Origin of the sequence: Mycobacterium aquaticum (genome assembly GCF_002086485.1) — a bacterium.
Taxonomy (GTDB): Bacteria; Actinomycetota; Actinomycetes; order Mycobacteriales; family Mycobacteriaceae; genus Mycobacterium; species Mycobacterium aquaticum.
In genome coordinates this window covers 1-57671 of the sequence record NZ_MVHF01000011.1, presented here as the reverse complement: position 1 = coordinate 57671, position 57671 = coordinate 1, and the positions used below count along the sequence as shown (strand labels likewise).

50 protein-coding genes (1 of these 50 running past the window's edge) are annotated in these 57671 nt (G+C 68.1%); 33 read left to right on the top strand and 17 right to left on the bottom strand.

What is annotated here, in order from left to right; genetic code table 11:
• The 3 genes from BST13_RS13605 to BST13_RS13595 form a co-directional block, all read left to right on the top strand.
• Window positions 1-2220, top strand: partial view of an excinuclease ABC subunit UvrA gene (locus tag BST13_RS13605; protein WP_245839591.1) — the 3' portion only. Its footprint begins 354 nt before the window's first position; the window shows 2220 of its 2574 coding nt (coding positions 355-2574); its start codon lies off the left edge, out of view; it ends in the stop codon at window positions 2218-2220.
• The gene (locus BST13_RS13600) at window positions 2220-3074 is read left to right on the top strand and encodes an acyl-CoA thioesterase (protein WP_083164559.1); all 855 of its coding nucleotides are present in this window, start codon (window positions 2220-2222) and stop codon (window positions 3072-3074) included. Before BST13_RS13605 ends, BST13_RS13600 begins: the two co-directional genes overlap by 1 nt.
• A 293-nt stretch (window positions 3075-3367) precedes the next feature.
• The gene (locus BST13_RS13595; RefSeq protein ID WP_083164558.1) at window positions 3368-3811 is read left to right on the top strand and encodes a universal stress protein; all 444 of its coding nucleotides are present in this window, start codon (window positions 3368-3370) and stop codon (window positions 3809-3811) included.
• 4 nt (window positions 3812-3815) lie between these two features.
• Here the strand turns inward: BST13_RS13595 and BST13_RS13590 are convergent, their stop codons facing one another.
• On the bottom strand, window positions 3816-4535 hold the full coding sequence (locus BST13_RS13590) for an MBL fold metallo-hydrolase (protein WP_083164557.1): 720 nt from the start codon (window positions 4533-4535) through the stop codon (window positions 3816-3818).
• Between the two features lie 37 nt (window positions 4536-4572).
• On the opposite strand from BST13_RS13590, the gene uvrA reads away from it, so the two are divergent.
• Complete coding sequence (uvrA, locus tag BST13_RS13585; protein ID WP_083164556.1) at window positions 4573-7470, top strand: excinuclease ABC subunit UvrA; 2898 nt, start codon at window positions 4573-4575, stop codon at window positions 7468-7470.
• A gap of 3 nt (window positions 7471-7473) precedes the next feature.
• On the opposite strand, the gene BST13_RS13580 is transcribed toward uvrA, so the two are convergent.
• The 3 genes from BST13_RS13580 to BST13_RS13570 are packed head-to-tail and all read right to left on the bottom strand — an operon-like array spanning window position 7474 to window position 9485.
• Window positions 7474-8040 carry a hypothetical protein gene (locus BST13_RS13580; protein ID WP_083164555.1) on the bottom strand — a complete coding sequence of 189 codons (567 nt, stop codon included), beginning with the start codon at window positions 8038-8040 and terminating at the stop codon, window positions 7474-7476.
• Window positions 8040-9203 carry a winged helix DNA-binding domain-containing protein gene (locus BST13_RS13575; RefSeq protein ID WP_083164554.1) on the bottom strand — a complete coding sequence of 388 codons (1164 nt, stop codon included), beginning with the start codon at window positions 9201-9203 and terminating at the stop codon, window positions 8040-8042. Before BST13_RS13575 ends, BST13_RS13580 begins: the two co-directional genes overlap by 1 nt.
• A 3-nt stretch (window positions 9204-9206) precedes the next feature.
• The gene (locus BST13_RS13570) at window positions 9207-9485 is read right to left on the bottom strand and encodes a hypothetical protein (protein ID WP_083164553.1); all 279 of its coding nucleotides are present in this window, start codon (window positions 9483-9485) and stop codon (window positions 9207-9209) included.
• A gap of 104 nt (window positions 9486-9589) precedes the next feature.
• Between BST13_RS13570 and BST13_RS13565 the strand changes: the two genes are divergently transcribed.
• The 3 genes from BST13_RS13565 (at window position 9590) to BST13_RS13555 (ending at window position 13072) form a co-directional block, all read left to right on the top strand.
• Window positions 9590-10057 carry a lipoprotein LpqH gene (locus BST13_RS13565; protein WP_211296088.1) on the top strand — a complete coding sequence of 156 codons (468 nt, stop codon included), beginning with the start codon at window positions 9590-9592 and terminating at the stop codon, window positions 10055-10057.
• A 79-nt stretch (window positions 10058-10136) separates the two neighbouring features.
• Entirely contained in the window at window positions 10137-11870 is a 1734-nt protein-coding gene (locus tag BST13_RS13560; protein ID WP_083164551.1) for a hypothetical protein, read from the top strand.
• A complete protein-coding gene (locus BST13_RS13555) occupies window positions 11852-13072 on the top strand; it encodes a CHAT domain-containing protein (RefSeq protein ID WP_083164550.1) in 1221 nt (406 codons plus the stop codon). The genes BST13_RS13560 and BST13_RS13555 overlap by 19 nt, the downstream gene beginning before the upstream one ends.
• A gap of 5 nt (window positions 13073-13077) precedes the next feature.
• Here BST13_RS13555 and BST13_RS13550 read toward each other — a convergent pair whose 3' ends face one another.
• Window positions 13078-13530, bottom strand: coding sequence for a hypothetical protein (locus tag BST13_RS13550; RefSeq protein WP_083164549.1), 453 nt, complete (start codon window positions 13528-13530; stop codon window positions 13078-13080).
• A gap of 69 nt (window positions 13531-13599) precedes the next feature.
• On the opposite strand from BST13_RS13550, the gene BST13_RS13545 reads away from it, so the two are divergent.
• Both BST13_RS13545 and BST13_RS13540 read left to right on the top strand, forming a co-directional pair.
• Window positions 13600-14928 (top strand): hypothetical protein, encoded by a 1329-nt coding sequence (locus BST13_RS13545; protein ID WP_083164652.1) that lies wholly within the window; start codon window positions 13600-13602, stop codon window positions 14926-14928.
• Entirely contained in the window at window positions 14925-16037 is a 1113-nt protein-coding gene (locus tag BST13_RS13540; RefSeq protein WP_083164548.1) for a hypothetical protein, read from the top strand. Before BST13_RS13545 ends, BST13_RS13540 begins: the two co-directional genes overlap by 4 nt.
• Window positions 16038-16047: 10 nt before the next feature.
• Here BST13_RS13540 and BST13_RS13535 read toward each other — a convergent pair whose 3' ends face one another.
• From BST13_RS13535 to BST13_RS13525, 3 genes are all read right to left on the bottom strand, one after another.
• The gene (locus tag BST13_RS13535; RefSeq protein ID WP_245839605.1) at window positions 16048-17385 is read right to left on the bottom strand and encodes an alpha/beta hydrolase; all 1338 of its coding nucleotides are present in this window, start codon (window positions 17383-17385) and stop codon (window positions 16048-16050) included.
• A gap of 74 nt (window positions 17386-17459) precedes the next feature.
• The gene (gene lysX / locus BST13_RS13530) at window positions 17460-20780 is read right to left on the bottom strand and encodes a bifunctional lysylphosphatidylglycerol synthetase/lysine--tRNA ligase LysX (protein WP_083164546.1); all 3321 of its coding nucleotides are present in this window, start codon (window positions 20778-20780) and stop codon (window positions 17460-17462) included.
• A gap of 70 nt (window positions 20781-20850) precedes the next feature.
• The gene (locus BST13_RS13525; RefSeq protein ID WP_083164545.1) at window positions 20851-21237 is read right to left on the bottom strand and encodes a DUF1844 domain-containing protein; all 387 of its coding nucleotides are present in this window, start codon (window positions 21235-21237) and stop codon (window positions 20851-20853) included.
• A gap of 253 nt (window positions 21238-21490) precedes the next feature.
• Here BST13_RS13525 and infC point away from each other — a divergent pair, with 253 nt between their 5' ends.
• From infC to BST13_RS13505, 4 genes are read left to right on the top strand one after another with little or no spacing between them, the layout of a single operon-like run.
• A complete protein-coding gene (infC, locus tag BST13_RS13520; RefSeq protein WP_170064291.1) occupies window positions 21491-22090 on the top strand; it encodes a translation initiation factor IF-3 in 600 nt (199 codons plus the stop codon).
• A 23-nt stretch (window positions 22091-22113) separates the two neighbouring features.
• On the top strand, window positions 22114-22308 hold the full coding sequence (rpmI, locus tag BST13_RS13515; RefSeq protein ID WP_062830509.1) for a 50S ribosomal protein L35: 195 nt from the start codon (window positions 22114-22116) through the stop codon (window positions 22306-22308).
• Window positions 22309-22348: 40 nt separating this feature from the next.
• A complete protein-coding gene (gene rplT / locus BST13_RS13510; RefSeq protein ID WP_083164543.1) occupies window positions 22349-22738 on the top strand; it encodes a 50S ribosomal protein L20 in 390 nt (129 codons plus the stop codon).
• Between the two features lie 2 nt (window positions 22739-22740).
• Window positions 22741-23559: a TrmH family RNA methyltransferase gene (locus BST13_RS13505; RefSeq protein ID WP_083164542.1), complete on the top strand. Its 819-nt coding sequence runs from the start codon at window positions 22741-22743 to the stop codon at window positions 23557-23559.
• Window positions 23560-23605: 46 nt separating this feature from the next.
• Here BST13_RS13505 and BST13_RS13500 read toward each other — a convergent pair whose 3' ends face one another.
• The 4 genes from BST13_RS13500 to BST13_RS13485 are packed head-to-tail and all read right to left on the bottom strand — an operon-like array spanning window position 23606 to window position 28552.
• Window positions 23606-24997, bottom strand: coding sequence for a GntP family permease (locus BST13_RS13500; protein WP_083164541.1), 1392 nt, complete (start codon window positions 24995-24997; stop codon window positions 23606-23608).
• Window positions 24998-25003: 6 nt separating this feature from the next.
• Complete coding sequence (locus tag BST13_RS13495) at window positions 25004-25633, bottom strand: bifunctional 4-hydroxy-2-oxoglutarate aldolase/2-dehydro-3-deoxy-phosphogluconate aldolase (RefSeq protein WP_083164540.1); 630 nt, start codon at window positions 25631-25633, stop codon at window positions 25004-25006.
• Window positions 25630-27237: an N-acyl-D-amino-acid deacylase family protein gene (locus BST13_RS13490; protein ID WP_083164539.1), complete on the bottom strand. Its 1608-nt coding sequence runs from the start codon at window positions 27235-27237 to the stop codon at window positions 25630-25632. Before BST13_RS13490 ends, BST13_RS13495 begins: the two co-directional genes overlap by 4 nt.
• A gap of 4 nt (window positions 27238-27241) precedes the next feature.
• Window positions 27242-28552 (bottom strand): amino acid deaminase, encoded by a 1311-nt coding sequence (locus BST13_RS13485; RefSeq protein WP_083164538.1) that lies wholly within the window; start codon window positions 28550-28552, stop codon window positions 27242-27244.
• A gap of 123 nt (window positions 28553-28675) precedes the next feature.
• On the opposite strand from BST13_RS13485, the gene BST13_RS13480 reads away from it, so the two are divergent.
• The 3 genes from BST13_RS13480 to BST13_RS13470 are packed head-to-tail and all read left to right on the top strand — an operon-like array spanning window position 28676 to window position 30955.
• Window positions 28676-29758, top strand: a complete 1083-nt coding sequence (locus tag BST13_RS13480; RefSeq protein WP_083164537.1) for a sugar kinase — start codon at window positions 28676-28678, stop codon at window positions 29756-29758.
• A 3-nt stretch (window positions 29759-29761) separates the two neighbouring features.
• The gene (locus BST13_RS13475) at window positions 29762-30511 is read left to right on the top strand and encodes an IclR family transcriptional regulator (RefSeq protein WP_083164536.1); all 750 of its coding nucleotides are present in this window, start codon (window positions 29762-29764) and stop codon (window positions 30509-30511) included.
• 39 nt (window positions 30512-30550) lie between these two features.
• Entirely contained in the window at window positions 30551-30955 is a 405-nt protein-coding gene (locus BST13_RS13470; RefSeq protein ID WP_083164651.1) for a RidA family protein, read from the top strand.
• Here BST13_RS13470 and BST13_RS13465 read toward each other — a convergent pair.
• Entirely contained in the window at window positions 30952-31986 is a 1035-nt protein-coding gene (locus tag BST13_RS13465; RefSeq protein WP_083164535.1) for an oxygenase MpaB family protein, read from the bottom strand. The genes BST13_RS13470 and BST13_RS13465 overlap by 4 nt on opposite strands.
• A gap of 232 nt (window positions 31987-32218) precedes the next feature.
• Between BST13_RS13465 and BST13_RS13460 the strand changes: the two genes are divergently transcribed.
• From BST13_RS13460 to argH, 12 genes are all read left to right on the top strand, one after another.
• Window positions 32219-33133 carry an adenylate/guanylate cyclase domain-containing protein gene (locus BST13_RS13460; RefSeq protein ID WP_083164534.1) on the top strand — a complete coding sequence of 305 codons (915 nt, stop codon included), beginning with the start codon at window positions 32219-32221 and terminating at the stop codon, window positions 33131-33133.
• Between the two features lie 58 nt (window positions 33134-33191).
• The gene (locus BST13_RS13455) at window positions 33192-35309 is read left to right on the top strand and encodes a protein kinase domain-containing protein (protein ID WP_083164533.1); all 2118 of its coding nucleotides are present in this window, start codon (window positions 33192-33194) and stop codon (window positions 35307-35309) included.
• A gap of 75 nt (window positions 35310-35384) precedes the next feature.
• The gene (gene pheS / locus BST13_RS13450; protein ID WP_083164532.1) at window positions 35385-36425 is read left to right on the top strand and encodes a phenylalanine--tRNA ligase subunit alpha; all 1041 of its coding nucleotides are present in this window, start codon (window positions 35385-35387) and stop codon (window positions 36423-36425) included.
• Entirely contained in the window at window positions 36425-38905 is a 2481-nt protein-coding gene (pheT, locus tag BST13_RS13445; protein ID WP_083164531.1) for a phenylalanine--tRNA ligase subunit beta, read from the top strand. The genes pheS and pheT overlap by 1 nt, the downstream gene beginning before the upstream one ends.
• A gap of 99 nt (window positions 38906-39004) precedes the next feature.
• Complete coding sequence (argC, locus tag BST13_RS13440) at window positions 39005-40054, top strand: N-acetyl-gamma-glutamyl-phosphate reductase (RefSeq protein ID WP_083164530.1); 1050 nt, start codon at window positions 39005-39007, stop codon at window positions 40052-40054.
• A 23-nt stretch (window positions 40055-40077) separates the two neighbouring features.
• Window positions 40078-41295, top strand: coding sequence for a bifunctional glutamate N-acetyltransferase/amino-acid acetyltransferase ArgJ (gene argJ, locus BST13_RS13435; RefSeq protein ID WP_083164649.1), 1218 nt, complete (start codon window positions 40078-40080; stop codon window positions 41293-41295).
• Entirely contained in the window at window positions 41292-42164 is an 873-nt protein-coding gene (gene argB, locus BST13_RS13430; RefSeq protein ID WP_095533535.1) for an acetylglutamate kinase, read from the top strand. The genes argJ and argB overlap by 4 nt, the downstream gene beginning before the upstream one ends.
• Window positions 42161-43327: an acetylornithine transaminase gene (locus BST13_RS13425; RefSeq protein WP_083164529.1), complete on the top strand. Its 1167-nt coding sequence runs from the start codon at window positions 42161-42163 to the stop codon at window positions 43325-43327. The genes argB and BST13_RS13425 overlap by 4 nt, the downstream gene beginning before the upstream one ends.
• On the top strand, window positions 43324-44247 hold the full coding sequence (gene argF, locus BST13_RS13420) for an ornithine carbamoyltransferase (protein WP_083164528.1): 924 nt from the start codon (window positions 43324-43326) through the stop codon (window positions 44245-44247). Before BST13_RS13425 ends, argF begins: the two co-directional genes overlap by 4 nt.
• 7 nt (window positions 44248-44254) lie before the next feature.
• The gene (locus BST13_RS13415; protein ID WP_029368235.1) at window positions 44255-44731 is read left to right on the top strand and encodes an arginine repressor; all 477 of its coding nucleotides are present in this window, start codon (window positions 44255-44257) and stop codon (window positions 44729-44731) included.
• 23 nt (window positions 44732-44754) lie between these two features.
• Entirely contained in the window at window positions 44755-45954 is a 1200-nt protein-coding gene (locus tag BST13_RS13410) for an argininosuccinate synthase (protein WP_083164527.1), read from the top strand.
• A gap of 72 nt (window positions 45955-46026) precedes the next feature.
• The gene (gene argH, locus BST13_RS13405; protein WP_083164526.1) at window positions 46027-47436 is read left to right on the top strand and encodes an argininosuccinate lyase; all 1410 of its coding nucleotides are present in this window, start codon (window positions 46027-46029) and stop codon (window positions 47434-47436) included.
• Window positions 47437-47457: 21 nt separating this feature from the next.
• On the opposite strand, the gene BST13_RS13400 is transcribed toward argH, so the two are convergent.
• Window positions 47458-49239, bottom strand: a complete 1782-nt coding sequence (locus BST13_RS13400) for an ABC-F family ATP-binding cassette domain-containing protein (RefSeq protein WP_083164525.1) — start codon at window positions 49237-49239, stop codon at window positions 47458-47460.
• A 143-nt stretch (window positions 49240-49382) separates the two neighbouring features.
• On the opposite strand from BST13_RS13400, the gene BST13_RS13395 reads away from it, so the two are divergent.
• Genes BST13_RS13395 through BST13_RS13385 form a run of 3 tightly spaced genes read left to right on the top strand, consistent with a single transcriptional unit; the run spans window position 49383 to window position 53212 of the window.
• A complete protein-coding gene (locus BST13_RS13395; RefSeq protein ID WP_083164524.1) occupies window positions 49383-52379 on the top strand; it encodes an acyl-CoA synthetase in 2997 nt (998 codons plus the stop codon).
• A 59-nt stretch (window positions 52380-52438) separates the two neighbouring features.
• Window positions 52439-52993: a hypothetical protein gene (locus tag BST13_RS13390; protein ID WP_083164523.1), complete on the top strand. Its 555-nt coding sequence runs from the start codon at window positions 52439-52441 to the stop codon at window positions 52991-52993.
• Window positions 52994-52996: 3 nt separating this feature from the next.
• Window positions 52997-53212 (top strand): Trm112 family protein, encoded by a 216-nt coding sequence (locus BST13_RS13385; RefSeq protein ID WP_083164522.1) that lies wholly within the window; start codon window positions 52997-52999, stop codon window positions 53210-53212.
• Here the strand turns inward: BST13_RS13385 and BST13_RS13380 are convergent.
• The 3 genes from BST13_RS13380 to BST13_RS13370 are packed head-to-tail and all read right to left on the bottom strand — an operon-like array spanning window position 53195 to window position 55313.
• Window positions 53195-53800, bottom strand: a complete 606-nt coding sequence (locus BST13_RS13380; protein WP_083164521.1) for a TetR/AcrR family transcriptional regulator — start codon at window positions 53798-53800, stop codon at window positions 53195-53197. The two genes, BST13_RS13385 and BST13_RS13380, sit on opposite strands and share 18 nt — an antisense overlap.
• On the bottom strand, window positions 53797-54624 hold the full coding sequence (locus BST13_RS13375) for an ABC transporter permease (protein WP_083164520.1): 828 nt from the start codon (window positions 54622-54624) through the stop codon (window positions 53797-53799). The genes BST13_RS13380 and BST13_RS13375 overlap by 4 nt, the downstream gene beginning before the upstream one ends.
• Window positions 54567-55313: an ABC transporter ATP-binding protein gene (locus BST13_RS13370; RefSeq protein WP_083164648.1), complete on the bottom strand. Its 747-nt coding sequence runs from the start codon at window positions 55311-55313 to the stop codon at window positions 54567-54569. Before BST13_RS13370 ends, BST13_RS13375 begins: the two co-directional genes overlap by 58 nt.
• A gap of 69 nt (window positions 55314-55382) precedes the next feature.
• On the opposite strand from BST13_RS13370, the gene BST13_RS13365 reads away from it, so the two are divergent.
• Entirely contained in the window at window positions 55383-55994 is a 612-nt protein-coding gene (locus BST13_RS13365; RefSeq protein WP_083164519.1) for a DNA-3-methyladenine glycosylase, read from the top strand.
• A 44-nt stretch (window positions 55995-56038) separates the two neighbouring features.
• On the top strand, window positions 56039-57325 hold the full coding sequence (tyrS, locus tag BST13_RS13360; protein WP_170064287.1) for a tyrosine--tRNA ligase: 1287 nt from the start codon (window positions 56039-56041) through the stop codon (window positions 57323-57325).
• Window positions 57326-57671 lie beyond the last annotated feature (346 nt).

Sequence of the window (57671 nt, the reverse complement as noted above, 5' to 3'; positions counted from 1 at the left end):
ACACTGTCGAGCCTGGTCCGCATGCTCTACTCGCGTGCCGGGCACTATCCGGCGGACCAGCCCATGCTGTTCGCGGAGGATTTCTCCCCGAACACCGTGCCGGGCGCGTGCCCGACCTGTCACGGCATCGGCCGGGTGTACGAGGTGCCCGAGGAACTCATGGTGCCCGATCCGTCGCTGACCATCCGCGACCGGGCCATCGCGGCGTGGCCGGCGGCATGGCACGGGCAGAACCTGCGCGACATCCTGGTGTCGCTGGGCTACGACGTCGACACGCCGTGGAAGGACCTGCCGAAGAAGGATCGGGACTGGATCCTCTATACCGACGAGCGGCCAACCGTGCCGGTGTATGCGGGGTTCACCCCGGCGCAGACGCGTCGGGCCGTGGCCATGGAGATGGAGCCCAGCTACCAGGGCACGTTCACCGGCGCCCGGCGCTACGTCCTGGACACCTTCGCCAACACCAAGAGCGCGCAGATGAAGAAGCGCGTCTCCCAGTTCGTCCGCGGCGCGGTCTGTTCGACGTGCGACGGCAAGTTGCTCAAGCCCGAGGCCTTGTCGGTCACCTTCGAGGGTTTCGACATCGCCGAACTCTCTGGGCTGTCGCTGATCCGGCTTGCCGAGTTGCTGGAACCCGTGGCCGCCGGCACCCCGGCGCACCACGCGGATTCCGACATCGCCGTCGAAAAACGGGCCGCCGCCGGACGTTTGGCGGCCGAACTGCTCGAGCGGCTGCACCCGATCATGGATCTGGGCCTGGGCTACCTGTCGTTGGACCGCAGCACCCCGACGTTGTCGTCGGGTGAACTGCAGCGGCTGCGCCTGGCCACCCAACTGTCGTCACAGCTGTTCGGCGTGGTGTACGTGCTCGACGAGCCATCGGCAGGTCTGCACCCACGCGACCGGGACGCGTTGCTGGGGATTCTGCAGGGGCTCAAGCGACGCGGTAACAGCGTCTTCCTCGTCGAGCACTCGCTCGACATCATCGGCGCCGCAGACTGGTTGGTGGACATCGGACCCGGAGCCGGCGAGCGCGGCGGCCAGATCCTCTACAGCGGCCCACCGGAAGGTCTGCGGAAAGTAGACGAATCCTCCACGCGGCGTTACCTTTTCGGTTTGACGAAGCCAGTTTCGCGCACCCCGCGGGAGCCCAGTGGCTGGCTGCGGCTGGAACACGTGAGCCGCAACAACCTTCACGACGTGGCAGTGTCGTTCCCGCTGAAATGTCTGACCGCCGTCACCGGAATCTCGGGCGCCGGGAAATCCAGCCTGGTGAGTCAGGCGCTGCCGACGCTGGTCGCCGAGTACCTGGGCGCCCCCGTGACGGGTGCGACCGACGATACGTCCGATGACGACGATCTGCTGCTGGCAGGCGATTCCGCACCGGTCGACGGCAAGATCGTCGGCGACATCGGTGGCTTGCGACGTGTGGTGAGCATCGATCAGAAACCCATCGGCCGCACACCCCGGTCCAACGTCGCCACTTACACCGGCATGTTCGACCACATCCGTCGTCGTTTCGCCGAGACACCGGAATCGCGGCGCCGCGGCTACAAGGCCGGGCGGTTCTCGTTCAACGTCGCGTCGGGACGCTGCCCGACGTGTGAGGGTGAAGGGTGGGTGATGGTCGAGTTGCTGTTCTTGCCCAGCGTCTACACCCCCTGCTCTGACTGCGACGGAACTCGCTACAAGGCAAGCACTTTGGAGATCACCTGGCGTGATCGCAACATCGCCGAGATCCTGGAGATGGGTGTCGAGCAGGCCCGCGATTTCTTCGAAGGGGAAGCCGAGATCCTGCGCTCCCTGACGGTGCTCTGTGATGTCGGGCTGGGGTATCTGCGGCTGGGCCAGCCCGCGACCGAGCTCTCCGGCGGCGAAGCCCAACGCGTCAAGCTCGCCACCGAACTGCAACGGGCACACCGCGGCGACGCGCTCTACCTGCTCGACGAACCATCCGCGGGTTTGCATCCCGCCGACACCGACCGGCTGATGGTGCACCTGCAGAAGCTGGTGGACGCGGGCAACACGGTGGTGGTGGTCGAACTCGACATGCGGGTGGTCGCACAGGCCGACTACGTCATCGACCTCGGCCCGGGTGCCGGAGGAGATGGTGGACGTGTGGTCGCGACCGGGACACCGGTGCAGGCGTCGACGCACGCCGACAGTGCGAGTGCGCCCTACCTGGCTGAGGCGCTGAAGCTGGCGGCGAGCCCGGCCTGATGCCCCTGCCGCAGCTCGCCGACATCCTCACGACTCTGGACCTCACCGCATCCGGTGACGACACGTTCATCGCCGACCAGATCGACAATGCCGACCATCACATCATCGGTGGTCACATCGCCGCGCAGGCGCTGATGGCGGCCAGTCGCACCGCGGCGGGCCGGTTGCCACACAGTGTGCACGTCTATCTGCTGCGGGCCGGCGATGCCCGGTACCCGGTGCAGATGAGGGTTGCGCGGCTGCGTGACGGGGGCACGTTGTCGACGCGGCAGATCACCGCGCACCAGGACGGGGAAATCCTGCTGGAGGCACTGGCCTCGTTCAGTGCACCTGTCGACAGCGCCGAGTATCAGCGGGCGCTGCCCGAGGTTCCCGACCCGGAAACGCTACCCGCGGTTGAGGATCAGCTGACTGCGTACGCCGACGAGTTCGGCGGATTCTGGGTGCTGCCGCAAGCCATCGAGCGGCGCTACGTCGACGCCCCGCCCAGGTTGGCACTGGAGCTGCCCGCGCCTGTGGGCCAAACCCGAATGTGGTGGCGCCCAGCCGAATCGGTGCCCGATGATCCGATCCTCAACAGCTGCCTGCTCACCTACGTCTCGGGCACCACCATGCTGGAGGCAGCGCTGACGATGCGGCGGACCTCCCAGCTCGCATCCTTCTCGGCGCTCATCGATCACGCGGTCTGGTTCCAGCGGCCTGCCGACCTGTCGGATTGGGTGCTCTCCGATCAGGTGTCGCCCAGCGGAATTCACGGGCGCGGGCTTAGCAGCGCGACGATGTACAACCGCGCGGGCCAACTTGTGTGCACTGCCACCCAGGAGTTGTACTTCGGTCGCGACCGGGCGCGCTGAGTATCGTCAAAGCTGTTGGTGGGTAAGGGCTTTGATCGCAGAACGTGAGCTGGGTCATGAATTGACCCCCGGCCGGGCCTTGGCTACGTCGGGACGGCGCGCGTAGCGTGGATCACGGTTGGTGTCGATTCGGCGGCCGCTGCGGTTAACATCAGACCCGGTAGACGCCACCGGGCGGAGAACGCCGGTTGTTTTGCCGGTTGTGCGTACGGGTGTCGTGAATCGTGCCCGTCTTCAGCCGGCACCGGGTTACTGTCGCGGATGGCGTTGCAACTGACACTGGGAGGGTATGGATGAGCGCCTATCGCACCGTGGTGGTTGGTACGGACGGATCTGATTCGTCGCTGCGTGCTGTGGACCGCGCCGGTCAGATCGCCGCCGGGTCGAACGCGAAGCTGATCGTGGCGACCGCGTACTTCCCCCAGAGCGAGGACCAGCGCGCCGCCGACGTGCTCAAGGACGAGGGTTACCAGATGGCGGGTAACGCCCCCATCTACGCCATCCTGCGCGAGGCGTCGGAGCGTGCCAAGGCCGCCGGTGCCACCGAGATCGAGGAGCGCCCGGTCGTCGGCGCCCCGGTGGACGCCCTGGTAGAACTCGCCGAGGACGTCAAGGCAGACCTGCTGGTGGTCGGCAACGTCGGCCTGAGCACCATCGCCGGCCGGCTGCTCGGCTCGGTGCCCGCGAACGTGGCACGCCGGTCCAAGACCGACGTGCTCATCGTCCACACCAGCTAGCGGCCTACCAGCCGCGTTCGCGCCACTCGGACAGGCTGGGCCGCTCGGCGCCCAGCGTGGTGTCGTCGCCGTGTCCGGGATAGACGACCGTGTTGTCGTCGTACACGTCGAAGACCTTGCTGGTCACATCGCCCAGCAGGGTTTCGAAATCGCCGGGTTGCCACGTCTTGCCGACCCCGCCGGGAAACAGGCAGTCGCCGGTGAACAGATGCGTCACGCCGTCCGACGATTTCAGGGCCAGCGCGACCGAACCCGGCGTGTGTCCCCGTAGGTGGATCACGTCAAGGGTGAGGTCCCCGATCGTGATGGTGTCCCCGTCGGCCAGGATGCGGTCGGGCTTCACCGGCAGGGCATCGGCGTCGAGTTGATGTGCGGCGGTCGGGGCGCCGGTGGCCTTCGCCACTGCGGCCAGGGCCTGGACGTGGTCGAAATGCTGGTGGCTGGTGACGATCAGGTCCAGCTTCGGGGCGTTGGCCTTGATGAGGTCCAGCAGCGCTTCGGCGTCGTTTGCGGCGTCGATGAGCAGGGTGTCTCCGGTCTTCGTGCTGGTCACCAGGTAGGCGTTGTTGTCCATCGGGCCCACCGACGCTTTCACGATCGTCGCCCCGCCCGCGGTGCGCCGGGCGGCCGTGTGCGGCTCGACGTGGCCGGTGTAGGTGTCGCTGACGGTGATGCTGGGAGGAGTCACCCCATCACGGTATCGGGCTTGTCGGTGGTCGCACATAGCATGGGCGTGAAGTATGTCGTCTGAAAGGAAGCGCGTGGCTGACCGCCTGATCGTGAAGGGTGCCCGCGAGCACAACCTGCGAGGAGTGGACCTCGACCTGCCGCGCGATGCGCTGATCGTGTTCACGGGACTGTCCGGGTCGGGCAAGTCCTCGCTGGCGTTCGACACCATCTTTGCTGAGGGGCAGCGTCGCTACGTCGAATCGCTTTCGGCGTACGCGCGGCAGTTCCTCGGCCAGATGGACAAGCCCGATGTCGACTTCATCGAGGGCCTCTCGCCCGCGGTGTCCATCGACCAGAAGTCCACCAACCGCAACCCGCGGTCGACCGTCGGCACCATCACCGAGGTCTACGACTATCTGCGTCTGCTGTACGCCCGCGCGGGCACGCCGCACTGCCCGGTCTGTGGCGAGCGCATCGCCCGGCAGACCCCCCAGCAGATCGTCGACCAGGTGCTGGCGATGGACGAGGGGCTGCGGTTCCAGGTGCTCGCCCCGGTGGTGCGCACCCGCAAGGGCGAGTTCGTCGACCTGTTCGACAAGCTCAACACGCAGGGCTACAGCCGCGTGCGGGTCGACGGTGTGGTGCATCCGCTGACCGATCCGCCGAAGCTCAAGAAGCAGGAGAAGCACGACATCGAGGTGGTGGTCGACCGGTTGACGGTCAAGGCCAGCGCCAAGCAGCGACTCACCGACTCGGTGGAGACGGCGCTGAACCTCGCCGACGGCATCGTGGTGCTGGAGTTCGTCGACCGTGAGGACGACCATCCGCACCGCGAGCAGCGGTTCTCGGAGAAGCTGGCGTGTCCCAACGGGCACCCGCTGGCCGTCGACGATCTGGAACCCCGGTCGTTCTCGTTCAACTCGCCGTACGGTGCCTGCCCGGAGTGCACGGGCCTGGGCATCCGCAAAGAGGTCGATCCCGACCTCGTGGTGCCCGATCCCGAGTTGACCCTCGCCGACGGTGCCGTCGCGCCGTGGGCGGTGGGCCAGTCTGCCGAGTACTTCACCCGCATGCTCTCAGGCCTGGGGGACCAGCTCGGCTTCGACATCGACACGCCGTGGAAGAAGCTTCCGGCCAAGGCGCGCAAGGCGATTCTGGAAGGCTCGGATCACCAGGTGCACGTCCGGTACAAGAACCGGTATGGGCGCACGCGGTCCTACTACGCCGACTTCGAAGGCGTCATGGCCTTCCTGCAGAGGCGCATGGAGCAGACCGACTCGGAGCAGATGAAGGAACGCTACGAGGGTTTCATGCGCGACATCCCGTGCCCCGAGTGCAACGGCACCCGGCTCAAGCCGGAGATCCTCGCCGTCACCCTGGCGGCGGGGGACTACGGTGCCAAGTCCATCGCACAGGTCGCCGAACTCTCCATCGCTGACTGCGCCGACTTCCTGAACGCGCTGACCCTCGGCCACCGCGAGCAGGCCATCGCCGGGCAGGTACTCAAGGAGATCCAGTCCCGGCTGGGCTTCCTGCTCGATGTCGGTCTTGACTACCTGTCGCTGTCACGGGCGGCGGCGACGCTCTCCGGCGGTGAGGCACAACGCATCCGGCTGGCCACCCAGATCGGCTCCGGTCTGGTCGGCGTGCTTTATGTCCTCGACGAGCCCTCCATCGGGCTGCATCAGCGTGACAACCGCAGGCTCATCGACACCTTGGTCCGCCTGCGCGATCTCGGCAACACGCTCATCGTCGTCGAGCACGACCTCGACACCATCGCGCATGCCGACTGGGTCGTCGACATCGGGCCGGCTGCCGGTGAGCACGGTGGCCGCATCGTGCACAGCGGCACCTACAAGGAGTTGCTGCGTAACCCCGAATCACTCACGGGTGCTTACCTTTCCGGCAGGGAGAGCATCGAGGTGCCCGCGCTGCGGCGGCCCACCGACAAGCGCCGTCAGATCACCGTGGTCGGGGCCAGGGAGAACAACCTCAAAGAGATCGACGTGGCGTTCCCGCTGGGCGTGCTGACCTCGGTGACGGGCGTGTCCGGGTCGGGCAAGTCGACTCTGGTCAACGACATCCTGGCCTCGGTGCTGGCCAACAAGCTCAACGGCGCCCGGCAGGTGCCGGGCAGGCACACCCGGGTCAACGGGCTCGATCAGCTCGACAAGCTGGTGCGGGTCGACCAGTCGCCCATCGGCCGCACGCCGCGGTCCAACCCGGCGACCTACACCGGGGTGTTCGACAAGATCCGGTCACTCTTCGCGGCCACCACCGAGGCCAAAGTCCGTGGTTACCAACCGGGCCGGTTCTCGTTCAACGTCAAGGGCGGCCGCTGCGAGGCCTGTTCGGGTGACGGGACCATCAAGATCGAGATGAATTTCCTGCCCGACGTGTACGTGCCGTGCGAGGTGTGCCACGGCGCCCGGTACAACCGGGAGACGCTCGAGGTGCACTACAAGGGCAAAACCATCTCCGAGGTGCTCGACATGTCCATCGAAGAGGCCACCGAGTTCTTCGAGCCGATCTCCTCGATTCACCGCTACCTCAAGACGCTGGTCGATGTCGGTCTGGGCTACGTACGGCTGGGCCAGCCCGCGCCGACGCTGTCCGGTGGTGAGGCGCAGCGCGTCAAGCTGGCGGCCGAGCTGCAGAAGCGGTCCACCGGGCGCACGGTCTACATCCTCGACGAGCCCACCACGGGTCTGCATTTCGAGGACATCCGCAAGCTGCTCAAGGTGATCAACGGCCTTGTCGACAAAGGCAATACGGTCATCGTCATCGAGCACAACCTCGATGTCATCAAGACGTCCGACTGGATCGTCGACATGGGGCCCGAAGGCGGGGCCGGCGGCGGCACCGTCGTGGCATCCGGCACCCCCGAGGACGTGGCCGCCAACCCGGACAGCTACACGGGCCAGTTCCTGACCGAACTGCTCGACGACGTGCCCGCGGCCAAACCCAAGCGTCGCAAGGTCAGCGCCTGACGGTCAGTTCATGGTGTGGTAGCTCTGGAACGCGAACCAGTGCGGGCCAAGGCGTTTCACCGAGGCCATGACATAGTCGCTCTCGACGTGGTGCACGGTCTGGGGTGCGCTGCCGTCGACGCTGTAGGCGAACCCGTCCGAGCCGTTCATGTCGTCGCGGCGGGAGAAGTCGATGAAGTTGTCCGTCCGGCGTGAGATGTCCTCGACGGTGTAGCCGGCGATGTGATGGGGCCGGTGTCCGAAGGTCTCATCGCTCTCGAATGCGGTCAGGGCCGCCTCGAACGACGGCTGCGCCGCCCACCAATGCAGTTGCAGCGGAACGCTTGTGCAGGCCAGCGCGATGCCGCCGACGACCAGCACCGGGCATGCCAGTGTCATCACCCAGTCCCGCCGGGCGGCCTTGCGGAGCAGGACAATGGCGACGACGCACCAGATCACGAACAACGGGACCAGGGCCAGCGCGGAGATATAGAACGCGTCGGACGGTTCACCCGGAAAGCTCATGCCGTAGAGCAGGCCCAATACCGCGGTTGCCGTCAGCGCCACCAGTACCCAGCTCGCGATGCGCATCAGCGCGCCTTCGACAGCGGAGACGGAAAACGGGGCTTGATCCGCACGCCGGCGAGCCACTCGGTCAACGCGTCGGCGCGGCGCTGCAACTGCCTGGTGCCGTCCCGGCCGATCTCGTCGAGCAGGTGCAGCTCGACCCGGCCGTCGGCGCCCTGACCCCAGCCGCCCACCACCCGGCCATTCCACCACGCGGTGGGCCCGGCATTGCCGTTGCTGTCGAATACCTGGCTGCGGTGCCCGCCGAGATACCAGTCCCGGTCGAACCAGCCCATCGTGGTGACGTCGAGCCCGGGCAGCAGCGCGCCCCACGGCTCGGGCTCCGGCTCGACGTCGAGATCGTCGGGCAGCGCATAGCCGACCGTGCCATCCAGATCGACCTCGACCGCCTCGATATCGCGCAGTGCGTGCCGAGTCCAAGTCAAGGTATTGCCGAACCACCACTTGATGTCGGTGACGGTGGCAGGCCCGAACGTGCGCAGCCAGGTCCGGACCAGCTGTGCCCTGGCGAGCTCGGACTCCGCTGCGGCACCCGCATCGCCGAGCCAGTCCGACATCGCCGCCCACCGTGGCCTCGACGTGGTCCAGGTGCCTTCGTTGGGTCCTCGGACGATGTCTCCGCGCACCCCGAGAACTGTCAGAACCCTTGGTGCCAAAGGGGTTTCCCCGCCCCAACTCTTACCCGGGGCAGGATCGTAATTGCCGTGCAGTGCCGGCAGCGCGGCACGCAGGTGCGCGGCGGGCGTAGGTCCGTGCTCGCGCAGGTGGGCCACCACCGCATCACACGCGGTGTCCAGCCAGAGTGACCCGTCGGTGGCCACGCCGGCTTTCTGGGCGTCGGCGATCAACCGGCGCCGCTCGTTGTCGGCCACCCGGTCGCTGGCAGCGGCCTGCACGGCAGGCAGGTCCTCGGTGCGGACAACCCACAGCGTGCGGCGCATCGCGAGGTGTTTGACCGCCGTGCGCTGCTGATACAGCTGCGTGTCGAGATCGCTGACGGTGAAACCCGGCAGCCGGGCCCACAGTGACAGGTAGGGCGTCGCCGGGTCGGTGGCGTGCAGGCCGACGAAATCGGCGGTGACACCGGGCACCGACGAGCCCGGCCGGCTCAGGAAGTGGCGTCGGGCCAGCCGCGCCCGCCGCTCGGCCGACGTGAAGGTGCGCACCGGTCAGGAATCGCCGTGTTCGCGCATGGACTCCCGGATCTGTTGCAGGCGTTCCGCGGCGGCCTTCTGCCGGGCGTCGTACTGTTCCTCGACCGCGCGCCCCTCGGGAGTCTCGGCGGCCAGTTCGGAGGCACCGATCGCGGTGCCGTAGCGCGTCTCGATCTTCTCCCGCACCGAATCGAACGTCGGCACCCCCTCGGCGGTGTATCCGGGCTCTTCGGGCGAAGAAGGCAAGGCAGGCTCGTCTGTCACCCACCCCACGTTACCTGCGACAACCGACATTTCTTGGGATCGGTAGCGGCACCGCCCGCCAAGACTTTGAGACACGACGGAGCCACGGGGGCGACGCGAAGAACGAAGGGAAGACGGCAATGACCGCCAAGACGATCAACCGGGTTATCGCAGGCGCCGTGGGACTGGCCGCTGTCGGCGCGGTGGTGGTGGGCTGCTCGAGCGACAAGTCCACGGCCACAGGCAACGCCAAGGTGAGCACAGGGGGGACTACCGCGGTCAAGGTGGATGGATCCGACCTGGCGGGCCTGGACCTCAATTCGGTGACCTGTGTGAAGCAGGCCGGCAAGATCACCGTGGCCAGCGGGGCCGTCGGCGGCCAGCAGGGTCTCGGTGTCGTGATGACCGACGAGGCCACGCCCAAGGTGCAGACCGTGGGATTGGTGTACGACGGCAGCGCCCTGTCGGTCAGCGACAACATGGGCGTCAAGGTCGGCTCTGCCGAGGTCAAGGTGGACGGCAGCACCTACACCATCAGCGGTGAGGCGTCGGGCGCCGATCTGAAGAACCCGATGGCCGGGATGATCACCAAGCCGTTCACCATCACGGTGAGCTGCAGCTGACCATCTCGACGGCGGCGGGCGTGTCCGCAGGTGCCGAGGCAACCACCCGGCGCGCCCGCCGCGTTCCTATGATGCGGATGTGACGATCATCGCCGATCTGGAGCGCGCGCGTCACTTGGCGCTGGCCGCCGAAGAGGGCGCCGCCAAGGAGTTGCTGCTGTCGTTGCTGCCGCAGATCGAGCAGGCCGACCGCGACGATTACGCGCTGGAGGTGTTCGCCCAACTCGGCGAGATCTATCTGGTGCGGACCGCGTACGACGGTGTGGTGGAAGGCATCCGGCGGATCCGGGACTGCCTGGCGACCTACACGGAGATCCGCTCGGGCGCCAAGCCCGAGGAGGCCGCCAAGGTCACCATGACAGATGCGGAGGTCGACCACATGATCTGCCGCTACACCCGCCGCGCCGAATTCCTTTCCGCGGGTCTGGCCGCCGCGCGCGGTGAGCACGACGACGCCGAGCGCCATCTGGCGGCTCTGGTCGCCGCGACGGGGGAATTCACCGATCTCGACGCCGAACACGCACGGCTGATCTGTTATGCCCGCATCCTGCTCGCGACGGCGCTGTGCGACGACGATCTGTACGCGAAATCCGAGCCGGTGTGGGCCGAGGTCCTCGACGTCGTGGACGGTCACCTCGACGGGGACATCGAGGAGTCCGACCATCTGTTTGTCGCGGCCGCCCTAGGTTACGGGCGGTTCTGTGTGGAATCCGGGCGGCTGGCCGAGGCCGAACCGTGGCTGCGCCGCGGTGGCGCGAGAGCCGAGGCCCGGGGCTGGCGGCTGGCCACCTCCCGCGCGCAATTGGAACGGGCCGCGGCGGCCTGGTCGGCCGGCGACATCGCCGAGACCCAGCGGCTGGTGCACGAGGCGTACCCGGTGATCGCCGAACACGCCCGGGCTCACGATGTGTCCCGCAGCTGGCTGTATTTCGGCCTGATCAGGCTGGCCGTCGGTGCGCTGCAGGAGGCCGACGAGTGCTGGTCCCACGCCGAGCGGCATTGGCGCGAAATCGAGAAGCCGCTGCACATTCATCGGATCCTGTTGCAGCGCAGCTGGATCGCCATCTTCCGCGGAGCCTTCGACGAGGCCCGCGAACAGGTCGCGCAGGCCCGGCAGATGCTTGATTCCGCACCGCGGCACAGTTGGCTGCAGTACGCGCGGCTGGACTCGCACCTGGGCAATGTCTGGCGCGCCGACGCGCTCGCCGAGATGGGTTTCGACGGCTTTGCCCAACCCGGCCGCAACTGGCACCAGGCCGAGGCCCGGCACGCGGCAGGCTTGGCCGTGGTCGATTGCGCCCCGGGCTCGCCCGAATACACCCGGGCCGTCGAAAAGCTGCAGCGCGCAGCCGATCTGAAGGTGCCCGCAGCGCTTGCGGTCGACTCCGTGCGCTACACCATTCCCGACGCGGGTGCCCGGATGCGCTGGGCCAGTTGTGTTTCGGCCCCGCTGCTGGCCGGTGCGTTCGCGGTGGCGTGGGAATCCGACAACGTCGAGCTGACCTGCGAGCTCGTCGAATATCACAGTGCGCGAGGAACTTTCACCGCTGAGCCGCTCGAGCAGCAGGCGAGTGACTGGACCGGCACCGCGACCGCCGCGGTGCCCGTCGAGGCCGAGCTGGCGCCGGAACTCGCGATCGCGGCCGCTGCGCCTGCCATCGGCGGTCCCGGCCTGACCCGGCTGGGCCCGCTGCCGCCGCTGCGCATGGACCCGCAGACCGCTCCGATCATGAGTCGGTACCGAGATCTGGCCCGGCAGCGGTACGGCCGCGACGTCACCGCCGCAGGCGAGGCATGGCAGACGTGGCCGTGACCGCGACACTGATACTTCGCTTCGCCGACGTCGGCATCGCCACCTACGCCAGCCTGCGGCTGGTGGGGGAGCCGCAACGGTCGGTCACGTGGGTGGTCGAGGAGCCGCAGCTGCGGGCCGCGTGCGATGCGCTGGACGCGGCGCTGCCCGATCCACGTCCCGGTGAGGCTGCCGGGGCCGCAATCGAACGTGCCTTGGCCACTGGGGCTTTCGCGTCACCCGACACGGAGCACGAGCTCGCGGCGGCACTCGGTGAGCAGCTGATCGGGGCCGATGGGTGGCGCCTGCTCGCCGAGAGCGTTGCCTCGCCGCGGCCGCACCTGTTCGTCACTCCGAGTCCCCGGCTGGGCCGCGTGCCGTGGGGACAGCTGGTCATGCCGGGCGCCGACGGCTTCCGCTTGATCGAACTCGTCGACGTGCTGATGGCGGTGCCGCCCAACATCGTGCACGCGCCCCGACGGCAGACGTGCTGGGCGGATCACCGGAATGGCCCGGCGGTGCTGCTGCTCGACCCCCGCATCCCCGGGCAGCGCCCGGGGTCGGCGTTGGGATCAGTGCTCGGCAGGCCGTCGCCGCAGACGCCGCTGGCCCGCCATTTCGCCGATCTGGTCGCGGCGCGTCGGGTGCTGCCGACCGTCGCCGAGCCCGCCGAGTTGTTCCGCCGCACCGACACCGACCGGCGTTGGCTGGCGCAGGCGTGTGCTCAGGATCCGGCGCGGCTGCTCTACGTCGGGCATGCCAGTGCGGCCGAAGGCGACGCCGGTTACGCCGACCGCGCCGCGCTGCATCTCGCGGAGCCACATCCACTGACCGCCGCCGACGTGATGTCCGCCGGCCTGGTCATACCTCCGCGGGTCGCGTTGCTGGCCTGTGCGTCAGGCGGCGATTACCGCTTCGACGAGGCCACCGGATTGGTGGCGGCGATGATCCTCGGCGGCGCCGAGCTGGTGACTGCCACGTTGTGGTCGCTGCCGACCACCGCTGGATATCACCAGTTCTACAGTGCCACAACAGATCCAGCGTTCGATCCGATGGCCGAGACAGTTGCCGCGGTCGACCTGGCCCACCGGGAAGACCTCGCGGGGAGCGCGGTGAACGGCTGGCAGCGGTCACAGTTGCGGCGCTGGCGGGACGGCGACCGCGCGGCCAGCCCGCTGCATTGGGCAGCGTTGGCCAGCTTCACCGTCGGAGACGCCCGGTGAATACTTCAGCCGGGGGAGACGAAGACCGCGATGGTGCTCTCGTCGCCCGGTCGGTAATAGGCGTCGATCACGCTGCCCGGCGCGACCTTCGGCAGCGACGTCGCCGGGATCAGCGCGGTCTCTCGAGCCGGGAACTGGCCGCCGCCGGGTCTGCTCACCATGAGATCCAACTCGACCTCCCGGAAGTCCTCGCGCGTAGTCCCCGTTGCACGCATGCCCGTCACCACGCCGACCGCGTGTGTGCCGGTGCGGATCAAGGCCAACTGGCCGCAGGTCATCAGGCCCTTGCGCAGAAACATCTCGTCGAAGGCGGCAACCAGCTCTTCGATGGTCATCAGGCGTTCAGTGGCTTCATCGTCCCCCGAGCAGGCCCGCCGGGCCCGGTGCGCGGTGGCGAGCACGACGCCTGCGGCGCCGCAGATCAGGCAGAACACGGTGAGCGTCAGTGCATCGGTCATGCCGACAAGCGTCCGGCCGTCGGGCAGCTACCGAACCCAAGTTCTCCTGCCGGCCCTATCCTGGTGCTGGTGAGCATCGGGTCGGACGCGGCGACGGCACGGACCGCGGTCGGTTCGGCGCAGCCACGTCGCGCGGTGATCGACCGGGCCTGGCGCTGCATCGGCCCGGGCGTCGAGGTGCTCAGTGGCGATGACGGCGGCCCGTTGCGCCGGACCGTCAAACGGATCATCGACCCACTCGTGCTGCGGTTGCGCAGCAACACCCAGTTCTCGGCACCGGTGCTGGAACCCGCGGTGGCCGCCGAGATGCACGACACCATCGCCGCCCACGCGCCGCAACTACGGGCCGCGGCGGCCTGGTTCGTGATGCTCAAAGGCGAACGGCGGCGCCAGCGCATCACCTCGGGAAACGCCCAGGAGCTGTACTTCCCGGTCTGTTTCGAGCTGGCGGTCACGCGCGGTACCCCCGGCGCCGAGCACCAGCAGACCGCGGCGAGCGTGCTCCGCGACATCCATCAGGGCCGCGACCGCACCGGAATCGAAACGCTCAACGCGCATCTCGACGATCCGCAGGTGATCGCCCGGTTGACCCGGCAACTCGAGCACAGTTGGCGCGACGTGCATCCGACCGGCGCCATGACCGGACCGTTCTTCGCGGGGCTGGCGACCGTGCTCGGTCCCGCGGAGAGCCATCGCGCGACGGCGGCCAGGCAGCGGGTGTGGGCGGCCCTGATCGCCGACGCCACCCCGTACAACCTCGGCGCCGCAGCACATGCCCAGGACGGGATGCTGCCCTGGTCCATCGTCGAGGTGGGTTTGAGTTCTGTTGCTCCGCAACGGCTTCCAACGGTCGATGGAGTGGCCGGCGGTGATCGCCCGCTGGACCGTACTGTCGCCGACCGCGTACGGGCGACGCTCCGACGCGCCCTGGACCGCGACGAGCTGCCCGACGTCCCGTTGCTGTGCGCCGAAGAGGTCGACCGGGCCTGCGCGCCATGGGGTCTGCTCGCAGAAGACAAGCAGGCGGTGCTGGTGACCGGGATCGAGGTGGCCACCGAACTGCAGCCGCTCTCGCCCTCGACATCGGTGCGTTACGAGTTGGCGGCGCGTATCCAGTCCCGGCTCGCCAAGGAGGCCTACGTTCTGCACGCGCGTCGCTATCTGGCCGGCGCCGAGCCGATTCATCCTCGACAGCAACAGGTTGTCGACGATCTGGCGGCCTTCGCCCGCCCGTACCTGAGTCGGCTGTGGGCGCGCCTGCACGGCCGGGACGTCTGGCAGGAATCCTGTGAGGACGTCGATGATGTGCGTGCCCTCCTGGAAGGTGTGGCCCGGTCGGTCAGCCTGGACCATCGCCAGCGGATCAAGGCGATGTTGGAAGTGCAGGTGGCCGGATGAAGCTGGACATCGAATCCGGTTTGTGGAGCAGCGGCCGACTGACCGAACCGGCTCCGCTGGTGGCGGTGCTCGAAGTCAGTGGAGCTGTGCTGTCATGGGTGGTCGATGCGTCCGACCCGCCCGTCATCACCTTCACCGATCACCTTCGGGCCGACTGGCTTTGGCGCGTCGTCGGTGAAGAGGGCCATGTCGCGGTCGTCGAGGCGCTGCGCGACGCCGCTGACGGTCCGGCGCGCGGGGTCGACCTGCCCGGGGTTGCGGTGTTGCCCGGCTCGACGGATACGCTGCGGCGGTTGGCCTTCGGGCATTGGCTGCGCCGGTGGTGGCCGGCCAGCGACCGCGACGGGATCGCGGCTCTCGACCGGGCGGTACTCGACGCCGAGCTCGCAGTGTCGACCGTGGCAGCCGAGGACTTCTTCACCGACGACACCTTGGATTCCGACGTCGATGCATTGCTGGCTCCGCACGCGTCTGCGCTGAACTTGCTCTCCACCCAAGGAGACCCCCGCGTGGTCGCGCTGGTGGACCGGTGCCGGGAGCTGGCCGAGGACATCGGCGTGGGCTGGGATGGTGCCGAGCCGGCCCGGCATCGATCGGACTACGCGCTGGCTGCCGGGGCTGCAGACGGGTCGCGGAGCGCCACGGCGATCGCACGGGGAGTTTCGACGGTGAGCTGGACGGCGGTGCCGCCGGGCATTTTCGACGCTGCCGAGCAGACCGTCGACTGGACTGTCGTGCCGGCCGGGTCATCGGTGAATTGCCTTGTGCAGGTGGCTTTGTGCGGTCCCGACCATCCTGCCGGTATTGCCGCGGCGGTGCGCTGCGAAGACTACCGCGGCACCGGGGTGCTCGACGCCGACGGGCATGCGGCGCTGAGGATGCACGGCGCGGACGGTGGCGAGTTGCCGGAGTCGCGGGCATGGAACCTGGACTGGTCGGCAGCCGAGGTGGCCATCGGTGCCACCGGTGCCGGTGAGCCGCAACATGTTCGGGATCGGGTGCGCGCCTTCGCCCGCAACCGGCTCGCCGCGGTGTCTGATTCGCGGCTCGCCGCGGTGTCCTCCGAGGCGTACCTCGCCGAGGTGCTCGCCGCCGAATCCGACTACTGACCCGCCGGAGTCACCGGGCGGCGGCCTGAATGTAGGTGGCCGAGCGCGGCTGCGACGGCAGCCCGACGACGGGGACCTGCGGCGTGCCGATGGCCCCGGCCAGCCACGGCAGCGATGCGGCGAATGCGTTGGAGGCGAACGGCCAGTCGTGTGTCCCGGGCTGACTGACGACGGCGCAGGGGATCCCGTGCGCCGAGCCCAACGCGCACAGCGCGTCGGCGGCCTTGGCCTGGTCGCTGACCTTGGCCACCCTGGTGTTCGACGGCGCGTTGTTCACGTCGAACCAGCCGGCCAGACCCCGGTATTGGCCGTGCCGGGTGATGACCGTGGCGGGATCGAACGCGTCCCATGCCGCCTTGTTTCCGCCGAACAGCCGGTCGATGGTCTGCGCCTTGTTGCCCGAGTTGGGCCCGATGTCACCGGCGATGTCGACGAACGCGCTGAACAGTTCGGGATGCATCACCGACACGTCGACGGCACACGTACCGCCCATCGACCAGCCCACCACACCCCAGTTGGCGGCCAGCGGGCTGACACCGTAGTGGGCGTTCATGTAGGGGATGACGTCCTTGGTGAGGTGATCGGCGGAATTGCCGCGCGGCCCGTTCACGCATTCGGTGTCGTTGTTGAAGGCGCCGCCCGGGTCGACGAACACCAGCACCGGCGCATAGCCCCGGTGGGCGCGGGCGAATTCGTCCAACGTGTTCACCACGTTGCCGGCTCGCATCCAGTCGGCCGGGGTGTTGAACTCGCCGCCGATCATCATGACGGTCGGCAGCTTCGGCGCCGGGTTGCTCATGTACCAGGCAGGCGGCAGGTAGACGTATTCGCCGCGGTGCTTGAAGCCCGAGGCGGCATTGCCGATGTCCACCGGCACCACCGTGCCGCGCAGGGGAACGGTCCCTTCCCGCTGCATCGCCGCGACAGTCACCTGGTCTGTCTGGTCGGGCAGCGGACCCGCCGTCATCTGGTTCCACGCCGTCTGCACCCACGGGAAATATCCGACCCACAGGTTCAGCGCCAGCGCCGCGCACAGCAAGCTCATCGGGACCGCAAGCGTCGACACGCCGCGCCGCCACCAGCGGCTGCCGCGCCACCCGGCCAGCAGGACCACCACCGCCGCGCCGGTGATCGCCACCCACACCCACAACGACCTGGGCGCGGGGTTGCTCCGATCGGAAATACCTTCGCTCCGGATGTACCAGTACGTGCCGAGGGTCAACACGCCGCCGACACCTGCGGCCACCGGCAGCCAGATCGACCACCACCGCCGGTTGCGCAATCCGAGCGCCGCGATCAGCACGATTGCGGTCACGACCTGCACTGTTACCGGGACCCAGCCGTGCATCAACGACAGATGGTGGGTGAAGGTCACCAGCCAATCCTGATCAAAGATCCTTGTGATTGCCTGTGAGCGGCCTGCTAACGGGGTTTGGCCAGCGGGAACGGCAGTGTTTCCCGGATGCTGCGTCCGGTGATCAGCATGACCACCCGGTCGACGCCCATGCCGAGGCCGCCGGTCGGGGGCATGGCGTACTCCATCGCCTGCAAGAAGTCCTCGTCGAGCTCCATCGCCTCAGGGTCGCCACCGGCCGCCAGCAACGATTGTTCCTGCAGGCGGCGGCGCTGTTCGACGGGGTCGGTGAGCTCGCTGTAGGCCGTGCCGAGCTCGACGCCCCAGGCCACCAGATCCCAACGTTCGGCCACGCCGGGGATGCTGCGGTGGGGCCGGGTCAGTGGGGATACCGAGGTGGGGAAGTCCTTGTAGAAGGTCGGCTCGGTGGTGCGGTCCTCGACGAGATGCTCGTACATCTCCAGCACGACCGCCCCGGCGTCCCAGTGACTCAGGTAGCCGATGTCGGCGGCCTTGCAGAGCTTTCGCAGAGTATCCACGTCGGTCTCGGGGGTGATGTGCTCGCCGAGGGCCTCGGAGATCGCGTCGTGCACGGTCTTGACTGGCCACTGTCCGGAGATGTCCACCGGCTCGAGCCCGCCGTCGGCGCGTGGTCGCAGGAACACCTGGGCGCCGTTGGCGGCCTGCGCGGCGTTCTGGATCAGTTCGCGGCAGCCGTCGATCCACACGTTGTAGTCGGCGTGCGCCTGGTAGGCCTCCAGCAGGGTGAACTCGGGGTTGTGGCTGAAGTCCACCCCCTCGTTGCGGAACGCCCGCCCCAACTCGAAGACGCGCTCGACGCCGCCGACGCAGAGCCGTTTGAGATACAGCTCGGGCGCGATCCGCAGATACAGGTCCAGGTCGTAGGCGTTGATGTGGGTGAGAAACGGCCGGGCATTCGCGCCACCGTGGATCTGCTGCAGGATCGGCGTCTCGACTTCAAGGAAATCCTTGGCGTACAGCGTCTGCCGGATGGCCTGCAGAGCGCCGCTGCGGGCCCGGATCAACTCCCGGGCCTCGGTGTTGACGGCCAGGTCCACGTAGCGGGCCCGCACCCGGGCCTCCTGGTCGGTCAGCCCCTTCCACTTGTCCGGTAGCGGGCGAAGGCATTTGCCGATCAAACGCCACTTCTCGACCAGCAGTGAGCGGGTTCCGTTGCGGCTCTGGCCCATCGTGCCGGTCACCTCGATCAGGTCACCGAGGTCGATCGCGGCGGTGAACTGTGCGGTGCCACCGTCGAGGCGCGAGTCGTCCAGCAGCAGTTGGACTTCGCCCGACCAGTCGCGCAGCTGCGCGAACAGCACGCCGCCGTAGTCGCGGATGCGCAGTACCCGCCCCGCCACGCTGAGCTCTTCGGAGTCGTCGGCCGCCACTGCCTCGGCGACGGTATGGGTGGGCGCCTGGCCGACGGGGTAGGCCTCGACACCGCTGTCCTGCAGCGCCTTGAGCTTGGCCATGCGCACCCGGACCTGCTCGGGCAGGCGGGTCGGCTCCGTACCGCCGGGCGCGTCCGTCGCGAGATCGCGGATGTCTGGCGCACTTCCGTCGCGGTGTAGTCGCCCGGACTCCACCAGGTTCGCCGGCGCGGCGACATGCTCACCCGTGTGCTGCTTGTTGCGTCGCGAGAACGGCAGCACCAGAAAGCCTTCGGCGATCACCGAGGCGACGCCGACCCGGGGGATCAGCCGGGCTTCCTCGTAGCAGGCGTAGCGCGGGACCCATTCGGGTTGGTACTTCATGTTCGACCGGTACAGGGTCTCCAGTTGCCACCAGCGGGAGAAGAACACCAGCAACCCGCGCCACAGCCGGGCCACCGGCCCCGCACCCAGCTGTGCGCCCTGTTCGAACGCCGAGCGGAACATCGCGAAGTTCAGCGAAATACGGGTTACGCCAATGGTTTCGGCCTGCATGCACAGTTCGCTGACCATCAGTTCGATGGTGCCGTTGGGGGACTGGGGGGAGCGCCGCATGACGTCGAGTGAGACGCCGTTGGCGCCCCACGGCACCAACGACAGCATGGCGACCACGGCATCCTTCTGGCCGTCGTGCTGAATCGCCTCGACCAGCAGGCAATCACCGTCAGACGGGTCGCCGAGCCGCCCCAGTGCCATCGAGAAGCCGCGTTCGGTCTCGGTGTCGCGCCACGCGTCGGCGTTGCGGATCACTTCGGCCATCTCGGCGGCAGAGAGCTCGCGGTGGCGGCGGATCCGCACCGAGGCGCCGGCGCGTTTGGCGCGGGTGACGGCCTGGCGCACGCCACGCATTTCCGGCCCCGACAACCGGAACGACTCCGGGTGCAGGATGGCCTCGTCACCGAGTTGCAGCGCGTTGAGACCCGCAGCGCGGAACGCTTCGGCGGCAGTCGAACTCGCGCCCATCACGCCCGGTGCCCAACCGTAGGTCTGGCACAACCGCAGCCACGCGTCGATGGCCTGCGGCCAGGCCTTCGGATCGCCCAGTGGATCCCCGCTGGCCAGGCACACCCCGACCTCGACGCGGTAGGTGATCGCGGCGCGACCACTGGGCGCGAACACCACCGACTTGTCTCGGCGGGTGGCGAAGTACCCCAGCGAATCGTTCTTCCCGTAGAGCTCGAGCAGGCCGCGGATCGCGGACTCGTCCTCACCGGTGAGCGCGTTGGCCGCGCGTTGCGACTGAAACAGCACCACCGCGGCGGCCATCAGCGCCAGGGCGCCGAACAAACCGAACACCGCGTTGAGGAGCGGGTGCGAATACCCCTCGAACACCTCGGTGGGCACCGTCGCGAAGCCGCTGACCCGGTTGATCGCGTAGGGCAGCCGCGAGCTGGTGTCGAGCGTTCCCGGGAACAAGGTCAACAGACCCCACGCCGCCAGGATGCCGATCGCCATGCCGGCCAGCAGGACCACGGCCGACTTGACCAGGGCGCCGCGCCGGACCTTGGCCCAGAACTGCTTTCGCGCCAGCACCAGGCACACGATGGCGGTGACGTGGAACGCCATGCCGATCATCTCGCCGGCCTCGTCGGCCATGGTGTCGCCGCCGGCGACCAGGTCGCCCAGGTTCCAGCCGATGGCGCCGACCATGTAGAGGACCAGGATCCACCACGCGATGCGCTTGCGGGCTGCCAGCGCAGCAGCCAACAGGGTCAGGACGAAGGCCCAGGCGAAGCTCGTGTCGGGGAAGTTGAAGAGGTAGTCGTTGACGAACTCCCGGGGCACCTTGATGATCCAGCGCACCAGGGGAGAGACGCTCGCGATGAGCGACAGCGTGGCGATGACGCCGACGGTCCAGCCCGCGGCGGCCGGGACCCAGGAGAATCGGCTGGTTGGCCGTATCGGCGTACGACTGGTGCGGCTGAGAACCGTCATATGCCCGGAGGATAGGCGGTCAACTTGGAAAGTTGATGGAACACCGGCCGCGCCGGAGGAGCGTCGTCGTTCACCAGACCGGGCCCGTGTACTTCTCACCGGGGCCGTTGCCCGGCTCATCGGGCGCAGCGCTGGCTTCTCGGAACGCCAGTTGTAGGCTCTTGAGGCCGTCGCGGACCGGGCCGGCGTGCGGCCCGAGGTACTCGGCCGAGGCGGTCACCAGACCGGCCAGCGCGGTGATCAGTCGGCGGGCCTCGTCGAGATCGCGGTGCGGGCTCTCGTCGGGATCGGGCGCCGACAAGCCGATCTTCTCGGCGGCGGCGCTCATCAGCATGATCGCCGCGCGGGTGATCACTTCCACCGCCGGGACCTCAGCGAGGTCACGAACGGCGGAGCCGGTCAGATCGCCTGAGCCCTGCTCCTGCGCTGCGTCGGGCGTTACTGTCGGATCGGTCATACCTGGTAGAGTGTCATGCGCGACCGTCCCGGCGTACGCCAGGGACAGTAAGTGGAGTCCCACTCCCACCGTTGGCCACACTGGTTCAGCGGTCCGGTCACCAGCATCCCAGGATGCCGGTTCTGCGCCTCAGTATTGAGGCACGGGCGGTGAAAACCGTGATCGGTCGGCTTGGGCCCTGCTATGAGCAGGGCTTTCGCTCTTTTGAGCGCTGGTGGCGTGGGCTCCTGAAGTGGACAACATAGGAGGCCCCATCAGCACTGAGACCCGCGTCAACGAGCGCATCCGCGTACCCGAAGTCCGCCTGATTGGACCAGGTGGTGAGCAGGTAGGCATCGTGCGCATCGAAGACGCCCTCCGCGTCGCCGCGGATGCCGATCTCGACCTTGTAGAAGTAGCCCCGAACGCCAGACCGCCGGTCTGCAAGATCATGGACTACGGCAAGTACAAGTACGAGACGGCTCTGAAGGAGCGCGAGTCTCGCAAGAACCAGCAGCAGACCGTCGTCAAGGAACAGAAGCTCCGTCCCAAGATCGACGATCACGACTACGAGACGAAGAAGGGCCACGTGGTCCGCTTCCTCGAAGCCGGATCGAAGGTCAAGGTGACCATCATGTTCCGCGGACGTGAGCAGTCGCGGCCCGAACTGGGTTACCGCCTGTTGCAGCGGCTGGGCGCCGACGTGGCCGAGTACGGCTTCGTCGAGACGTCCGCCAAGCAGGACGGCCGCAACATGACGATGGTGCTGGCCCCGCACCGCGGCGCGAAGACTCGCGCCAAGGCGGCGGAGCAGGCCGAGCGTCCTAGCGGGCAGCAGGCCGCACCCGAAGAACCAGACGTTTCACAGAACTAGATTCAACACAGAACTGAGGACTCATGCCCAAGGCGAAGACCCACAGCGGTGCCTCCAAGCGGTTCCGCAAGACCGGTACCGGCAAGATCGTGCGGCAGAAGGCCAACCGGCGCCACCTGCTCGAGCACAAGCCGAGCAAGCGCACCCGCCGGCTCGACGGTCGTACCGTCGTGGCCGCCAATGACACCGGTCGTATCAACAAGCTGCTCAACGGCTAAGACCGCCCTCACCCGTACCGAACGAGAATAGGAACACCCCATGGCACGCGTGAAGCGCGCACTCAACGCCCAGAAGAAGCGGCGTACAGTCCTCAAGGCCTCCAAGGGCTACCGCGGCCAGCGGTCCCGCCTGTACCGCAAAGCCAAAGAGCAGCAGCTGCATTCGCTGACCTACGCCTACCGGGACCGGCGCGCCCGCAAGGGCGAGTTCCGCAAGCTGTGGATCTCCCGCATCAACGCCGCGGCCCGCGCGAACGACATCACCTACAACCGCCTGATGCAGGGCCTCAAGGCCGCCGGTGTCGAGGTGGACCGCAAGAACCTCGCCGAGATCGCCGTGAGCGATGAGGCTGCGTTCGCCGCGCTGGTCGAGGTCGCCAAGGCCGCCCTTCCCGAGGACGTCAACGCTCCTTCGGGTGAGGCCGCCTGACCATCAGTCCGCTCACCGAGCGAGCTGATCGCGTCGCCGCAGCCGTTAAGCTGCATCGCGCCGTCGCACGTCGCCGCGCCGCACGCTTTCTCGCCGAAGGTCCCAACCTCGTCGAGTCAGCGCTGCGGCGCGGACTCGTTTCCGAGGTGTTCGCCACGGCGGCGGCAATCGACCGGTTCGCCGATCTGCTCGCCGACGCCCCGGTGTACGAGGTGACCGAACGTGCGGCAAAGGCGTTGTCCGACACCGTCACACCGGTCGGTCTCGTGGCGGTGTGCCGGCTCCCGGACGTGTCGCTCGACGATGTGCTTGCCGCCACGCCGCGTCTGATCGCGGTCGCCGTGCAGCTCTCCGAGCCGGGCAACGCCGGGACCCTGATCCGTGTTGCCGACGCGATGGGCGCCGACGCGGTGATCCTGGCGGGCAACGCCGTCGACCCCTACAACAGCAAGTGTCTGCGCGCGTCGGCGGGCAGCATCTTCTCCATCCCTGTGCTCAGCGAAACCGACGAGTCGGCGACAGTGGCACGGTTGCGTGCCGCGGGGCTGCAGGTGCTTGCCACCACGGTCGACGGCGAGGTCAGCCTCTCCGCCCCTGAGTTCGAGCGCGCTCTGGCTGCACCGACCGCCTGGCTGTTCGGGCCCGAAGCCCACGGGCTGCCAACGGGTTTAACGGCGATGGCAGATCACCGCGTGCACATCCCGATGGCAGGCAAGGCCGAAAGCCTCAACATCGCCTCGGCCGCGTCGATCTGCCTGTACGAGAGCGCGCGGGCAGCGGCCCGTTCTCAGCGCGAGTTCCCTGCGCGAGCAGACACGTAGGTCCGCGACACGCCGGCGTTCCGGGACCCAGGTGTCTGCCCGCGGTTCAGATGGCCAGCCAGATCAGGCCGGCCGCTGCGAAACCCACGACCGACAGGATCGTCTCAAGGACCGTCCAGGTTTTCAGGGTGTCCTTGACCGACATGTTGAAGTAGCGCGACACGATCCAGAACCCGCCATCATTGACGTGGCTGGCGATGATCGATCCTGCGGACACCGCCACCACGATCAGCGCGATCTGGGCGGGGCTGTAATGCCCTGCGCTGATGGAGGTCTCGATGATGCCAGCGGTGGTGACGATCGCGACGGTCGCCGAGCCCTGCGCGATCCGCAGCGCGCAACTGATCAGATAGGCCGACAGGATCACCGGCAGCCCGACCTCGGTCATCGAGTCGGCCAGGGCCTTGCCGATCCCGGTGGCGCGCAACACGGCCCCGAAGAACGAGCCGGCCCCGACGACCAGCAGGATCATCCCGACGGGACGCAGCGACGCCGCACTGATCTTGGCGAGATCGGGGGCCGAGATGCCCCGTCGGATTCCCAGCAGATACAACGCCAGCAGCACCGCAATGGTCAGCGCGATGGCCGGGGTGCCGATCAGGGTGAGCGTCGACCGCAGCCGGCCCTCTTTCAGCACCACATCCGACACGGTCGCCGCCAAGATCATCAGCATCGGCGCCAGAATGATGAACGCGATGAGGCCAATCGACGGCGGATTTGCGGTGTCGGCCTCTTCCTCTTCGGGGATCAATTCGTCAGGCACGTCGACGAGCACGCGTTTGCCGATCCACGAGCCCCACACCACGCCGCTGACGAACCACGCCGGGATACCGCACGCCAGCCCCATGATGATGAGCCAACCGAGGCTCACGTGCAGCAGTCCGGCCGCGGCGACCGGACCCGGATGCGGCGGCAAGAAGGCGTGTGTCATCGACAGGCCGGCCAGCATCGGCATCGCGTAGAGCACCAACGACTTTCCGCCGCGTTTTGCCGCTACGTACACCAGTGGCGCGAGGATGAAGATGCCGATGTCGAAGAAGATCGGGATCCCCAGAACCAGTCCGGTGACACCCATCGCCAGCGGAGCGCCCTTGGGGCCGAACAGGTTCAGCAGCCGGGTGGTCAGCACGTCGGCGCCGCCGGAACGTTCGAGCATGGCGCCCAGGACCGTACCCAGCCCGATGATCACGGTGATATGGCCGAGGATGCTGCCGAAACCCTTCTCCAGCAGCGAATCCCCGGATTTGGCAGGCGTGCCGACCAGATCGGCCACCGAAATACCGGCGACCAGGGCGACCGCGATGCTCACCACGATCAGGGCGATGAACGGTTCCAGCTTGAGCTTGATGATCAACGCCAGCAGCAGCGCGATGGCGACCACGGCCAGCGTCAGCAGTCCGGCGGTGTCGTGCTGCAGCCAGTGCACCATGGTGGTCATGCCGGCCTAGCTGCCCATCGCAGCGACGAAACTTGCGGCGCGGCTGGTGATTTCGGCCCAATTGCCCGCGGCGACCTCGGTGGGTAGCACCACACCGGTACCGGCAGTGACCGCCAACGCGCCCGCGTCGAGATAGGCCCGTGCGTTGTCGGCGTTGATGCCGCCCGACGGCACGAGGTCGACGTCGGGATACGGGCCGTGTAGATCGGACAGGTACTTCGGGCCCATGCTGCTGGCGGGGAAGATCTTCACGGCCGTGGAACCGAGGTCGACGGCTTGTGCCACCTCGCTCGGGGTGAGTGCGCCGAGGAACACCGGGACGCCGGCCGCCACGGCCACTTCGGCGACGGCGGGCCGAAGCCCGGGCGTCACCAGAAATGCGGCTCCGGCGTCGATCGCTGCCGCGGCCTGGTCGCCGGTCATCACTGTGCCGACGCCCAGCAGGATGCCTGCTCGCGCGACCGCGTCTGCGCAACCTCGTATGTGATCGAGCACATTGGGTGTGGTGAAGGTCAATTCGACGGTGCGGATGCCGCCTGCGGCGAGCGCGTGGCACAGGTCGGCGGCGTCGGGAATGTTGTCGGCCCGCACCACGGTCAGCACCCGGTCGGCCTTGAGCGCATCGAGTTCGTTCATCGAGTTCCTCCGTCTGGGTGGCGGCGCAGCGATCGTCCTGCCGTCGCTCCGGTGAGTTCCCCGTCGTCCAGCGCCAATTGGCCCCGCACGAACACGTGGGTGAATCCCGCGGCGGCTTGCCGCGGCTGGTCGTAGGTCGCCGTGTCGGCGACCGTGTCGGGATCGAACAGCGCCAGGTCGGCGGCGAAACCCCGGCGAACGAAACCCCGGTCGGTCAACCGCAACCGACGTGCCGGCCGTCCGCTGAGGTGGCCGACGCATTCCTCCAGCGACATCAGCCCGAGGTCGCGGCAGTAGTGACCGAGATAGCGCGCGAAGGTGCCCCATGCACGGGGGTGCGGTTTCGCGCCGACCAGCAGCCCGTCGCTGCCTGCGGTGTGCCGGGGATCTCGCATGATGGCTTGTACGTTCTCCTCGTGTCCGACGTGTTGCAGGATTCCACTGCCGAGTTGGTCCCGGTGCAGAATGTCGATGCACACGTCGAACGGTTCGCGACCCTCCGCCGCCGCGATGTCCGCAATTGTCTGTCCCACATAGTGATTCAACGACGGGCTCTGTACCCCGCTGATCTCGATGGTGTTCCACTCTGCGGTCACCCCGTGACACCCGTCGGATCCGGTGACCTCAAGATGCTCGCGAATGCGGGCCAGCGCAGCAGGATCGGTCAAGCGCGCCAGCGTGTCCCCGGTGCTGCCCGCCGACGCCCAGCTCGGCAGGATCGCCGACAGCGTGGTGGCGCCGGGCAGGTATGGGTAGGTGTCGAGGCTGACGTCGGCGCCCGCCGCGGCTGCGGCGTCGAGCATCGCCAGCAACTCAGGAGCGCGGCCCTTGTTCGGGCCGAAGTTCAGGGTGGCGTGCGCGAGGTGCAGAGCGCACCCTGACCGGATGGCGAGGTCGATCATCTCCGCATAGGCCTGCAGCGCACCCGCGCCGTAGGAGCGGTGGTGGGGGGAGAAGTACCCGCCGTGGGCGGCCACGGTGCGGCACAGGGCCAGCAGCTCGGCGTTGTCGGCGTACATGCCGGGGGTATAGGTCAGGCCGAGGGACAGGCCGACGGCGCCCTCGGTCATCGCCTGACCCACGATGCGCTGCATCTCGCTGATCTGCGCGTCCGACGCCGGCGTGTCATCCCAGCCGACGGCAAGCGCGCGCACCACACCGTGCGGGACGAGATAGGCCGCGTTGGTGGCGATTCCGCGATCGAGCCGGTCGAGATACTCGCCGACCGAACGCCAGTCGAAGTCGAAATCGGCCGGATCGGAATTCCAGCCCGCGATCTTGCGCCGGACGACGGCCAGCACCTCGGACGTGACCGGGGCGTAGGACAGCCCGTCCTGCCCGAGCACCTCGGTGGTCACCCCTTGGGTGATCCGCGACGGATGGGCCGGGTTCAGCAGGACCTGCAGGTCCGAATGGGCGTGCATGTCGATGAATCCCGGCGCCAGGACCAGCCCGGCCGCATCGATCACCCGGTCCGCGTCGGCCGGGCCGTGACCATCTCGGTCGATCTCGGCGATGCGGTCGCCATCGACGAGAACATCGGCCGAATACCGTGGCGTCTCAGTGCCATCGACGACGGTGGCGGCGCGGATGAGGGTGCGCATCGGATCAGAAGTAGGTGCGGATGAGGTCGACCACGGGCGGATCATCGCTGTCGTCGGCCAGGACCGGGATCCAGCGCCACTTGTCGAAGGCCGTGCACGGGTGCGAAAGACCCAGCCGCACAACGTCACCGACGCGCAGATCTGAGTCCGGTGGGAGGCGCAGGAATGCGTGCTGGTCGTTGACCGCGGTGATCGTCGCATCGGCGAGCGGGCGGGCCGGAGCTCCGAGTTCTGCGGCGACGAGCTGTGGGGTCGGCAGTCCCTCGTCGAACGGGACGTCGCGCTTGCCTGCGTCGAGCAGCGCCAGGCCGGGTTCGGGCCGCGACACCACCCGGGCCCACGTATGCATCGCCGACCGCAGCTGATAGTGGTGTTCCGGGTCGCGCGCGAACGGTGTGATCCCGGTGTAGAACCCGTCATCGTGGATGATCGCCGCCCCGGCGCGGACCACCACATGGGTTCGCCCACCGGCCAGCGGCGCCAGGACCTCGGCGACAACATCGAAATACGCACTGCCGCCGGCGGTCACATACACCGGACCGTCGGGTGGGTAATGCCCCGCGGTCTCGATCCGGTTGTGCAAGGCCGCCATGTCCTGCAGGTAGGTACGCACCCGCGCGAGCGATTGCGCCGAGGAATCGTGTGCCAGCGCGCCCTCGTAACCGGACACGCCTGCCACCCGCAGCACCGGGCTTGCCGCGATCCACTCGGCGACTGCCGTCGCCTCATCGACCGAGCGTGCCCCGGTTCGTCCGCCGGTCGCACCCAGCTCGACGAGTACCGGGATCGGCCGGGGAACGGGCACGTCGGTGAGCGCGCGCTCCATCGCATCGATGGTGCCGGGGGAGTCGGCCCAGGTGAGCACCTCCAGTTCGGGGTGCTCGGTCATCGCCTGGGCGAGCCACTGCAGTGCACCCGGATCGACCAGGGCATTGGCCAGCTGGATGCGCTGCACACCGAAATGCACGCCCACCCGCACCTGGCTGGCCGTCGCCAACGTGACTCCCCACGCGCCGCTGCGAAGCTGCCGATCCCACAGCACCGGCGACATGGTGGTCTTGCCGTGCGGGGCCAGTTCGACACCACGGTCGGCGCACCACTGCGCCATGGCGGCCACGTTGGCCTCGAGGGCCGAATCGTCGAGCGTCATCACCGGTGTCATGAACGACGACAGTCGTGGCCGGGTGGCCAGGAATTCTGCGGTGGTGAGACCGGCCGCCGAAGCGGGCAGCGCTTTGTCCAGTACGGACAGCCGCTCGGCCGCCATGACCTGCACTGCCTGGGCGTCCAGCGTCGGCTCGCTGCGCGTCGTCATCGTCAGTTCCCCTATATCGACCTGCTACGTTGCATATGGTGCAATGAGAGTTGCATAATTTGGTGTGACATGTCTAACATGACGCCGACGCCGCGTCAATCCTCTACCGACCGAAGGACGGCTGTGCAGGAACCGACCACAACCCCGGTCCGGGGTGTCGCATGCCTCGGTGAGCCGCTCGTGCTGACCGCTGACGCGAATTCGCACCTGGCCGGTGCTCAAGCTGGACTGCACCTGGCCGGTGCTCAAGCCGGACTGCACCTGGCCGGTGCTCAAGCCGGACTGCACCTGGCCGGTGCGGAAGCCAACGTGGCGGCGGGCCTCGTCGCCTGGGGCATCCCGGCCGCGTTCGTCGGCCGCCTGGGCGACGACGAGTTCGGCGCTCTGATCCGATCGGAACTGATCGCGCGCGGGGTCGACGTCTCCGCCGTCGAGATCGACCCGACCCGGCCCACCGGCCACTACTCCAAGGTCACCGCGCCCGACGCGACCGGCGAGCCGCAAACGGTCAGCCGCTACACCAGATCCGGTTCGGCGGCCTCGGCGATGACGCCGGCGTTCCTCGATTCGCCGGCCCTGGCGGCAGCCTTCGCGCACGCGTCGGTGGTGCACTGCAGTGGCATCACGGCGGCGCTGTCCGACACCTGCCTGGCGATGATGCGCCGGCTGCTGACCGACCGCCCGGGCATCACGGGGCGGGTGAGCTTCGACGTGAACTGGCGTGAACAGCTGTGGCCCGACGGCGACCCGGCGAAGGTGGTCGACCTCGCCAACCGCGCCGACCTGGTCCTCGTCGGCGCGGACGAGGCGCTGCGCGTCATGGGCACGGCCGACCCGGCCGAGCTGCGCCACATCCTGCCCGCCCCGAGCGCGCTGGTCATCAAAGACGGTGCCCGCCGGGCCATCGCCGTCGACCGCGCGGGCGCCACGATCGTCGTTCCCGCGTTGAGCGTCGAGGTGGTCGAACCCGTCGGAGCCGGTGACGCGTTCGCCGCAGGCTTTCTCAGCGGGATCGTGCGCGGCGAGGACACGGCCACCTGCCTGCGGCGCGGCCACCTCGGTGCGGCGGTCACCCTCACCGTCGTCGCCGACTCGGCCCCGCCACCGCCAGAAGCGCTGGCCCGGCAACTGCTCAGCTGCTCGGAACGGCAATGGGCGGCCACAACCGTCACCGCATCGGGCATTTCGGTGCAGGACAGGGTCTGATCCGTGAGCCAGAGCCTCGGCCGCGCCCTGCACCTGCTGATCCACCTCGGTGGCGGTCCGGCCACGCTGGACGAACTCGCCGCGGCGACCGACGTGCACAAGACGACCGTGTTACGTCTGCTGCGCACCCTGGCCGACGAGCGGTTCGTCTACCGCGACCACGACAACCGCTACCACCTCGGGTCACGGATCTTCGAGCTCGCCGAATACGGCGCCGACCAGCGCGAGATCCGGCAGATTGCCTCGCGTCACCTCGTCGAGTTCAACCGCACCTACGGCCGCACCACACACGTCGCCGCGATGGAAGGCGACAGCGTCGTCTACATCGACAAACTCGAATCGCACGACCTCATCAGGATGTACTCACGAATCGGCTTGAGCGCCAACCTGAATTCCACCGCGGTGGCCAAGGTGATCCTGGCCGACCTTCCCGATGCCGAGCTGCGGCCGATCGTGGCGGCCATGGACTTCACCAAGCGCGCCGCCAACACCATCACCACTCCCGAGGCGTACCTGCGCGAGATCGAATCCGTCCGGGCCCAAGGTTGGGCCCAGGATCGCGAGGAGAACGAGCCGTCGATCAACTGCATCGGGGTTCCGGTTCGCGGCGCGTCCGGCAAGGTCGTCGCTGCGGTGTCGGTATCGGTGCCCGAGGTGGTGCTGCCGTTCGACCAGTTGCTCGAGCTGCTCGAGCCGCTGCAGGCGGTATGCCAACGGATCTCCGCCGACTGCGGCTATCGTCCGCGCCCATGAACCCATCACCGGGAAGCACGAAAAATGAGAGGTATCAACATGTCTGACTCACAGGTCGTCCGCACCGACGGCGCTCCGGCGCCCGCCCACACCTTCAGCCAGGGCATCCGCAAGGGTGGGCTGTTGCAGGTTTCCGGCCAGGGCCCGATGGACCCCGCGACCAACACCTACATCGGCGAGGGCGACGTCAAGGCGCAGACCCGCCGCACCCTGGAGAACGTCAAGGCGATCCTCGCCGCAGGCGGCGCGGGGGTCGACGACGTGCTGATGTTCCGGGTCTACCTCACCAAACGCGAGGATTTCGCCGCCATGAACGAGGTCTACGGCGAGTTCATCGCCGAGAACGTCAAGTCCGACCAGCTGCCGTGCCGGACAACGGTATTCGTCGATCTGCCGCACGAAGTGATGCTGGTCGAGATCGACGCGCTCGCTGCCGTCGGCTAAGCCGCGCTGGTCCGGTGGTGGGCCGGCTTCCGTGCCGGCCGCAGCACCGACAGCGAGAACGTCGTGTGCACCAGCGAACCCGCCCGGTCGAGCAATGTCTTGCGGTGCGGCAGATAGTGCATCGGCATACCGCGGCGATCTCGTGGCGGGGCCGTGAAACTCGGTGCTTCGACCAGTGGCGCGTCGGCCGGGATCTTGCCCGACGCGCGCCGGTAGGCCGACAACGCCCGCGGATGCAGCCTGATCTCGTCGGGCACGGCCACGAAGGCCAGCTCGACGAGCTTGCCGAAGATCCGGAGCAGCACCTCGTCACCCGGGGTCCAGCGCATCCCCGCCTTTTCCCGCAACGTCGGATCGAACAGGCCTGCGGCGATCCACCGCTGCGCGCCCACCAACGGTCGGAACAGTTGGTCCCAGACCGGGGTGGGCATCAGGACGAACCACGGTTTCGGAATCCGGATGTTGAAGATGTCGAGCGTGGCGCGGTTGATCTCCAGCTCGTCGCGGCACTTGGCGTCCCAGTATTCCTGGAAGTCCTCCCAGGTCTCGGGTACGGGCCGCATGCTCATGCCGTACATGCGGTACCACTGCACGTGCTCGTCGAACAGTTGGCGTTTCTCGGCCTCGGTCAGCCCGCCGCAGAAGTACTCGGCGGTCTTGAGGATCAGCATGAAGAACGTGGCGTGTGCCCAGTAGAAGGTCTCTGGGTTCAGCGCGTGATAGCGCCTGCCCTCGGCGTCGACGCCCTTGATGGTGGTGTGGAAGGCCTTGATCTGCGCGCCGGTCGCCGCGGCCCGCTCACCGTCGTAGACGACGCCCATGATCGGGTACACCGACCGCGCCACCCGCTGCAACGGTTCGCGCAGCAAAATCGAGTGCTCCTCGACTCCGGCGCCCAGCTCGGGGTACATGTTCTGGATGGCGCCGATCCACACGCCCAGCATGCCCGTGCGCAGGTCGCCGAAGTATTTCCACGTCAGCGAGTCCGGGCCCAGCGGGTCCGACTCGGGGTTGGCTGCTCTCGCGGTCATCGTGTCCTCGTTGACTGTTCAATGACTCAGGCCTTGCGGTCTACCGCCCACGATAGTGATGACAACATGCGTTGTCTACGAACTCGCGGCGCGTCGCCGCGCAGTGTTATGCGGTGGAAATCGGCCCGCCGCACGGGTGTGACCAGCGCAGTCACCGGCACCGCCGGGAGTGTGAGCAAGCCTGCGCGCGGCGTGATTGCCGGTCCGCGCGAGCGCCACATACTCTTGCGCTGTGGATGGCGAATCGTTCGATGAACGATCCGGCCGCAACGGGGAAATCGATCAGGTGCCGGGTCGGTCCGGACCGGCTCAGGATCTGTCTGGCCCTCTGGGCTGGCTACAACGGACCAATCACAACCCCGCGCTGATCGGGTTGGTCCGCCGCGTCCGGCGCGCACTGCCGGGAGACCCCGACTTCGGGGACCCGCTGTCGGCTGCCGGCGAAGGCGGCCCACGTGCCGCGGCCCGGGTGGCCGACCGGTTCCTCGACCGCGACGCCGCGTCCCGTGAGATGAGCCTGGGGGCCCTGCAGGTCTGGCAGGCGCTGACCGAACGGGTATCGGGCACCCCGGCAAACCCCGAGGTGACCCTGGTCTTCACCGACCTCGTCGGCTTCTCGTCCTGGTCGCTGCGCGCCGGCGACGACGCGACGCTACGACTGTTGCGACGAGTCGCCCAGGTGGTCGAACCGCCGTTGCTGGAGGCCGGCGGCCACATCGTCAAGCGCATGGGTGACGGGATGATGGCGGTGTTCTCCGACCCGGTCGTCGCACTACGCGCCGTGATCACCGCGCTCGAAGCGGTGAATTCCGTTGAGGTGGAAGGCTATACACCGCGAATGCGGGTCGGTATGCACACCGGGCGGCCGCAACGCATCGGATCGGACTGGCTCGGCGTGGACGTCAATGTCACGGCCCGAGTCATGGAACGCGCCACCAAGGGCGGCCTGATGCTGTCGAACACCACGCTCGACCTGATTCCGGCCGACGAGCTGAGCGCCCAGGGGTTGACCGTCAAACGGCAACGGTGGCAGGTCTTTTCGCCTCGGCCCGACGGGGTGCCCGACGACCTGGTCATATACCGCGTGCGACTGCCCCGGCAGACGCTCGTCGACGAACCCGACGACCAGGGTGTGCCCGGCGGGTAACCCGCGCGTCGAAGCCGTGATGGGGACGCCCAGGCAACGGGTGTGTTGAGATCGTCGGGTGGAGATCGAACCGGGGGGACTGTTCGCCGGCTACCGGGTGTTGTCCGCACTCGGCGCCGGTGGCATGGGCACCGTGTATCTCGTCGAACATCCGCATTTGATGCGCCGTGAGGCATTGAAAGTGATATCGGCGTCGGTGGCGGACCCTGCGGCCAGGGAACGCTTTGTCCGCGAGGCACGTTCGGCCGCGGCCCTGCGCCACCCGGGAATCGTGGGTATCCACGATTTCGGCATCGAGGCCGGTTCGCCGTGGTTCACGATGGACTACCTGCCCGGCGTCGATTTGCAGGACGCCGGGCGTCTCGACGTCGGGGAGGCAGCGCACGTCATCGCCCGTGTGGCGGCGGCGCTGGACTATGCGCACAGTCGCGGTGTCGTGCACAGGGACGTCAAACCCGCAAACATCCTCATCACGCGGACCGATGCCGGCGACATCGATGACGTCGTCGTCCTGGATTTCGGCATCGCCAAAGCGCTCGACGAGCAGACCGGTCTCACGGGAACTTCTGTGTTCATCGGGTCGCTGGCATTTGGTGCGCCCGAGGCATTTCGCGGTGAGGTCGTCGGGCCGCCCGCCGATCAGTACTCGCTGGCGATGACCGCGTACCGGCTGGTGACCGGCGCACTGCCGTTCGCAGGAACCACACCTCATGAACTGATGCGGGCCCACCTGTTCGACGAGCCGCGACCGATATCGGCCGGCGACCCGAGGCTGGGACCGCTCGATTCAGTGCTGGCACGTGCGCTGGCCAAGGATCCGGAACACAGGTTCGCCACCTGCACCGACTTCGCCGACGCCTTGTCCGAAGCGATTCGGACCTGTCGCGCATCGACTGCGCAAACCCTGCGCGCGCCGCTGCCGCCTGTGCCCGAGTCGATCAACACTGCGGCGCATCCGACTGTCCTGGCATCACCGCCCGCCCCGGCGGCCCCGGCGAAAAAGCGGCGCCCGTGGCAGATCGGCGCCGCGATCGGGGCCGCTCTGGCCGTCGTGGTGGCGGTAGGCGTTGGGCTGACACTGGGGCTTGGCGGCCACGCCGCCGAGTCCGTGACGGCGTCCGATTCCTCGGCCAAGCCGCTCGGTTCCGTGGTGCCGAGCGTGGTATCGGCCGGTTGTGCCATCGCAGGCGGATCGGCGTTCTGCTGGGGCGAGAACAAGTACGGGCAGCTGGGGGACGGGTCGACCAAGAACAGCCCGACCCCGGTCGAGGTGGCAGGCCTGACGGGGGTCACGGCGATCGGCACGGGCGATGTGCACCGATGCGCGGTCGCCGACGGTAAAGCGTATTGCTGGGGCTACAACGGTGACGGCCGGCTGGGAACGGGGAACCTGGCCGATGGTGCCAAACCTGTCGAGGTGGTGGGGCTAAGTGGCGTCACTGCGATCAGTGCCGGATATGACCACACGTGCGCACTTTCCGATGGTCAGGTCTATTGCTGGGGCGTCAACCAATCAGGCCAGGTCGGCACTGGAAAGAACAGCGACAGTGAGATGTTGCCGGTGCGGGTCGCCGGCCTACCCGGTCCGGTGACGTCGATCTCTGCGGGTGCCCGCCGCAGCTGCGCGGTCGCCAGTACCCAGGTGTATTGCTGGGGACAGAATCTCGACGCATCGTCGGATCCGTCCACCGAGGACCCGAGTCCGGTGATCGTGGCGGGTCTGGACCGCGTCAGCGAGGTGAGCGTCGGAACCGACCACGTCTGTGCGCTGGCGGGCGGTGTCGTGAGCTGCTGGGGAAACAACGACATGGGACAAATTGGCGTCGGGTCCGAAACCCCGCGGTCGGCGACCCCGATCGCAGTGCCCGGAATCACGCAGGCGACGCAGGTCAGCGCCGGAGGGGGATCGAGCTGCGCCGTGGTGGCCGGAGCTGCCTACTGCTGGGGCTTCGGCGGTAACGGTCAGTTGGGCGACGGCGTCGGGGGCGGGACATCGCCTCCGGTGCGGGTGACCGGTCTCGGCGATGTCACCCAAGTTGCCGTCGGAGGCAACTTTGCTTGCGGACTGGCGGGCGGGGTCGCGTACTGCTGGGGTGTCGGCGACGACGGCCAGCTCGGCGACGGTTCGCAGAAGAACAGCTCGGTACCGCAGCGGGTCGCCCTCGCGCGGAGCTGATCGCGAAATATCGATCACATATGATCGGCATTTGCGTCACACCGGTGCCGCAGACATCAAGGAGGCAGTCGCCGCGTGGGTGACGAGAAGGATTTGTCCGCCGCCGCGCTCGACGACGCGGTGAGCGCGGCCCAGAAGGCATTCGATGCGGCCTGCGACCTCGACGCGCTCGCCCGCGCCAAGACCGAGCACCTGGGGGACCGGGCGCCGATCGCACTGGCCCGGCAGGCGTTGGCGACGCTGCCGAAGGAAGACCGCGCCGACGCCGGCAAGCGGGTCAACGTTGCTCGCGGCGACGCGCAGCGCGCCTATGACGAGCGGTTGGCCGTGTTGCGGGCCGAGCGTGACGCCGCGGTCCTGGTGGCCGAGCGGATCGACGTGACCCTGCCGTCGACACGTCAGCCCGTGGGCGCCCGGCATCCCATCACCATCCTGGCCGAGAACGTCGCCGACACGTTCGTGGCGATGGGTTGGGAGTTGGCTGAGGGACCCGAGGTCGAGACCGAGCAGTTCAACTTCGACGCGCTGAACTTCCCGCCCGACCACCCCGCCCGCAGCGAGCAGGACACCTTCCAGATCGCTCCGGATGATTCGCGTCAGGTGCTGCGTACACATACCTCGCCCGTGCAGATCCGCGCCCTGCTGGAACGCGAACTGCCGGTCTACATCGTCTCGATCGGACGGACCTTCCGGACTGACGAATTGGATTCCACCCACACCCCGGTGTTCCATCAGGTCGAAGGGCTCGCGGTGGACAAGGGCCTGACGATGGCTCACCTGCGGGGCACCCTCGACGCGTTCGCGCGGGCCCAGTTCGGGCCGGAGGGCCGCACCCGGTTCCGGCCGCACTTCTTCCCGTTCACCGAGCCGTCGGCCGAGGTCGACATCTGGTTCCCCGACAAAAAGGGCGGACCCGGCTGGGTGGAGTGGGGCGGCTGCGGCATGGTCAACCCGAATGTGTTGCGTGCCTGCGGTATCGACCCCGACGAATATTCGGGCTTTGCCTTCGGAATGGGATTGGAGCGAACCCTGCAGTTCCGCAACGGGATTCCCGACATGCGTGACATGGTCGAGGGCGACGTGCGCTTCTCGCTGCCGTTCGGGGTGGGCGCCTGATGCGTATTCCATACAGCTGGTTGCGAGACACGGTCCGCGCCGGCGCGCCGGGTTGGGACGTGTCGGCCGAGGAGCTCGAGCAGACCTTCATCCGCATCGGTCACGAGGTCGAAGAGATCATCCCGGTCGGGCCGGTCAGCGGTCCACTGACCGTCGGTCGCGTCGCGTCCATCGAGGAACTCACCGAGTTCAAGAAGCCGATCCGCGCCTGCACGGTGGACGTCGGTGAGGCTGAGCCCCGCGATATCATCTGTGGTGCAAGGAATTTCGCAGTCGGTGATCTGGTGGTCGTGGCACTGCCCGGTACCACGCTGCCCGGCGACTTCACCATTGCCAAACGCAAGACCTACGGCCGCACGTCGGACGGCATGATCTGCTCGGCCGCCGAGCTGAACCTCGGCACCGACCACAACGGCATCATCGTGCTGCCGCCCGGCACCGCCGAGCCGGGCACCCCGGCCGCGGAGCTGCTCGGCCTCGACGACGTGGTGTTCCATCTCGCGATCACCCCGGACCGCGGCTACTGCCTGTCGGTACGCGGCCTGGCCCGCGAGATCGCCTGCGCGTACGACCTGGACTACGTCGACCCGGCCGATGTCACGCCGCTGCCCGCCGAGGGTGAGGCGTGGCCCCTGACCGTGCAGCCGGGCACCGGCGTGCAGCGGTTCGGGCTGCGGCCGGTCACCGGTATCGACCCGGCCGCGGTATCGCCGTGGTGGCTGCAGCGTCGCCTGCTGCTCAGCGGTATCCGGGCCATCTCGCCGGCCGTCGATGTGACCAACTACGTCATGCTCGAGCTCGGTCATCCGATGCATGCCCACGATCGCAGCCTGATCACCGGCGGTTTCGACGTGCGGTTCGCCCGCGACGGCGAGAAGGTCGTGACGCTCGACGACGTGGAACGCACGCTCAACTCGGCCGACGTGCTCATCGTCGACGATGTTGCCACCGCTGCCATCGGCGGCGTGATGGGTGCGGGCACCACCGAGGTTCGCGACTCCACCACCGACGTGCTGCTGGAGGCCGCGGTGTGGGACCCGGCCGCGGTGTCGCGCACGCAGCGGCGCCTTCACCTGGCCAGTGAGGCCGGCCGGCGCTACGAACGTTCCGTCGACCCGGCGATTTCCGTTGCGGCGCTGGACCGGTGTGCGGCCCTGCTGGCCGAGATCGCAGGCGGCACCGTCGAGCCGACCCTGACCGACTGGCGCGAGGACGGCCGCACTGACTGGTCGCAGCCCGCCATCGAGATCCCCGCAGACCTGCCCGACCGCACCGCCGGTGTCGAGTACGACGCGGGCACGACAGCGCGTCGTCTGACCCAGATCGGCGCCGAGGTGACCGGCACCGAGACTCTCACCGTCACCCCGCCGAGTTGGCGACCGGACCTGCGCCAGCGCGCCGACCTGGTCGAGGAGGTGCTGCGCCTCGAGGGGCTCGAGCGGATTCCGTCGGTGCTGCCGACGGCGCCTGCCGGACGTGGGTTGACTGCCGCACAGAAGCGTCGCCGCGCGATCGGCAAGTCGTTGGCGCTGGCCGGATTCGTGGAGATCCTGCCGACGCCGTTCCTGCCTGCCGGAGTGTTCGACGCCTGGGGTCTGGCTGCCGACGATCCGCGCCGCAACACCACCAAGGTGCTCAACCCGTTGGAGGCCGACCGCCCGCAGTTGGCCACCACCTTGCTTCCTGCGTTGTTGGAAGCATTGGCGCGCAATGTATCTCGTGGAACGTCCGATGTGGCGCTGTTCGCCATCGCGCAGGTGGTGGAACCGACCGAGCAGACCCGCGCCGTCGAGCGCATCCCCACCGACCGCAGGCCCACCGACGACGAGATCGCCGGGCTCGACGCCTCGTTGCCGCACCAGCCGCAGCACGTCGCCGCGGTGCTGACCGGCCTGCGTGAGCCTGCCGGACCGTGGGGCCCCGGCCGGCCCGTCGAGGCAGCCGACGCCTTCGAGGCCGTGCGAGTGATCGGCCGGGCGATCGGCGTGGACTTCACGCTGCGTGCGGCGCAGGACCTGCCGTGGCATCCCGGCCGCTGCGCCGAGGTGGTCGTCGGCGACGCCGTCGTCGGCCACGCCGGTCAGCTGCACCCGGCGGTCGTCGAACGCACCGGATTGCCCAAGGGCACCTGCGCGGTCGAGTTGGACCTCGACGCCGTCCCGATCGTCGAGACGCTGCCAGCGCCGAAGGTGTCGCCGTTCCCGGCGGTGTTCCAGGACATCAGCGTGATCGTCGGTGACGAGACCGCCGCGGCGAGCGTGGTGGACGCGGTCCGTGACGGAGCCGGTGAGCTGCTCGAAGACGTCAAGCTGTTCGACGTGTACACCGGACCGCAGATCGGGGAGGGCCGCAAGTCGCTGACCCTGGCCCTGCGTTTCCGGGCCGCCGATCGCACGCTGACCGAAGACGAGGCCAGTGCCGCGCGTGACGCCGCCGTGGCCGCTGCGGCCGAGCGGGTCGGGGCCGTCCTGCGCGGCTGAGGTCCTCGGGCGAGCAGACACTTAGGTCCGCGACACGCCGCTGTTCGGGGACCTTGACGTCTGCTCGCCATTAATGAGTTTGCATCTGACTGCATAACAATGCAGAATCGCTGCATGACGTCTGTAGCGGTGGCAGGCGCCAGCGGCTACGCCGGTGGCGAGATCCTGCGATTACTCCTCGGCCATCCTGCGTATGCCGACGGGCGCTTGACCATCGGCGCGCTGACCGCCGCGGCAAGTGCCGGAACCACCCTGGCCGAACATCACCCGCACCTGCTGCCGTTGGCATCGCGGGTGCTCGAAGCCACCGATGCCGAGGTTCTGGCCGGCCACGACGTGGTCTTTCTCGGCCTGCCGCATGGACATTCGGCTGCCCTGGCCGAACAACTCGGCCCCGACACACTGATCATCGACTGCGGAGCGGACTTCCGGCTCACCGACGCCGCGGCGTGGGAGAAGTTCTACGGATCGGCCCACGCCGGCAGCTGGCCCTACGGGCTGCCCGAACTGCCCGGCGCCCGGGAGAAGCTGCGTGGCACCAAGCGCGTCGCGGTACCCGGCTGCTATCCGACCGCCGCGCTGCTGGCGCTGCTGCCGGCCGTGGCGGCCGACCTGGTTGACCCTGCGGTGACGGTCGTCGCGGTCAGCGGCGCCTCGGGGGCCGGCAAGTCGGCCAAGGTGGACCTGCTCGGCTCCGAGATCATCGGGTCGGCGCGGGCCTACAACATCGCTGGCAAGCATCGGCACACTCCCGAGATCGCCCAGGGTTTGCGGGCGGTGACCGACAAGGACGTCACCGTGTCGTTCACCCCGGTGCTGATCCCGACCGCACGGGGCATCCTGGCGACCTGCACCGCGCGGACCACCGCGACGGAATCCGAGATCCGGGCGGCCTACGAAAAAGCTTATGGTGCCGAGCCTTTCATTCATCTTCTGCCCGAAGGGCAGCTGCCCAAGACCGGCTCGGTGATCGGCAGCAACGCCGCTCAGCTGGCCGTGGCCGTGGATGCCGAGGCGCAGACGCTCGTCGCCGTCGCCGCCATCGACAACCTCACCAAAGGCACCGGCGGCGCGGCCGTGCAGTCGATGAACCTGGCGCTGGGGTGGCCGGAAACCGAAGGACTATCGATCGTGGGAGTGGCACCGTGAGTTCTGCACAGTCAGCCGACAGCATGACCACCGAGACCAAACTGGTTCGCACCCAGGGGGTTACCGCAGCGGCCGGCTTCCGCGCCGCCGGAATCGCCGCGGGCATCAAGGCTTCCGGCGCGCCGGACCTGGCGCTGGTGTTCAACGAGGGGCCCGACTATGCGGCTGCGGGTGTGTTCACCAGCAACCAGATCAAGGCCGCGCCGGTGCAGTGGTCCCAGCAGGTGCTCACCACCGGCCGACTGCGTGCCGTCATCCTGAACTCGGGTGGGGCCAACGCCTGCACGGGTGCGCCGGGCTTTCAGGACGCCCACGCCACGGCCGAGGCTGTGGCCGCCGCCCTGAGCGATTGGGGCACCGAGACCGGTGCCATCGAGGTCGCGGTGTGCTCCACGGGCCTGATCGGTGACCGGCTGCCGATGGACAAGGTGCTGGCCGGGGTGACCGAGATCGTGCACGAGTTGGCCGGGGGCCTGACCGGCGGCGAGGACGCTGCCCGGGCCATCATGACCACCGACACCGTGCCCAAACAGGTTGCGCTGCATCATTCGGTGGCGTCGGGGGAGAACTGGGTGCTCGGCGGCATGGCCAAGGGGGCCGGGATGATGGCGCCCTCGTTGGCCACCATGCTGGTGGTGCTGACCACCGACGCCGTGGCCAGTCCGGATGCGTTGCGCGAGGCACTGAACAAGGCCTCCACACTGACCTTCGGCCGCCTCGACATCGACGGCAGCTGTTCCACCAACGACACGGTGCTGCTGCTGGCCTCGGGGGCCAGCGAGATCCGGCCCAGCCAAAGCGATCTCGACGACGCGGTGCTGCGAGTATGCGAAGACCTCTGCACGCAGCTGCAGGCCGACGCCGAAGGCGTCACCAAACGCGTCGTCATCACGGTCACCGGCGCGGTCAGCGAGCAGGAAGCCGTCGTCGCGGCTCGGGCCATCGCACGCGACAGCCTGGTAAAGACCGCGCTGTTCGGCTCCGACCCCAACTGGGGCCGGGTGCTGGCCGCCGTCGGTATCGCCCCGGTCACCCTCGATCCGCAGCGAATCGGTGTGTCGTTCAACGGATCACCGGTGTGCATCGACGGCGCCGGTGCGCCGGGGGCACGCGAGGTGGACCTGTCCGGCGAGGACATCACCGTCGTCGTCGACCTGGCCGTCGGCGACGCGTCGGCGTCCATCAGGACCACCGACCTGTCGCACGCCTACGTCGAAGAGAACTCGGCCTACAGTTCATGAGCTTGTCCACGCCGATAAAAGCTCAGGTGCTGGCGGCGGCATTGCCTTGGCTCAAGCAGCTGCACGGCAAGATCGTCGTCGTCAAGTACGGCGGCAACGCCATGACCGACGAGACCCTCAAGGCTGCGTTCGCCGCCGACATGGTGTTTCTGCGCAACTGCGGCATCCACCCCGTGGTGGTGCACGGCGGTGGTCCGCAGATCAGCGCCATGCTCAAAAGGCTGGGCATCGCAGGCGATTTCAAGGGCGGCTTCCGGGTCACCACGCCCGAGGTGCTCGATGTGGCGCGCATGGTGCTGTTCGGGCAGGTGGGCCGCGAACTGGTCAACCTGATCAACGCGCACGGCGCGTATGCGGTCGGGGTCACCGGTGAGGACGCGCAACTGTTCACCGCGGTGCGACGCAGTGTCAACGTCGACGGCGTGGCCACCGACATCGGCCTGGTCGGCGACGTCGAGCACGTCAATGCCGGGTCGCTGCTGGATCTCATTGCCGCAGGGCGGATCCCGGTGGTATCGACCATCGCTCCCGACGCCGACGGGGTGGTGCACAACATCAACGCCGACACCGCGGCCGCCGCGCTGGCCGAGGCGCTGGGTGCGGAGAAGCTCGTGATGCTCACCGATGTCGAAGGGCTGTACACCGATTGGCCCGACCGCGATTCGCTGGTCAGCGAAATCGACGCGGCCGCACTCGTGGAACTGTTGCCGCGCCTGGAATCGGGCATGGTGCCCAAGATCGAGGCCTGCCTGCGCGCTGTGACAGGTGGCGTGCCCAGCGCCCACGTGATCGACGGCCGCGTCGAACACTGCGTGCTGGTCGAACTGTTCACCGACGAAGGAACCGGGACAAAGGTGGTCCAGAAATGACTCTCCAAGACCGCTGGGAAGCGGTGATGATGAACAACTACGGCACTCCGCCGCTGGCTCTGGTCAGTGGTGACGGGGCCGTCGTCACCGATGCCGAGGGCAAGCAGTACCTCGACCTGCTCGGCGGTATCGCCGTGAACCTGCTCGGGCACCGCCACCCCGCGGTCATCGAGGCCGTCACCGCTCAGCTCAACACGCTGGGGCACACCTCGAATCTCTATGCCACCGAACCGGGCATCGCGCTCGCCGAGGCGCTCGTCGGCCATCTCGGCGCCCCCGCACGGGCGTTCTTCTGCAACTCCGGCACCGAAGCCAACGAGGTCGCGTTCAAGATCACCCGGCTCACCGGAAAGACCAATCTCGTTGCCGCGCAAGGTGCTTTCCACGGCCGCACGATGGGCTCGCTGGCGCTGACCGGTCAGCCCACCAAGCAGGCCCCGTTCGAACCGTTGCCGGGCAACGTCACTCACGTGCCCTACGGCGATGTCGACGCTCTCGCCGCCGCGGTCGACGACACCACGGCCGCGGTGTTCCTCGAACCGATCATGGGGGAGGGTGGGGTCGTGGTCCCGCCGGCCGGCTACCTGGTCGCGGCGCGCGAGATCACCGCGAAACACGGTGCGCTGCTGGTACTCGACGAGGTGCAGACCGGGGTGGGCCGCACCGGGGCCTTCTTCGCCCATCAGCACGATGGCATCACACCGGACGTGGTGACGCTGGCCAAGGGCCTCGGCGGTGGGCTGCCGATCGGTGCCTGCCTGGCCATCGGCGCCGCGGGAGACCTGCTGACCCCGGGCCTGCACGGCAGCACGTTCGGCGGCAACCCGGTGTGCACGGCCGCGGCGCTGGGCGTGCTGCGCGCCCTGTCCGACGGTGACCTCATCGCACGCGCCGGCGTGCTCGGCAAGACCATCAGCCACGGCATCGAGGAGTTGGGCCATCCGCTCGTCGACCACGTCCGCGGCAAGGGCCTGCTGCAGGGCATCGCGCTGACCGCGCCGAGCGCCAAGGCCGTCGAGTCGGCGGCCCGCGACGCCGGTTTCCTGGTCAACGCGGCCGCCGCCGACGTCATCCGGCTGGCGCCGCCGCTGATCATCACCGAGGACCAGATCAACCAATTCCTCACCGCGCTACCCGCGGTGCTCGACCAGGGGGCGAAATGACCCGACATTTCCTGCGTGACGACGACCTGACGCCCGACGAACAGGCCGAGGTGCTCGCGCTGGCCGCCGAGCTCAAGAAGGCGCCGTTTTCCCGTCGCCCGCTGGAGGGCCCGCGTGGCGTCGGCGTCATCTTCGAGAAGAACTCCACCCGTACCCGGTTCTCGTTCGAGATGGGTATCGCTCAGCTCGGTGGCCACGCCGTCGTCGTCGACGGTCGCAGCATGCAGCTGGGCCGCGAGGAGACGCTGGAGGACACCGGTGCGGTGCTGTCCCGTTACGTCGACGCGATCGTGTGGCGCACCTTCGCCCAGGAACGACTGACAGCCATGGCGTCGGGGGCTACCGTGCCGATCGTCAACGCGCTCTCCGACGAGTTCCACCCCTGCCAGGTGCTGGCCGACCTGCAGACCCTGGCCGAACGTAAGGGTGAGCTCAAGGGCCTGCGAATGACCTACCTCGGCGACGGCGCCAACAACATGGCGCACTCGTTGATGGTCGGTGGCGTCACGGCAGGCATCAGCGTCACCATCGCGGCCCCCGAGGGTTTCGGGCCCGATCCGCAGTACGTCGACGCGGCCCGCAAGCGCGCCGCAGAGACCGGCGCGTCGGTGACCGTGACCGATGACCCGCGGGCCGCGGTCGACGGCGTCGACGTGATCGTCACCGACACCTGGACGTCGATGGGGCAGGAGAACGACGGCCTCGACCGGGTCCGCCCGTTCCGTCCATTCCAGGTCAACAGCGACCTGCTCAAGCTGGCCGACGCCGAAGCCGTTGTGCTGCATTGCCTTCCGGCGCACCGCGGCTACGAGATCACCGATGAGGTGATCGACGGCCCGCAGAGCGCGGTGTTCGACGAAGCCGAGAACCGGTTGCACGCGCAGAAGGCGCTGCTGGCCTGGTTGCTGGCGCGCGGCTGAGCCCGCCATGAGTTCCCCGACCCGAGTCGGCCGTCAGGCCCGCATCGTCGCACTGCTGTCATCGCGCGCGGTGAGCAGCCAGACGGAGCTGGCGAGCCTGCTGGCCGACGAAGGCATCGAGGTCACCCAGGCCACGCTGTCGCGGGACCTGGAGGAACTCGGCGCGGTCAAACTGCGGGGCGCCGACGGCGGTGTCGGGGTCTACGTCGTCCCGGAGGACGGCAGCCCGGTGCGCGGGGTGTCCGGCGGCACCGAGCGGCTGACCCGATTGATGGGGGAGTTGCTGGTTTCCACCGATGCCAGCGCTAACCTTGCCGTGCTGCGCACCCCGCCCGGGGCCGCGCACTACCTGGCCAGCGCCATCGACCGCGCAGCCCTGCCCTATGTGGTCGGCACCATCGCCGGTGACGACACCATCGCGGTGGTGGCGCGCGAACCGATGACCGGCGCCGAGCTGGCCACCACCCTCGAAAACCTGAAATAGAGCCCAACACAAGGAGATTGCTCATGTCCGATCGCGTCATCCTGGCGTACTCCGGAGGTCTCGACACCTCGGTGGCGATCAGCTGGATCGGTAAGGAAACCGGCCGCGAGGTCGTCGCCGTCGCCATCGACCTCGGCCAGGGCGGCGAGGACATGGAGGTCGTGCGGCAGCGGGCGCTGGACTGCGGCGCCGTCGAGGCGGTCGTGGTCGACGCACGTGACGAGTTCGCGAACGAGTACTGCCTGCCCACCATCCAGTCCAACGCGCTCTACATGGACCGCTACCCGCTGGTGTCGGCGATCAGCCGGCCGCTGATCGTCAAGCACCTGGTGGCCGCCGCGCGGGAGCACCAGGGCGGCATCGTCGCCCACGGCTGCACCGGCAAGGGCAACGACCAGGTCCGCTTCGAGGTCGGCTTCGCCTCGCTGGCACCCGATCTCGAGGTGCTCGCCCCTGTGCGTGACTACGCGTGGACCCGGGAGAAGGCCATCGCCTTCGCCGAGGAGAACGCCATCCCGATCAACGTCACCAAGCGCTCGCCGTTCTCCATCGACCAGAACGTGTGGGGCCGCGCGGTCGAGACCGGCTTCCTCGAGCACCTGTGGAACGCGCCCACCAAGGACGTCTACGACTACACCGAAGACCCCACGGTGCACTGGAACACCCCGGACGAGGTCGTCGTCGGGTTCGAGAAGGGTGTGCCGGTCTCCATCGACGGCAAGCCGGTCACGGTGCTTGAGGCCATCGTCGAGCTCAACCGCCGCGCCGGCGCCCAGGGTGTCGGCCGCCTCGACGTGGTGGAGGACCGGCTGGTCGGTATCAAGAGCCGCGAGATCTACGAGGCCCCGGGTGCCATGGTGCTCATCACGGCCCACACCGAGCTGGAGCACGTCACGCTGGAGCGTGAGCTGGGCCGGTTCAAGCGCACCACCGACCAGAAGTGGGGCGAGCTGGTGTACGACGGGCTCTGGTACTCGCCGCTGAAGCGGGCCCTGGAGTCGTTCGTCGCACACACCCAGGAGCACGTCACCGGCGAGATCCGGCTGGTGCTGCACGGCGGGCACATCGCGGTCAACGGGCGGCGCAGCCCGGAGTCGCTCTACGACTTCAACCTCGCCACCTACGACGAGGGCGACAGCTTCGACCAGTCCAATGCCAAGGGCTTCGTGCACGTGCACGGCCTCAGCTCGAAGATCTCGGCCAAGCGCGACCTGGGTATCTGATGCCGAGCAGACGCAAAACTGCCCTAAAACACGGAAATATGGGCAGTTTTATGTCTGCTCGCGGGGAGAAAAATGAGCACTAACGAAGGTTCGCTGTGGGGTGGCCGGTTCGCAGACGGGCCGTCGGATGCCCTTGCCGCGCTGAGCAAGTCCACGCATTTCGACTGGGCGCTGGCCCCGTATGACGTGCGCGCCTCCAAGGCGCACGCCCGGGTCCTGCACCGCGCGGGGCTGCTCACCGACGAGCAACGCGACGGGCTGCTGGCCGGCCTCGACAGCCTGGGCGAAGACCTCGCCGACGGCAGCTTCGGCCCGCTGCCCAGCGACGAGGACGTGCACGGCGCCCTGGAGCGTGGTCTGATCGACCGGGTCGGCCCCGACCTCGGCGGCCGGTTACGGGCCGGACGGTCGCGAAACGACCAGGTGGCCACCTTGTTCCGGATGTGGCTGCGCGACGCCATCACCACTGTCGGCAACGGCGTGCTGGACGTGGCCGCCGCACTGGCCACCCAGGCCGCGGCGCACCCCACCGCGATCATGCCCGGCAAGACCCATCTGCAGTCGGCGCAGCCGGTGCTGCTGGCACACCATCTGCTGGCCCACGCACACCCGCTGCTGCGCGACGCGGATCGTCTCATCGACCTGGACAAGCGGGCGGCGGTATCGCCCTACGGGTCCGGTGCCCTGGCCGGATCGTCACTGGGACTCGACCCCGACGCCATCGCCGACGAACTCGGGTTCACCGCGGCCGCCGACAATTCGATCGACGCGACGGCCTCGCGGGATTTCGCCGCGGAGGCGGCCTTCGTGTTCGCGATGATCGCCGTCGACCTGTCCCGGTTGGCCGAAGACATCATCCTCTGGAGCACAACGGAATTCGGCTACGTCACCCTGCACGACGCCTGGTCGACGGGCAGTTCGATCATGCCGCAGAAGAAGAATCCCGACATCGCCGAGCTGGCGCGCGGCAAATCCGGCCGGCTGATCGGCAATCTCACCGGGCTGCTCGCGACGCTCAAGGCGCAGCCACTGGCCTACAACCGGGACCTGCAAGAGGACAAGGAGCCGGTGTTCGACTCCGTGGCGCAGCTTGAGCTGCTGCTGCCCGCGATGGCCGGTCTGGTCGGCACGCTGACGTTCGACACCGACCGGATGGCGGCGCTGGCCCCGCAGGGCTACACACTGGCCACCGACATCGCCGAATGGATGGTGCGCCAAGGCATTCCGTTCCGGATCGCGCACGAGGCGGCCGGCGCGGCGGTGCGCACCGCCGAAGCGCGTGGTGTCGGCTTGGAGGAGCTGGCCGACGACGAGCTGGCAGGCATCCATCCCGGGCTGACGGCGCAGGTACGTGAGGTGCTGACCATCGCGGGGTCGGTCAACTCCCGCGACGCCCGCGGCGGCACCGCCCCGATCCAGGTGGCCAAGCAGCTCGGCGTGGTGCGTGACACCCTCGATCAGTTGCGGATCCGGTTGCGCTGAGCCTCATTTCGCGCGGCCGAGTCACTCCAGCTGTTCGGACAACTCCAGCCAGCGCGCCTCCAGTTCGGCCACCTGGTTCTCCAGCTCCCGCAATTGCGCGGTGAGCCGGCCGAGACCGACATGATCGGAATGGTCGTGCGCCGCGAGCTCGTCGTGCTTGTCGGAGATGCGCCCGGCGAGCTTGGCCAGGGACCGGTCGATCGAGGCGACCTCTTTCTCGATATTGCGCAACTCGGCGCCGGACTTGCCCTGCGTCGGCGCGGGTGTCGGCGCGGTGCGCGCGGCGGCAGCCGGGGCCGACGGTTGTGCCGCCAGCCGCAGATACTCGTCGACGCCGCCGGGTAGGTGGCGCAGCCGTCCGTCGAGGATCGCGTACTGCTGATCAGTGACCCGCTCCAGCAGATAGCGGTCGTGGGACACCACGATCAGTGTGCCCGGCCAGGAGTCGAGCAGATCCTCGGTGGCGGTGAGCATGTCGGTGTCGACGTCGTTGGTCGGCTCGTCGAGCACCAGGACGTTCGGCTCGCTCAGTACCACCAGCATGAGCTGCAGCCGGCGCCGCTGCCCACCCGAGAGCTCGCCGACCCGCGACGAGAGTTGCGCCCGGTTGAAACCCAACCGCTCCAGCAGCTGGGCCGGCGTGTGCTCCTTGCCGTCGATCACGTAGCTGGTCTGCAGCCGGCCGAGAACCTCGCGGACCATGTCGCCTGCCATGGTGTTCAGCTCGGTCGACTGCTGGTCGAGAATCGACAGCCGTACGGTCTTCCCGCGCTTGACCCGGCCCGTGGTCGGGGCGACCGTGCCGGCGATCAGGCCGAGCAGTGTCGACTTCCCGGCCCCGTTGGCGCCGACGATCCCCGTGCGTTCGCCCGGGGCGATGCGCCACTCGACATCGCGCAGGATCTCACGCCCGTCGAACGCGACGGACACGTCGAGCAGGTCGATGACGTCCTTGCCGAGCCGGGCGGTCGCCAGGCGCGACAGCTCGACGCTGTTGCGCAGCGGCGGGACGTCGGAGATCAGGGCGTTGGCCGCGTCGATGCGGAACTTGGGCTTGGAACTGCGAGCCGGCGGGCCGCGCCGCAGCCACGCCAGTTCCTTGCGCATCAGGTTCTGCCGTTTGGCCTCGGTCGCGGCGGCGATGCGGTCGCGCTCCACCCGCTGCAGCACGTACGCCGCATATCCGCCTTCGAAGGGCTCGACGATGCCGTCGTGCACCTCCCACGTGGTCGTCGCGACCTCGTCGAGGAACCAACGGTCGTGGGTGATCAGCAGCAGCCCGCCCGCGCCGCGTGCCCAGCGGCCCTTGAGATGTGCGGCCAGCCAGGTGATGCCCTCGATGTCGAGGTGGTTGGTGGGCTCGTCGAGGGCGACGACGTCCCAGTCGCCGATCAACAGCGCGGCCAACTGCACCCGGCGGCGTTGCCCGCCCGAGAGCGTGCCGACCGTCGCGTCGAAGCCGATGTCGGCCACCAGCCCGCCGATGACGTCGCGCACACGGGCGTCCCCGGCCCATTCGTGCTCCGGCCGGTCACCGACCAGCGACCACCCCACCGTCCGCTCGGAATCCAGCGTGTCGGTCTGGTCGAGTGCCCCTACGCGCAGGCCTCCACGCTGGGTGACGCGGCCGCCATGCGGGGTGATCCGCCCGGTGAGCATGCCCAGCAGGCTCGATTTGCCGTCGCCGTTGCGGCCGACGATGCCAATGCGATCGCCGTCACTGACGCCGACGGTGACAGCGTCGAACACCACACCTGTCGGGTACTCCAGGTGCAGGGCTTCGCCGCCGAGTAGGTGTGCCATCGCCGCCGACCTTAGCGTCAGCGTCAGCCCGGCCGCGAAGGTGTCGCCGCGTTTGCCTCAGGCGTCGTCGCCGGTGCGGTGACGTGCCATGATGACCACGTCAGTCGGGGACAGCACGTCAAAACGTAGGGGAGCGGGCGTTGATGGATTTCTCGGCAGTGACCAAACCGGTGGAGCGGTTGCTGGCGACTGCGCAGAACGGGCTCGAGGTGCTGCGCTACGGAGGCCTGGAGACCGGCGCCGTGCCCTCTCCGTTCCAGATCATCCAGAGCGTGCCGATGTTCAAGCTGCGCCGGTACTTCCCCCCGGACGTCCGGCCCGGTGCCGCAGACCCCGGCCCGCCGGTGCTGATGGTGCACCCGATGATGATGGCCGCCGACATGTGGGACGTGACGCGCGACGAGGGTGCCGTGGGCATCCTGCACCGCGCAGGCATCGACCCGTGGGTGATCGACTTCGGCTCGCCGGACAAGGTCGAGGGCGGGATGCAGCGCAATCTCGCCGACCATGTCGTGGCGCTCAGCGAGGCCATCGATACCGTCAAGACGGTCACCGGTCGCGACGTGCACCTCGCCGGCTATTCGCAGGGCGGCATGTTCGCCTACCAGACCGCCGCGTATCGGCGGTCCAAGGACCTGGCCAGCATCATCGCGTTCGGCTCGCCGGTCGACACGCTGGCCGCACTCCCGATGAACCTGCCCGCCGGCGTCGCGGCCGGTGCCGCCGATTTCATGGCCGACCATGTCTTCAGCCGGATCGACATCCCGGGCTGGCTGGCCCGCACCGGATTCCAGATGCTCGACCCGATCAAGACCGCCCAGTCCCGGCTGGACTTCCTGCGCCAGCTGCACGACCGTGAGGCACTGCTGCCGCGCGAGCAGCAACGGCGGTTCCTGGCCTCCGAAGGCTGGATCGCGTGGTCCGGCCCCGCGATTTCCGAGCTGCTCAAGCAGTTCATCGCCCACAACCGGATGATGACCGGCGGCTTCTCCATCCACGGCGACCTCGTGACGCTGTCCGACATCGACTGCCCGGTGCTCGCGGTGGTCGGTGAGGTCGACGACATCGGGCAGCCGGCGGCCGTCCGAGGCATCAAGCGCGCCGCACCGCAGGCCGATGTGTACGAATACCTGATCCGTGCCGGGCATTTCGGCCTGGTCGTCGGCTCGAAGGCCTCGAATCAGACCTGGCCCACGGTGGCCCAGTGGGTCAAGTGGCTCGACAACGCCGAGGAGATGCCCGACGGCGTCGTCCCGATGACCCTGCAGCCCGCCGACCATCCCGAAGGCGGGGTGTCGTTCACGACGCGCGTGACCCACGGCGCAACCGCCGCCACCGAGATGGCCTTCGGCGTGGCCCGTTCGGCGGCCGACGCGTTGGTTGCGGCGAACAAGTCCGCGCGGACACTGGTCATCGAGACCGCCCGCACGCTGCCGAGGCTGGCCCGCCTCGGGCAGGTCAACGACCACACCCGGATCTCGCTGGGCCGCATCATGAGCGAGCAGGCGCGCAACCTTCCCAACGGCGAGGCGCTGCTGTTCGACGGCCGGGTGCACACCTACGAGGCGGTCGACCGGAGGATCAACAATGTGGTCCGCGGCCTGATCGACGTCGGGGTGCGGCAGGGCGCTCGCGTCGGCGTGCTGATGGAGACACGGCCCAGCGCGCTGGTGGCCATCGCCGCGCTGTCGCGCCTGGGCGCCGTGGCGGTGCTGATGCCGCCTGACGTCGATCTGGCGGAGGCTGCGCGGCTGGGTGGGGTTTCGGAGATCATCGCGGACCCGAGCCACCTCGACGCGGCCCGGCAGCTGGAGACCCGGGTCCTGGTGCTGGGCGGCGGCGAGAACCGCGACCTGCACCTGCCCGAGGACGCCGACGTCATCGACATGGAGCAGATCAACCCCGATGTCGTCGAGCTGCCCGGCTGGTACCGATCGAACCCCGGCCTGGCGCGCGACCTGGCATTCGTCGCGTTCACCACGGTCGGTGGCGAACTCGTGGCACGACAGATCACCAACTTCCGGTGGGCGCTGTCGGCGTTCGGCACCGCGTCGGCGGCCAATCTCGGCCGGGGGGACACGGTCTACTGCCTGACGCCGCTGCATCACCAGTCCGGGCTGTTGGTCGCCCTCGGCGGGGCTGTCGTAGGTGGGTCGCGCATCGCGCTGTCGCGCGGCCTGCAGCCCGACCGGTTCCTGCAGGAGATCCGCCAGTACGGCGTCACCGTGGTGTCCTACACCTGGGCGATGCTGCGCGAGGTCATCGACGACCCGTCGTTCTCGCTCGTCGGCTCACACCCGGTGCGGCTGTTCATCGGCTCCGGCATGCCCGCAGGGCTGTGGAAGCGTGTGGTCGAGATCTTCGAGCCGGCTCAAGTGGTCGAGTTCTTCGCGACCACCGACGGCCAGGCGGTGCTGGCCAACGTGTCCGGCGCCAAGATCGGCAGCAAGGGCAGGCCGCTGCCCGGTGCCGGGCACGTCGAGCTGGCCGCCTACGACGCCGACGACGATCTGATCCTCGAGGATGAGCAGGGCTTCGTCCGCAAGGCCGAACCCAACGAGGTCGGCGTGCTGCTGGCCCATCCGCGGGGGCCGGTCGACCCGACCGCCGCGGTCAAGCGCGGTGTGTTCGCCCCGGCCGACACCTGGGTGTCCACCGAGTTCCTGTTCCGCCGCGATGAAGACGGCGACTACTGGCAGGTGGACAACCGCAGTGCCGTGATCCACACCGAGCGCGGACCGGTCTACGGCACGCCGATCAGCGACGCCGTGGGACGTCTCGACGCCGTCGACCTCGCCGTGACCTACGGCGTCGACCTGGGTGGTCAGCAGGTGGCCGTCACGGCTCTGGCGCTGCGCCCCGGTGGCAGCATCCCCACCGCCGATCTCACGCACGCGCTCGCGGACCTGCCGGTGGGCAACCCGCCCGACTTCGTGCACGTGGTCGCCGACATGGAACTCGGTGCGTCGTACCGGCCGATGGCGGGTCCGTTGCAGGCTGCGGGCATTCCGAAACCCGCCCGGCGTAACTCCTGGTACCTCGATGCCGATACCCAGACGTACAAGACGCTGACCGTGGCCGTATGGACCGAACTGACCTCAGGACAGGACGAGCCCGATACGGCTGCCGATCCGTCCTAGCAGCCGTATCGTCGGAGCCCTGTTAGGCTCCGCCATGCGGCGCACCGACTGGAGGATTGATGACATCGCAGACGAGCGGAAACCGTTGGCGGCTTGCGGTCACCGGCGTGGTGGCCGGTAGCGCACTCGCCGCCGGTTTGCTGGCCGGCGTCGGAGCGCCGATTGCGCTGGCCGATCCCGCGGCCGACGCCAATGCGAATGCGGCAGCGACGGCTGACGCGCCGCCGGCGCCGGAGATGACGGCCGACGAGGCGCTCGCCATCATCGACAAGGAATACGACACCGGCTCAGGTGGCGGCCAGCTCTCCCAGCTGATCCACTCGGTCTTGCAGTTGCGGGCGCAGGGCTTCAAACCGTCGAACGCCAACCGCGATGCCATCGTCGCCGCGCTCGACAAGAAACCCGACCAGATGCCGTTGATCGACGCGCTCAAGAACACGCTGGCATATCAGCGCAAGTTGCAGGCCAGGTCCAACGGCTCGCAGTCCTCCGGAGGTATCTCCGCGGGCATCAACCAGACCGGCCCCGGCCAGGTGCCCATCCCGGGTGCGCCGGGAACCCCGGGCATCTCGCTGGGCCCCAACAACTCCGGCATCAACGTCCCGGTCGGCTGATCGGTGATCGACGACAAGCTCCTCAAGATTCTGGTGTGCCCGCAGGATCGCGGACCCCTTTTGCTCGCAGGCAATGACTGGCTGTACAACGCGCGGCTGCGTCGGGCCTACCGCATCGACGACGGTATCCCGGTACTGCTCGTCGACGAGGCCGTCGAGGTCGACGACGCCGAACACCAGCGGTTGTTGGAGCTTGCCGGGTCACCCGAGGCCGGGTAGCTCGCCGGTCAGATACCGCTGCAGGTTGGGGCCGATGGTCTCGGCGACCTGCTCGACCGACAGCGATTTGAACGGCTCAAGCTCCAGGATGTAGCGCGCCAGCACCACACCGAAGAGCTGCGATGCCACGAACTGCACCCGCGTTCGGCCGCTGCCCGGTGGGTTGTCGACGCGCGGCCCGACCTCGGCGATGATCACGTCCTGCAGGAATGTCCGCAGCAGCGAGACCTCGCCGCCCGCCAGGATCGAGCGCAACGTCGCGATCAGCCCTTTGCCCATCTCAGAATCCCACAGCGGCAACAGGATTGACGGCAGCGTGTGGCCGAGCTGCTCGATCGGAACCTCCCGCAGCGGCCCGATCACGGTCATCGGATCGATCGGTATGTGGATCGCGGCGGCGAACAGTTGGGTCTTGGTGCCGTAATAGTGGTGGACCAAGGCGGGGTCCACGCCGGCGTCGGTCGCGATCGCCCGGATCGATGTCTTGTCGATCCCGTTGCGCGCGAACAACTCCCGCGCACTGACGAGGATGCGTTCCCGGGTGTCGGACGGGCCGGGAGGCCGTCCGGGCCGCTTGCGTTCTCTCATGGGGTCCGTCGTCGCAGTGTCGCCGCGGCCAGTCCGAGCGCCAGGGCGGCGAACCCCACCACCACGGCGATGTCGCGCGCCGCGACCGCCGTCAGGTCCGGATGGGAACCGACCTGCTGCAGCGCCTCGAGCGCATAGCTGGCAGGCAGCACGTTGCTGATCCACTGCAGCCATTCGGGCAGCGCCTCGCGGGGCACGATGATGCCGCACAACAGCAGCTGCGGGACGATCACCACCGGCATGAACTGCACGGCCTGGAACTCCGTGCGAGCGAACGCGCTGCACAGCAGGCCCAATCCGACGCCGAGCACGGCGTTGATGATGGCGATGAGGAACACCAGCAGTGGGCTGCCTGCGGTGCTGAATCCGAGGAACCAGAAGGCGACGACGCACGCCAGGCTCGCTTGCGCGGCGGCCGCGATCGAGAATGCGGTCCCGTAGGCCGCAAGCAGGTCGAACCGGCGCAAAGGGGTGGTCAGGATCCGTTCGAGCGTCCCCGAAACCCGTTCGCGCTGCATGGTGATCGAGGTGATCAGGAACATGACCACGAGGGGGAACACGCCGAGCATGATCAGGCAGGCGTTGTTGAACGGGCTCGGCGCTCCCGGGCGGTGTGGCGCGTCGTGGAACATGAAGTACATCAGCGTGATGACCAGGCTCGGTACCACCAGGATCATCGCCACGCTGCGGTGATCGGCGGCGAGTTGGCGCAGGATCCGACCGGTCGTCGCCAGGTAGGCCTGCGGGCTGAGCCGGCTGCGTTGGGTCAGGCCGCGGTGCGCTGGCGGATGACGGTCAGAAACGCTTCCTCCAGGGATGTGCATGACGTGTCCTTCCGGAGTTGGGCCGGGGTGGTGTGGGCGAGCAGGCTGCCTTCGCGCATGAGGAGCAGGTCGCCGCAGTGGTCGGCCTCGTCCATGACGTGGCTGGAGACCAGCAGGGTGGCTCCGCGCCGGGACAGCTCGCGGAACTGCTCCCAGAGTTCGACGCGAAGGACGGGATCGAGGCCGACGGTGGGTTCGTCGAGCACCAGCAACTCGGGATCGGCGACCAGCGCGCAGGCCAGCGATGCACGCGTGCGCTGACCACCGGATAGGTTGCCGCAGTAGGCGGTTCGGTGATCGCGCAGGCCGACCGCCTGAACCGCTTCGTCGGCGGCCTTGGCGGTGGTGCCGTACAGAGCGGCGAAATAGCGGACGTTGTCGATGACCCGGAGGTCGTCGTAGATGGTCGGATCCTGCGTCACATAACCGACTCGGTGGCGCAGCGGGGCACTGCCGGCCGGATGTCCCAGCACCGTCACCGATCCGGAGGCGATGATCTGGGTGCCGACCACGCACCGCATCAACGTGGTCTTTCCGCAGCCTGAGGGACCGAGCAGGCCCGTGATGGTGCCCCGGGCGATCTGCACGGTGACATCACGCAGCGCCGGGCGCTTTCCCCGAATCACCTTCAGTCCGGAGATGTCGACGGCCGGCGGCGATCGGAATTCATCAGGCGATGAAGTCATCATGTAATGAATATCCTCCCGGTCGTGGACCGGTGTCAACGGTGCCGGGCCGGGCAGTGCAGAATCGCTCGGATGGGCGCCGAACTACTGGTAGGAGACCCGGTCGCAGCAGCCCGCCGACTACTCGGCGCCCAGCTCAGCGGGCGCGGCGTCGAGGCGACGATCGTCGAGGTCGAGGCCTACGGAGGGCCGCTCGACGGGCCTTGGCCCGACGCGGCATCCCACTCCTTTCGAGGTCCACGCGGTCGCAACCTGGTGATGTACGGTCCGCCCGGGCGGCTGTACACCTACCGCAGTCACGGCATCCATGTGTGCGCCAACGTGGTGTGCGGTTACGACGGGGTCGCAGGCGCAGTGCTGCTGCGGGCGGCAGCCATCACCGGCGGATTGCAGCAGGCCCAAGACCGGCGGGGTGCCGCGGTGACACCTGCGGCATTGGCCCGGGGCCCCGGAAATCTGTGCTCGGCGCTCGGAATCGTGATGGAGGACAACGGAATCGATCTGTTCGACAAGAACAGTCCGGTCCGGCTGCGGTTCGGTGCTCCGCATGCAGCGGTCGACGGGCCGCGGGTCGGTGTCAGTGTGGCGGCCGACCGGCCCTGGCGATTCTGGCTCGATGGTCACCGTGAGGTGTCCGCCTACCGCAGAAGCCCCCGCGCACCCGCGCCCGGCGGCAGCGACTGATCGCCGGACGGCTGGGCCGTGCAGCGATGCGGCATGATCTCCCTATGTCAACGGACATCCTGGAGGAGCTGGACTGGCGCGGACTGATCGCGCAATCGACCGACCGCGATGCGCTGGCCGGGGACCTGGCCAACGGGCCGGTGACCGTGTACTCCGGCTTCGATCCGACCGCGCCGAGCCTGCATGCGGGGCACTTGGTTCCGTTGCTGACTCTGCGCCGGTTCCAGCAGGCCGGCCACCGACCCATCGTTCTGGCCGGCGGCGCGACGGGGATGATCGGCGACCCCCGCGACACCGGGGAACGAACCCTGAACACCGCCGATACGGTGGCCGACTGGGCCGGCCGGATCCGTGGCCAGCTGGAACGGTTTGTCGAATTCAACGACTCACCGACGGGCGCCATCGTCGAAAACAACCTCAACTGGACCGGCGAGTTGTCGGCGATCGAGTTCCTGCGCGACATCGGCAAGTACTTCTCGGTCAACGTGATGCTCGACCGTGACACGGTGCGGCGTCGTCTCGAAGGGGACGGCATCTCCTACACCGAGTTCAGCTACATGCTGTTGCAGGCCAACGACTTCGTGGAACTGCACCAACGGCACGGCTGCGCTTTGCAGATCGGTGGCTCCGACCAGTGGGGGAACATCGTGGCCGGGGCCAGGCTCGTGCGCCAGAAGCTCGGCGCCACGGTGCACGCGATGACGACGCCGCTGGTGACCGACTCCGAGGGCAAGAAGTTCGGCAAGTCCACCGGTGGCGGGAATCTCTGGCTCGACCCAGAGCTCACCAGCCCGTACGCCTGGTACCAGTACTTCGTCAACGCTGCCGACGCCGACGTGGTGCGGTACCTGCGGTGGTTCACATTCCTGTCGGCCGAGGAACTCGCCGAGCTCGACGACGCCACACGCACCCGCGCGCACGAACGCGCAGCTCAGAAACGGTTGGCGCGTGAGCTGACGACGCTCGTCCACGGGGACGCAGCGACCCGCGCCGTCGAACTCGCCAGCCAGGCGCTGTTCGGCCGTGGTGAGCTGACCGACCTCGACGAATCCACGTTGTCCGCCGCTCTGCGGGAGGCGAGTAGTGGACAGGTGGCCGAATTGAAGCCCGGCGGTGCGGACACGATCACCGATTTGTTGGTGGCAAGTGGGTTGGCGGCCAGTAAGGGAGCCGCACGACGCAACGTCGCCGAAGGTGGCGTGTACGTCAACAACGTCCGTATCGAAAGTGACGAGTGGATACCACAGGCCGCCGACTTTTTGCATGACCGCTGGCTGGTGTTGCGACGTGGCAAGCGCAACATTGCGGGTGTCGAGCGCGTCGGGGCTTAGCCTGACCGCCGCCGAGCCCCTGACCTGCGCAGACGTCCGGGCGACCTGGGAATTTGACTCGGTGTTAGCCCTCGCGTAACTTATTCCAAGTCCGAGCGACACGGCCGAGGCCGGGAAGCGAAGACAAAGTCCGAGAGAGTTTCCACTAAGGTGGGGTTCCTCAACGTCCGCACTAGAGAACACGGCTTTTGGCCGTTGGTCTCCTGCGCGGTTGGTTCGGGTGTGTTGTTTGAGAACTCAATAGTGTGTTTGGTGGTTTTTGTTTGTTGTTTTTGGTTGCATTCTTTTTCCCGTTTAGGGTGTGACCTTTTGTTTTTTTGGATGCCAGTTTGTTGGTGTCTTTTTG

Excerpts from the sequence above, each read along its gene's own strand:
- BST13_RS13600 (WP_083164559.1), top strand. The coding sequence starts at position 2,220 with ATGCCCCTGCCGCAGCTCGCCGACATCCTCACGACTCTGGACCTCACC.
- BST13_RS13595 (WP_083164558.1), top strand. The coding sequence starts at position 3,368 with ATGAGCGCCTATCGCACCGTGGTGGTTGGTACGGACGGATCTGATTCG.
- BST13_RS13590 (WP_083164557.1), bottom strand. The coding sequence starts at position 4,535 with ATGTGCGACCACCGACAAGCCCGATACCGTGATGGGGTGACTCCTCCC.
- BST13_RS13580 (WP_083164555.1), bottom strand. The coding sequence starts at position 8,040 with ATGCGCATCGCGAGCTGGGTACTGGTGGCGCTGACGGCAACCGCGGTA.
- BST13_RS13570 (WP_083164553.1), bottom strand. The coding sequence starts at position 9,485 with ATGTCGGTTGTCGCAGGTAACGTGGGGTGGGTGACAGACGAGCCTGCC.
- BST13_RS13555 (WP_083164550.1), top strand. The coding sequence starts at position 11,852 with ATGGCAGACGTGGCCGTGACCGCGACACTGATACTTCGCTTCGCCGAC.
- BST13_RS13550 (WP_083164549.1), bottom strand. The coding sequence starts at position 13,530 with ATGACCGATGCACTGACGCTCACCGTGTTCTGCCTGATCTGCGGCGCC.
- BST13_RS13540 (WP_083164548.1), top strand. The coding sequence starts at position 14,925 with ATGAAGCTGGACATCGAATCCGGTTTGTGGAGCAGCGGCCGACTGACC.
- BST13_RS13535 (WP_245839605.1), bottom strand. The coding sequence starts at position 17,385 with ATGCACGGCTGGGTCCCGGTAACAGTGCAGGTCGTGACCGCAATCGTG.
- lysX (WP_083164546.1), bottom strand. The coding sequence starts at position 20,780 with ATGACGGTTCTCAGCCGCACCAGTCGTACGCCGATACGGCCAACCAGC.
- BST13_RS13525 (WP_083164545.1), bottom strand. The coding sequence starts at position 21,237 with ATGACCGATCCGACAGTAACGCCCGACGCAGCGCAGGAGCAGGGCTCA.
- rpmI (WP_062830509.1), top strand. The coding sequence starts at position 22,114 with ATGCCCAAGGCGAAGACCCACAGCGGTGCCTCCAAGCGGTTCCGCAAG.
- rplT (WP_083164543.1), top strand. The coding sequence starts at position 22,349 with ATGGCACGCGTGAAGCGCGCACTCAACGCCCAGAAGAAGCGGCGTACA.
- BST13_RS13500 (WP_083164541.1), bottom strand. The coding sequence starts at position 24,997 with ATGACCACCATGGTGCACTGGCTGCAGCACGACACCGCCGGACTGCTG.
- BST13_RS13495 (WP_083164540.1), bottom strand. The coding sequence starts at position 25,633 with ATGAACGAACTCGATGCGCTCAAGGCCGACCGGGTGCTGACCGTGGTG.
- BST13_RS13490 (WP_083164539.1), bottom strand. The coding sequence starts at position 27,237 with ATGCGCACCCTCATCCGCGCCGCCACCGTCGTCGATGGCACTGAGACG.
- BST13_RS13485 (WP_083164538.1), bottom strand. The coding sequence starts at position 28,552 with ATGACGACGCGCAGCGAGCCGACGCTGGACGCCCAGGCAGTGCAGGTC.
- BST13_RS13470 (WP_083164651.1), top strand. The coding sequence starts at position 30,551 with ATGTCTGACTCACAGGTCGTCCGCACCGACGGCGCTCCGGCGCCCGCC.
- BST13_RS13465 (WP_083164535.1), bottom strand. The coding sequence starts at position 31,986 with ATGACCGCGAGAGCAGCCAACCCCGAGTCGGACCCGCTGGGCCCGGAC.
- pheT (WP_083164531.1), top strand. The coding sequence starts at position 36,425 with ATGCGTATTCCATACAGCTGGTTGCGAGACACGGTCCGCGCCGGCGCG.
- argC (WP_083164530.1), top strand. The coding sequence starts at position 39,005 with ATGCAGAATCGCTGCATGACGTCTGTAGCGGTGGCAGGCGCCAGCGGC.
- argJ (WP_083164649.1), top strand. The coding sequence starts at position 40,078 with ATGACCACCGAGACCAAACTGGTTCGCACCCAGGGGGTTACCGCAGCG.
- argB (WP_095533535.1), top strand. The coding sequence starts at position 41,292 with ATGAGCTTGTCCACGCCGATAAAAGCTCAGGTGCTGGCGGCGGCATTG.
- BST13_RS13425 (WP_083164529.1), top strand. The coding sequence starts at position 42,161 with ATGACTCTCCAAGACCGCTGGGAAGCGGTGATGATGAACAACTACGGC.
- argF (WP_083164528.1), top strand. The coding sequence starts at position 43,324 with ATGACCCGACATTTCCTGCGTGACGACGACCTGACGCCCGACGAACAG.
- BST13_RS13415 (WP_029368235.1), top strand. The coding sequence starts at position 44,255 with ATGAGTTCCCCGACCCGAGTCGGCCGTCAGGCCCGCATCGTCGCACTG.
- BST13_RS13410 (WP_083164527.1), top strand. The coding sequence starts at position 44,755 with ATGTCCGATCGCGTCATCCTGGCGTACTCCGGAGGTCTCGACACCTCG.
- argH (WP_083164526.1), top strand. The coding sequence starts at position 46,027 with ATGAGCACTAACGAAGGTTCGCTGTGGGGTGGCCGGTTCGCAGACGGG.
- BST13_RS13400 (WP_083164525.1), bottom strand. The coding sequence starts at position 49,239 with ATGGCACACCTACTCGGCGGCGAAGCCCTGCACCTGGAGTACCCGACA.
- BST13_RS13395 (WP_083164524.1), top strand. The coding sequence starts at position 49,383 with ATGGATTTCTCGGCAGTGACCAAACCGGTGGAGCGGTTGCTGGCGACT.
- BST13_RS13390 (WP_083164523.1), top strand. The coding sequence starts at position 52,439 with ATGACATCGCAGACGAGCGGAAACCGTTGGCGGCTTGCGGTCACCGGC.
- BST13_RS13380 (WP_083164521.1), bottom strand. The coding sequence starts at position 53,800 with ATGAGAGAACGCAAGCGGCCCGGACGGCCTCCCGGCCCGTCCGACACC.
- BST13_RS13375 (WP_083164520.1), bottom strand. The coding sequence starts at position 54,624 with ATGCACATCCCTGGAGGAAGCGTTTCTGACCGTCATCCGCCAGCGCAC.
- BST13_RS13370 (WP_083164648.1), bottom strand. The coding sequence starts at position 55,313 with ATGATGACTTCATCGCCTGATGAATTCCGATCGCCGCCGGCCGTCGAC.
- BST13_RS13365 (WP_083164519.1), top strand. The coding sequence starts at position 55,383 with ATGGGCGCCGAACTACTGGTAGGAGACCCGGTCGCAGCAGCCCGCCGA.
- tyrS (WP_170064287.1), top strand. The coding sequence starts at position 56,039 with ATGTCAACGGACATCCTGGAGGAGCTGGACTGGCGCGGACTGATCGCG.